Annotated in this window: 51 protein-coding genes and 1 riboswitch (2 of these 52 cut by a window edge); of the genes, 17 read left to right on the top strand and 34 right to left on the bottom strand. The window is 58.4% G+C overall.

Annotated features, from left to right (window positions below):
• From ACFQ14_RS15260 to ACFQ14_RS15235, 6 genes are all read left to right on the top strand, one after another.
• Window positions 1-442, top strand: the 3' portion of a protein-coding gene (locus tag ACFQ14_RS15260; protein ID WP_377213612.1) for a DUF922 domain-containing protein. It extends 167 nt beyond the left edge of the window; 442 of the gene's 609 nt are visible here — the last part of the coding sequence; its start codon lies off the left edge, out of view; it ends in the stop codon at window positions 440-442.
• Window positions 443-506: 64 nt separating this feature from the next.
• A complete protein-coding gene (locus ACFQ14_RS15255; RefSeq protein ID WP_377213611.1) occupies window positions 507-2,003 on the top strand; it encodes an ABC transporter substrate-binding protein in 1,497 nt (498 codons plus the stop codon).
• A 30-nt stretch (window positions 2,004-2,033) separates the two neighbouring features.
• Window positions 2,034-2,984, top strand: a complete 951-nt coding sequence (locus ACFQ14_RS15250) for an ABC transporter permease (RefSeq protein WP_377213610.1) — start codon at window positions 2,034-2,036, stop codon at window positions 2,982-2,984.
• Window positions 2,984-3,844, top strand: coding sequence for an ABC transporter permease (locus ACFQ14_RS15245; RefSeq protein WP_377213609.1), 861 nt, complete (start codon window positions 2,984-2,986; stop codon window positions 3,842-3,844). Before ACFQ14_RS15250 ends, ACFQ14_RS15245 begins: the two co-directional genes overlap by 1 nt.
• Before the next feature lies 1 nt (window position 3,845).
• Window positions 3,846-5,471: an ABC transporter ATP-binding protein gene (locus tag ACFQ14_RS15240; protein WP_377213608.1), complete on the top strand. Its 1,626-nt coding sequence runs from the start codon at window positions 3,846-3,848 to the stop codon at window positions 5,469-5,471.
• A gap of 24 nt (window positions 5,472-5,495) precedes the next feature.
• Window positions 5,496-6,557 carry an alpha/beta hydrolase gene (locus ACFQ14_RS15235; protein ID WP_377213607.1) on the top strand — a complete coding sequence of 354 codons (1,062 nt, stop codon included), beginning with the start codon at window positions 5,496-5,498 and terminating at the stop codon, window positions 6,555-6,557.
• Here ACFQ14_RS15235 and cbiB read toward each other — a convergent pair.
• The 4 genes from cbiB to cobA are packed head-to-tail and all read right to left on the bottom strand — an operon-like array spanning window position 6,480 to window position 10,625.
• A complete protein-coding gene (gene cbiB / locus ACFQ14_RS15230; RefSeq protein WP_377213606.1) occupies window positions 6,480-7,451 on the bottom strand; it encodes an adenosylcobinamide-phosphate synthase CbiB in 972 nt (323 codons plus the stop codon). The two genes, ACFQ14_RS15235 and cbiB, sit on opposite strands and share 78 nt — an antisense overlap.
• 15 nt (window positions 7,452-7,466) lie before the next feature.
• Window positions 7,467-8,471 (bottom strand): threonine-phosphate decarboxylase CobD, encoded by a 1,005-nt coding sequence (gene cobD / locus ACFQ14_RS15225; protein ID WP_377213605.1) that lies wholly within the window; start codon window positions 8,469-8,471, stop codon window positions 7,467-7,469.
• 4 nt (window positions 8,472-8,475) lie between these two features.
• A complete protein-coding gene (locus ACFQ14_RS15220) occupies window positions 8,476-9,759 on the bottom strand; it encodes a cobyrinate a,c-diamide synthase (RefSeq protein WP_377213696.1) in 1,284 nt (427 codons plus the stop codon).
• Between the two features lie 29 nt (window positions 9,760-9,788).
• Window positions 9,789-10,625 (bottom strand): uroporphyrinogen-III C-methyltransferase, encoded by an 837-nt coding sequence (gene cobA, locus ACFQ14_RS15215; protein ID WP_377213604.1) that lies wholly within the window; start codon window positions 10,623-10,625, stop codon window positions 9,789-9,791.
• A gap of 74 nt (window positions 10,626-10,699) precedes the next feature.
• On the opposite strand from cobA, the gene ACFQ14_RS15210 reads away from it, so the two are divergent.
• Genes ACFQ14_RS15210 through ACFQ14_RS15200 form a run of 3 tightly spaced genes read left to right on the top strand, consistent with a single transcriptional unit; the run spans window position 10,700 to window position 13,504 of the window.
• Window positions 10,700-11,815, top strand: a complete 1,116-nt coding sequence (locus tag ACFQ14_RS15210; protein ID WP_377213603.1) for a cobalt-precorrin-5B (C(1))-methyltransferase — start codon at window positions 10,700-10,702, stop codon at window positions 11,813-11,815.
• Entirely contained in the window at window positions 11,805-12,491 is a 687-nt protein-coding gene (locus ACFQ14_RS15205) for a cobalt-precorrin-6A reductase (RefSeq protein ID WP_377213602.1), read from the top strand. Before ACFQ14_RS15210 ends, ACFQ14_RS15205 begins: the two co-directional genes overlap by 11 nt.
• Window positions 12,488-13,504, top strand: a complete 1,017-nt coding sequence (locus ACFQ14_RS15200) for a cytochrome P450 (protein ID WP_377213601.1) — start codon at window positions 12,488-12,490, stop codon at window positions 13,502-13,504. The genes ACFQ14_RS15205 and ACFQ14_RS15200 overlap by 4 nt, the downstream gene beginning before the upstream one ends.
• Window positions 13,505-13,644: 140 nt before the next feature.
• Here ACFQ14_RS15200 and ACFQ14_RS15195 read toward each other — a convergent pair whose 3' ends face one another.
• From ACFQ14_RS15195 to ACFQ14_RS15090, 22 genes are all read right to left on the bottom strand, one after another.
• Complete coding sequence (locus tag ACFQ14_RS15195) at window positions 13,645-14,445, bottom strand: SDR family NAD(P)-dependent oxidoreductase (RefSeq protein ID WP_377213600.1); 801 nt, start codon at window positions 14,443-14,445, stop codon at window positions 13,645-13,647.
• 24 nt (window positions 14,446-14,469) lie between these two features.
• Window positions 14,470-15,246, bottom strand: coding sequence for a precorrin-4 C(11)-methyltransferase (gene cobM, locus ACFQ14_RS15190; RefSeq protein WP_377213599.1), 777 nt, complete (start codon window positions 15,244-15,246; stop codon window positions 14,470-14,472).
• On the bottom strand, window positions 15,243-17,054 hold the full coding sequence (gene cobJ, locus ACFQ14_RS15185) for a precorrin-3B C(17)-methyltransferase (protein WP_377213598.1): 1,812 nt from the start codon (window positions 17,052-17,054) through the stop codon (window positions 15,243-15,245). Before cobJ ends, cobM begins: the two co-directional genes overlap by 4 nt.
• A complete protein-coding gene (gene cobI, locus ACFQ14_RS15180; protein WP_377213597.1) occupies window positions 17,051-17,785 on the bottom strand; it encodes a precorrin-2 C(20)-methyltransferase in 735 nt (244 codons plus the stop codon). Before cobI ends, cobJ begins: the two co-directional genes overlap by 4 nt.
• Window positions 17,782-18,996: a precorrin-6y C5,15-methyltransferase (decarboxylating) subunit CbiE gene (gene cbiE, locus ACFQ14_RS15175; protein WP_377213596.1), complete on the bottom strand. Its 1,215-nt coding sequence runs from the start codon at window positions 18,994-18,996 to the stop codon at window positions 17,782-17,784. The genes cobI and cbiE overlap by 4 nt, the downstream gene beginning before the upstream one ends.
• Window positions 18,993-19,400 carry a hypothetical protein gene (locus ACFQ14_RS15170; RefSeq protein ID WP_377213595.1) on the bottom strand — a complete coding sequence of 136 codons (408 nt, stop codon included), beginning with the start codon at window positions 19,398-19,400 and terminating at the stop codon, window positions 18,993-18,995. Before ACFQ14_RS15170 ends, cbiE begins: the two co-directional genes overlap by 4 nt.
• Entirely contained in the window at window positions 19,397-20,023 is a 627-nt protein-coding gene (locus ACFQ14_RS15165; RefSeq protein WP_377213695.1) for a precorrin-8X methylmutase, read from the bottom strand. Before ACFQ14_RS15165 ends, ACFQ14_RS15170 begins: the two co-directional genes overlap by 4 nt.
• Window positions 20,023-20,922, bottom strand: a complete 900-nt coding sequence (locus tag ACFQ14_RS15160; protein ID WP_377213594.1) for a hypothetical protein — start codon at window positions 20,920-20,922, stop codon at window positions 20,023-20,025. The genes ACFQ14_RS15165 and ACFQ14_RS15160 overlap by 1 nt, the downstream gene beginning before the upstream one ends.
• Window positions 20,922-22,034, bottom strand: coding sequence for a sirohydrochlorin chelatase (locus ACFQ14_RS15155; RefSeq protein WP_377213593.1), 1,113 nt, complete (start codon window positions 22,032-22,034; stop codon window positions 20,922-20,924). The genes ACFQ14_RS15160 and ACFQ14_RS15155 overlap by 1 nt, the downstream gene beginning before the upstream one ends.
• Window positions 22,031-22,276, bottom strand: coding sequence for a DUF6732 family protein (locus tag ACFQ14_RS15150; RefSeq protein ID WP_377213592.1), 246 nt, complete (start codon window positions 22,274-22,276; stop codon window positions 22,031-22,033). The genes ACFQ14_RS15155 and ACFQ14_RS15150 overlap by 4 nt, the downstream gene beginning before the upstream one ends.
• A 233-nt stretch (window positions 22,277-22,509) precedes the next feature.
• On the bottom strand, window positions 22,510-22,920 hold the full coding sequence (locus ACFQ14_RS15145) for a tellurite resistance TerB family protein (protein WP_377213591.1): 411 nt from the start codon (window positions 22,918-22,920) through the stop codon (window positions 22,510-22,512).
• 63 nt (window positions 22,921-22,983) lie between these two features.
• Window positions 22,984-23,406 carry a TerB family tellurite resistance protein gene (locus ACFQ14_RS15140; protein ID WP_377213590.1) on the bottom strand — a complete coding sequence of 141 codons (423 nt, stop codon included), beginning with the start codon at window positions 23,404-23,406 and terminating at the stop codon, window positions 22,984-22,986.
• An 81-nt stretch (window positions 23,407-23,487) separates the two neighbouring features.
• Complete coding sequence (cobO, locus tag ACFQ14_RS15135) at window positions 23,488-24,126, bottom strand: cob(I)yrinic acid a,c-diamide adenosyltransferase (protein WP_377213589.1); 639 nt, start codon at window positions 24,124-24,126, stop codon at window positions 23,488-23,490.
• Window positions 24,127-24,135: 9 nt separating this feature from the next.
• Window positions 24,136-24,717: a dimethylsulfonioproprionate lyase family protein gene (locus tag ACFQ14_RS15130; RefSeq protein ID WP_377213588.1), complete on the bottom strand. Its 582-nt coding sequence runs from the start codon at window positions 24,715-24,717 to the stop codon at window positions 24,136-24,138.
• Window positions 24,714-28,451 carry a cobaltochelatase subunit CobN gene (gene cobN, locus ACFQ14_RS15125; protein ID WP_377213587.1) on the bottom strand — a complete coding sequence of 1,246 codons (3,738 nt, stop codon included), beginning with the start codon at window positions 28,449-28,451 and terminating at the stop codon, window positions 24,714-24,716. The genes ACFQ14_RS15130 and cobN overlap by 4 nt, the downstream gene beginning before the upstream one ends.
• 3 nt (window positions 28,452-28,454) lie before the next feature.
• Window positions 28,455-29,510: a cobalamin biosynthesis protein CobW gene (gene cobW / locus ACFQ14_RS15120; RefSeq protein WP_377213586.1), complete on the bottom strand. Its 1,056-nt coding sequence runs from the start codon at window positions 29,508-29,510 to the stop codon at window positions 28,455-28,457.
• Between the two features lie 12 nt (window positions 29,511-29,522).
• Window positions 29,523-30,050: a bifunctional adenosylcobinamide kinase/adenosylcobinamide-phosphate guanylyltransferase gene (cobU, locus tag ACFQ14_RS15115; protein ID WP_377213585.1), complete on the bottom strand. Its 528-nt coding sequence runs from the start codon at window positions 30,048-30,050 to the stop codon at window positions 29,523-29,525.
• Window positions 30,051-30,692 (bottom strand): HupE/UreJ family protein, encoded by a 642-nt coding sequence (locus tag ACFQ14_RS15110; RefSeq protein ID WP_377213584.1) that lies wholly within the window; start codon window positions 30,690-30,692, stop codon window positions 30,051-30,053.
• A gap of 130 nt (window positions 30,693-30,822) precedes the next feature.
• Window positions 30,823-31,040, bottom strand: a riboswitch (cobalamin riboswitch).
• A 79-nt stretch (window positions 31,041-31,119) separates the two neighbouring features.
• Window positions 31,120-32,601: a cobyric acid synthase gene (locus ACFQ14_RS15105; protein ID WP_377213583.1), complete on the bottom strand. Its 1,482-nt coding sequence runs from the start codon at window positions 32,599-32,601 to the stop codon at window positions 31,120-31,122.
• A gap of 328 nt (window positions 32,602-32,929) precedes the next feature.
• Complete coding sequence (gene mmsB / locus ACFQ14_RS15100) at window positions 32,930-33,808, bottom strand: 3-hydroxyisobutyrate dehydrogenase (protein ID WP_377213582.1); 879 nt, start codon at window positions 33,806-33,808, stop codon at window positions 32,930-32,932.
• A gap of 98 nt (window positions 33,809-33,906) precedes the next feature.
• On the bottom strand, window positions 33,907-35,067 hold the full coding sequence (locus ACFQ14_RS15095; RefSeq protein WP_377213581.1) for an isobutyryl-CoA dehydrogenase: 1,161 nt from the start codon (window positions 35,065-35,067) through the stop codon (window positions 33,907-33,909).
• 21 nt (window positions 35,068-35,088) lie between these two features.
• On the bottom strand, window positions 35,089-36,462 hold the full coding sequence (locus ACFQ14_RS15090) for an aspartate aminotransferase family protein (RefSeq protein WP_377213580.1): 1,374 nt from the start codon (window positions 36,460-36,462) through the stop codon (window positions 35,089-35,091).
• Between the two features lie 171 nt (window positions 36,463-36,633).
• On the opposite strand from ACFQ14_RS15090, the gene ACFQ14_RS15085 reads away from it, so the two are divergent.
• From ACFQ14_RS15085 to ACFQ14_RS15065, 5 genes are all read left to right on the top strand, one after another.
• Entirely contained in the window at window positions 36,634-37,980 is a 1,347-nt protein-coding gene (locus ACFQ14_RS15085) for a hypothetical protein (RefSeq protein ID WP_377213579.1), read from the top strand.
• A gap of 79 nt (window positions 37,981-38,059) precedes the next feature.
• A complete protein-coding gene (locus tag ACFQ14_RS15080) occupies window positions 38,060-38,773 on the top strand; it encodes a DUF3253 domain-containing protein (RefSeq protein WP_377213578.1) in 714 nt (237 codons plus the stop codon).
• A 16-nt stretch (window positions 38,774-38,789) separates the two neighbouring features.
• Entirely contained in the window at window positions 38,790-39,494 is a 705-nt protein-coding gene (locus ACFQ14_RS15075; RefSeq protein WP_377213577.1) for an ABC transporter permease, read from the top strand.
• Window positions 39,494-40,204 carry an ATP-binding cassette domain-containing protein gene (locus tag ACFQ14_RS15070; RefSeq protein ID WP_377213576.1) on the top strand — a complete coding sequence of 237 codons (711 nt, stop codon included), beginning with the start codon at window positions 39,494-39,496 and terminating at the stop codon, window positions 40,202-40,204. The genes ACFQ14_RS15075 and ACFQ14_RS15070 overlap by 1 nt, the downstream gene beginning before the upstream one ends.
• Window positions 40,201-40,995 (top strand): substrate-binding domain-containing protein, encoded by a 795-nt coding sequence (locus tag ACFQ14_RS15065; RefSeq protein ID WP_377213575.1) that lies wholly within the window; start codon window positions 40,201-40,203, stop codon window positions 40,993-40,995. Before ACFQ14_RS15070 ends, ACFQ14_RS15065 begins: the two co-directional genes overlap by 4 nt.
• Here ACFQ14_RS15065 and fdhF read toward each other — a convergent pair whose 3' ends face one another.
• The 5 genes from fdhF to ACFQ14_RS15040 form a co-directional block, all read right to left on the bottom strand.
• Complete coding sequence (gene fdhF / locus ACFQ14_RS15060; RefSeq protein WP_377213574.1) at window positions 40,996-43,770, bottom strand: formate dehydrogenase subunit alpha; 2,775 nt, start codon at window positions 43,768-43,770, stop codon at window positions 40,996-40,998. It abuts the gene before it with no gap.
• 6 nt (window positions 43,771-43,776) lie between these two features.
• Entirely contained in the window at window positions 43,777-44,343 is a 567-nt protein-coding gene (locus ACFQ14_RS15055; RefSeq protein WP_377213573.1) for a hypothetical protein, read from the bottom strand.
• Window positions 44,340-44,621 (bottom strand): cupin domain-containing protein, encoded by a 282-nt coding sequence (locus ACFQ14_RS15050; protein ID WP_377213572.1) that lies wholly within the window; start codon window positions 44,619-44,621, stop codon window positions 44,340-44,342. The genes ACFQ14_RS15055 and ACFQ14_RS15050 overlap by 4 nt, the downstream gene beginning before the upstream one ends.
• Window positions 44,621-46,309 (bottom strand): NAD(P)H-dependent oxidoreductase subunit E, encoded by a 1,689-nt coding sequence (locus tag ACFQ14_RS15045; protein WP_377213571.1) that lies wholly within the window; start codon window positions 46,307-46,309, stop codon window positions 44,621-44,623. Before ACFQ14_RS15045 ends, ACFQ14_RS15050 begins: the two co-directional genes overlap by 1 nt.
• Window positions 46,310-46,431: 122 nt before the next feature.
• A complete protein-coding gene (locus tag ACFQ14_RS15040) occupies window positions 46,432-47,583 on the bottom strand; it encodes an iron-containing alcohol dehydrogenase (protein ID WP_377213570.1) in 1,152 nt (383 codons plus the stop codon).
• 246 nt (window positions 47,584-47,829) lie between these two features.
• On the opposite strand from ACFQ14_RS15040, the gene ACFQ14_RS15035 reads away from it, so the two are divergent.
• The 3 genes from ACFQ14_RS15035 to ACFQ14_RS15025 all read left to right on the top strand — a co-directional run bounded on the left by ACFQ14_RS15035 (window position 47,830) and on the right by ACFQ14_RS15025 (window position 53,143).
• Entirely contained in the window at window positions 47,830-49,395 is a 1,566-nt protein-coding gene (locus tag ACFQ14_RS15035; RefSeq protein ID WP_377213569.1) for a trimethylamine methyltransferase family protein, read from the top strand.
• 40 nt (window positions 49,396-49,435) lie between these two features.
• Entirely contained in the window at window positions 49,436-51,910 is a 2,475-nt protein-coding gene (locus tag ACFQ14_RS15030; protein WP_377213568.1) for a GcvT family protein, read from the top strand.
• Window positions 51,911-52,075: 165 nt separating this feature from the next.
• Window positions 52,076-53,143, top strand: coding sequence for a fatty acid desaturase family protein (locus tag ACFQ14_RS15025; protein WP_377213567.1), 1,068 nt, complete (start codon window positions 52,076-52,078; stop codon window positions 53,141-53,143).
• Here ACFQ14_RS15025 and gcvP read toward each other — a convergent pair.
• The 3 genes in view from gcvP to gcvT are tightly spaced (at most 40 nt apart) and all read right to left on the bottom strand, a layout consistent with a single transcriptional unit that may run on beyond the window.
• Complete coding sequence (gene gcvP, locus ACFQ14_RS15020; RefSeq protein ID WP_377213566.1) at window positions 53,140-55,974, bottom strand: aminomethyl-transferring glycine dehydrogenase; 2,835 nt, start codon at window positions 55,972-55,974, stop codon at window positions 53,140-53,142. The two genes, ACFQ14_RS15025 and gcvP, sit on opposite strands and share 4 nt — an antisense overlap.
• A gap of 40 nt (window positions 55,975-56,014) precedes the next feature.
• Window positions 56,015-56,386 carry a glycine cleavage system protein GcvH gene (gcvH, locus tag ACFQ14_RS15015; RefSeq protein WP_377213565.1) on the bottom strand — a complete coding sequence of 124 codons (372 nt, stop codon included), beginning with the start codon at window positions 56,384-56,386 and terminating at the stop codon, window positions 56,015-56,017.
• Window positions 56,387-56,405: 19 nt separating this feature from the next.
• Window positions 56,406-57,092, bottom strand: partial view of a glycine cleavage system aminomethyltransferase GcvT gene (gcvT, locus tag ACFQ14_RS15010; RefSeq protein ID WP_377213564.1) — the 3' portion only. 399 nt of this gene lie beyond the right edge of the window; only the last 687 of its 1,086 coding nucleotides appear in the window; its start codon lies beyond the right edge, outside the window; it ends in the stop codon at window positions 56,406-56,408.

Here is a 57,092-nt window from a genome sequence, read left to right as displayed (position 1 = left end):
AAACGCCCGCCATGCTATCGCAACGACAACATCCAGCATCAAACTTCGCAATCTGAAACCAAAGATCACCAGCACGCGCTGCCGCGTTGGTTCGGTAGATGTTATCGCCAACATCACCTACCGCTATCCCCGTTGGAGCGGTGAACGCAACGCTTCGCCTGCTGTGCGCAAGGCATGGAAACGATTCATGAAAAAGGTTGTGCAGCACGAAGAAATTCACGGGCAGATCGCCAAGGATCAAGCCCGCTCGCTTGAACGCGCTATGAAACGCTCCAGCGGTCGCATTTCGCGCGGTTGCGCAGACTTTGGCCGTAGCGTTTCGCGCAAATTCAATAGCATTGTCCGTCAGGCTGACCGCGCGCATCGTCGTCTGGACCGCCGCGATGGCCGCGTGTGGAGCCGGAATGCCCGCCTACAACGCGCACTGTTTAAAGCAAGATAGCCGCAGCGCGGCCACTTTTGGAGCTGCATATTCTAATAAAGTCGCCTTTCTTCGGGAGAGAAACATGTCGAAACTAGTCAAACTCACACTCGCCGCCGCTTTGGCCACAGCACTTTCGCCTGCCGTCACGCTATCTTCAGCGTTCGCAGCAAAGACGAGCTTGATTATGGGCATGGTTCTCGAACCACCTCACCTGGACCCGACAGCTGGAGCGCCCGCAGCAATTGACGAAATCGTTTACGCCAACGTCTTTGAAGGTCTCACCCGCATCAACGACAAAGGCGAGGTAAAACCCGCGCTGGCGGAAAGCTGGACGATTTCTGAGGACGGTCTGGAATACACGTTCAAGCTGCGCAGCGGGGCGAAATTCCACGATGGAACAGCGCTTGACGCGGGAGACGTGAAATTCTCCCTCGACCGCGCCCGCGCAGATGGCTCCACCAACGCGCAAAAAGCGCTGTTTGCGGACATCAAGAGCGTCGATGTGGTGGACGACACGACAGTCAAGGTCACGTTGTCTTCTCCCGCCGGCAGCTTCCTGTTCAACATGGGTTGGGGCGACGCGGTCATCGTTGCGCCGGAATCGGCAGACGGAAACAAAGCCAATCCCGTTGGCACCGGCCCTTTCAAATTCTCCCGCTGGGCCAAAGGTTCCGCGCTCGATCTGGTGCGCAACGAAGATTACTGGGGCGACAAGGTTGCGCTTGAGAAAGCCACTTTCCGCTTCATCGCTGATCCCGCTGCAGCCCTCTCGGCAATGCTGGCAGGCGACGTAGACGCGTTTGCAAACTTCCCCGCGCCGGAATCAATTCCGCAGTTGGAGGCTGATCCGCGGTTTAAAGTAGTGATCGGATCTACCGAAGGCGAAACGATCCTTTCGACCAACAACGCCAAACCACCGTTTGACGATATCCGCGTGCGCCGCGCTATCGCCCACGCCATTGATCGCAAGGCTATAATCGATGGGGCCATGTTCGGCCTTGGCACGCCAATTGGCACGCACTTTGCGCCCCACCATCCTGCCTATGTCGATCTGGTCAACGCCTATCCCTACGATCCGGCCAAAGCCAAAGCCCTGCTGGCGGAAGCGGGCCATGGCGACGGCATCAAGGCAACGCTGAAACTGCCACCGCCATCCTATGCCCGCCGTGGCGGCGAAATCATCGCCTCACAGCTGCGAGAAGTGGGCATTGACCTTGAAATCATCCCCGTCGAATGGGGCGTGTGGGTGCCGGAAGTCTTCAAAGGCAAAGACTACGATCTCACAATCGTCTCCCACACAGAGCCGATGGATATCGGCATTTATGCCCGCGATGACTATTACTTCAATTACAAGTCCGAGGCCTTCAACGCCACAATGGCCAACCTAAACGCTGAGGTGAATCCAGAGAAACGCTATGCGTTGATGATGGAAGGCCAGAAGCAGTTGTCACAAGACGCCGTCAACGGCTTCCTTTTCCAGCTTGCCAAAGCGGGTGTGTGGAACGCCAAAATCAACGGCTTGTGGGAAAACTCTCCCGTTCAAGCCAACGATCTGACCGGCGTTAGCTGGAGCGACTAAGCCGCGCCAGCCTCGTCATAGGTCCGCCCGATGACCGTTTATCTGTTGCGCAAACTCACGTGGGCTTTCGCCACGCTCATCGTTGCGTCAATTGCTATTTTTTGTGCCTTGGAAATCGTGCCGGGCGACCCCGCACAGGTCATGCTGGGCATAAATGCAACCGACGAGGCGGTGGCCGCATTGCGCACCGAACTGGGCATCGACCGCCCGCCCCTGCAACGCTATCTCGAATGGGTCAGCGGCATGCTCATGGGCGATTTCGGCAAGAGTTATACATTCGCCGTCCCCGTCTCCGAACTGGTGGCCGAACGCGCCGTTGTCAGCCTGCCGCTGGCGCTGCTTGCCTTGGCACTTTCAACCGCTATCGCAATTCCTGTCGGCGTCTATGCCGCCTCCAAGCGCGGCAGCCTGGTCGATACGATCATCATGGGACTGACCCAGTTCGGCATCGCAATCCCGAATTTCTGGTTCGCGCTGCTGTTGGTTTACGTGCTCGCAATCTGGCTGCAATTGGTGCCCGCCGGTGGCTTTCCCGGCTGGGAAGCTGGCGTTTGGACAGCGCTCAAAGCGTTGTTTCTGCCGGCAATCGCGCTGGCCCTGCCCCAAGCTGCCATTCTCTCCCGCGTTACCCGCTCAGCTCTGCTCGATACGCTTGGCGAAGACTATATTCGCACCGCCCGCGCCAAGGGACTGTCACGCAATGCCGTGCTGTGGAACCACGCCATGCGCAACGCGATGATTCCAGTTCTCACCATCCTCGGCCTACAATTCGCCTATCTGCTGGCGGGCACGATCATCATCGAAAACGTCTTCTACCTGCCTGGCCTTGGCCGCCTCGTGTTCCAGGCCATAAGCCTGCGCGATCTGATCGTGGTGGAATCCACCGTCATGATGCTGGTCTTTACCGTTATCGTCATCAATCTCGCAGTTGACCTCGCCTATGCGTGGGTCGATCCGCGTCTGCGCCGACGGACGGCCTGATGGACGATATTCTCAGCCCCCCCGTTCAAGGCTTTTGGTCGCGGGCCTTTCGAAACCGCAATTTCGTGATCGGCTTTGCGATTTCCGCGCTTGTTATCGTTATGGCCGCGATCTCGTTTGTCTGGACGCCCTATGACGTCACCAAACTGGTCATAACCGAGCGCCTGAAAGCACCATCGGCAGCCTATTGGTTCGGCACAGACCATTTTGGCCGCGATATCTTTTCGATGGTCATGGTGGGTGCGCGAAACTCAATCGCGGTAGCCCTCGTCGCCGTGGTGATTGGCCTCGGCATCGGCGTACCACTGGGCTGCTGGGCTGCGGCCAAGCGCGGCTTTCTTGATGAGGCCTTGATGCGCGGCAACGACGTCATCTTCGCCTTCCCCGCGCTGGTTTCTGCCGTCATCATCACGGCCATTTTCGGCCCCGGCGCGATCAATGCCATCATCGCCATAGGTATCTTCAACATTCCCGTCTTCGCCCGTCTTGCCCGTGGTGCCGCGCTGGCACTTTGGCTGCGTGATTTCATCATGGCGGCACGCGCCTCCGGCAAAGGCGCTGCCCGCATCACCGCTGAACACATCGTGCCGAACATGGCGAACCTGCTGATCGTCCAAGGCACGATCGCCTTTGCACTGGGCATAATCCAAGAAGCAGGTCTCGCTTATGTCGGCCTCGGCACCCAGCCGCCCATGCCAAGCTGGGGCAAGATGTTGAACGAGGCGCAGACAATGATGAGCATCGCGCCCCACATGGCCATTGTGCCGGGGCTGGCCATCGTGATCACTGTTTTGGGTCTCAATCTGCTAGGCGACGGCCTGCGCGACCTGCTTGATCCGCGTCTGGCGCGGGAGCGCTGACATGCTGGAAATCGACCGGCTCAACCTCTCCATTGGCGACAAGCCGATCCTGAAGGATATATCGCTCTCGCTGCAACCGGGGCGAATTCTCGGTGTGGTGGGCGAAAGCGGCTCCGGCAAATCGCTCACGGCGCTGTCGATCATGCAATTGCTGCCCCGGGCATCGCAAACATCCGGCTCCGTGCGTTTCAAAGACCAAGAATTGTTGGGCGCGGAAGACGTGCTGATGCAAGACCTGCGCGGCGATGATATTTCGATGATCTTTCAAGAGCCGATGACCGCTCTCAATCCTGTCCACACAATCGGCGACCAAATCGCCGAAGGCATAGCGCTTCACGCCAAGGTCTCCCGCGCGGAAGCGCTCGACCGTGCAGCAAAGCTCATGGGCCGCGTCGGCCTGCCGCCCAAAACCTATCCGCTGGCTCGCTACCCCCATGAACTTTCCGGCGGCCAGCGCCAGCGCGTCATGATCGCTATGGCTTGCGCGCAAAAGCCGTCGCTGCTGATCGCGGATGAGCCAACCACTGCGCTCGACGTCACACTGCAAGCTCAAATTCTGAACCTGCTGCGCGATCTTGTAGAAGAGGACGGCATGGGCCTGATGCTCATCAGCCATGACCTGGCGGTGGTGGCCGAAATGACGGACGACATCGTGGTGATGCGCAACGGCGAAGTTATGGACGCTGGCCCCACCGGCTCGATACTGCGCAAGCTTGCCCACCCCTACACGGCGCAACTGGCCAAAGCCTCAACCCATATTCCCACCCGCACGCGCCCGCCCGTGCTCACAGACGATTGCCGTGCGGCCAGCCTCAATCCGCTGGTGGAAACCCGTGGCCTAGTGCGCGACTATCCCACGCCCCGCCGCAGCCTTTTCAAAGCCGGGCGCCCCTTCCGCGCAGTCGACCGCGTCGACCTTACGCTTTATCCCGGCCAAAGCATCGGGCTTGTCGGTGAAAGCGGCTGCGGGAAATCCACGTTGGCGCGCATGGTTCTGGCACTCGATAAACCCACGCAGGGCGAGCTGCTTTTTGAAGGCAAAGACCTCACCCACCTCGACGACGATGAATTGAAAACCACCCGCCGTCACATGCAGGTCGTCTTTCAAGACCCATTCGCCTCGTTCAACCCGCGTCACAAGGTCGAAAGGCTCGTTGCCGAACCGCTCTATCTTGAGCCGGAGCTTAGCCCCGTCCAAAGGCGCGACCGCGTTCTCGCTGCGCTGGATGAGGTGCGAATCGGCGCGGATGCACTCGACAAATATCCGCACGAATTTTCCGGCGGCCAGCGCCAGCGTTTGGCAATCGCCCGCGCCCTCATCACGCGCCCCAAGCTCATCGTGGCTGACGAGCCCGTCTCAGCATTGGATGTTTCCATCCGCGCGCAAGTGCTGGACCTGTTCGCTGAACTGCGCGAACGGCTTGACCTCACATATCTGTTCATCAGCCATGACCTGAGTGTGGTCCGCGCCATCTGCGATGAGGTGATGGTGATGGAGCATGGACGCATCGTGGAGCGTGGGCCGAGTGCAGAAATCTTCGACAACCCGCAAGCCCCTGCTGCAAAACGTTTGGTGGAAGCCACCCCAAACCTTGAGCGCGCTATCGCCAACCGCCATGATGACTAAGCGCTGAATCGGAAAACCAAAGCTATGAGTGACGCAATCGACTACGCCAAGGAATACGATAATTCCGGCCGCGTTCCCAACGCAGACGAACTTATCGAACTCTACCAAATGGATGCTTCGTTCTACCGCGAGCAACGCGCCGAGCACTGCGACCTGGACAAACGCTATGGCCAAGGCGAACGCAACAGACTGGATGTTTTTTGGCCCGACGAAGGAAAAGACGTTCCCTTGGTCATGTTCATTCACGGCGGCTATTGGCAGAGACTCGACCGCAAGAGCTTTAGCCACATGGCAAGCGGCTTAAACGATCACGGCATTGCGGTTGCCATACCTTCTTACACTTTATGTCCGCAAATCTCCGTTATGGGCATCATCAACGAAATGCGCCGTGCCTGCATTTTATTGCATCAGTCTTATGGTCGAGAAATTGTCACCATCGGCCATTCCGCAGGCGGTCACCTTTCCGCATGTATGATGGCAACCGATTGGGCAGCAATTCATCCTGATTTGCCGGACGATCTGGTCACCGCAGGCATGGGTATTTCGGGCCTATACGATCTGGCACCCATACTGCAAACACCGATCAACGGTGCATTGAAACTAGACGAACAATCGGCCCATGCAGCCAGTCCGCATTATTGGGTGCCGGAGGGGCTGCACAAATTCGAGGCTTGGGCAGGTGAAGAGGAATCGAGCGAATTCCATCGCCAATCAAGAGAACTGGCCGAACGCTGGACCATGCTGGGCACTCCTACAAACTATGTCAGCGTCGAAGGCAAAAACCACTTCACCGTTGTCGATCCGCTAACCCGTGGAAACAGCGCGATGGTGGAAAAAATCGTGGAACTGGTTGCAGCGCCCGCGATTGAAATCGAACTTGATCCAAAAAAGACAAAACCCAAAAAGCCGAAAGCACCTGAGAAAAAAGCGGAAACCTCAAAAACAAAACCGCGCAAGACAGCCGCCACAAAGCCTAAGACTCCTGCCAAGACCAAAGCGTCAACGGCTTCAACCAACAAGGGCAAGAAGACCGCAAAGACCGATGAGAGCAAAACAAAGGCGGCTGAAAAGACCAAGGGCGGCTGAAACATCAACAACACTGAGCAATCCGCGGCCTTCCACGTTCAATTGCGGTGCAGAGACAAAATCATCGCCATAGCGACGCGGTCCGCCCAAAGCCAAGCCCAGCGCAACGGCAAAAGCTGTCTCCGGCCAGCCTGCATTGGGCGATCGGTGCGAAGGGGCATCCCGCGCAGTAATCGACAACAACCGCCCCGCGCTCGCAATCCCATCACGCACCGCCACCACCCCCGCCACCAGCAGCGCAGTCAGGCGTGCGGCAGGCCAATTCATAACATCATCCAAACGCGCAGCGGCCTTGCCGAAATACTCATAGCGCTCGTTGCGATGTCCGATCATTGAATCAGCCGTGTTCACCGCTTTGTAAAAAATAATCCCCGGCAGGCCCGCCAGCGCATACCAGAGAACTGGCGCAACCACACCGTCCGATGCATTCTCAGCGAGACTCTCCACCGCCGCTTTTGACACACCGCTTTCGTCCAATTGCGAAACGTCGCGCCCCACGATCATGGAAACCGCTTTTCTTCCGCCCTCGACACCATCTCTTTTCAGCGCATCGGCCACATCTTGCACATGATCTTTCAGGCTCTTTTGAGCAACCAGAATGGTCACGATGGCAAGCTCCAGTAACCAGCCAAATGGCCAATATAGAAATTGTACAAACGATGAAATCAGAATGCTGATAGTGAGCAGTGCCGCCAACAGCACGATGCCCATCCAGAACGCAAGGCGATCAGGCGATAGCCGGAAACGATCAGCCAAAGTCTGATCATCACGCTTCTCATCAAACCAATCAATTACCTTACCAAAAAGCACAACTGGATGCGGCACACGCCGCCACAACACATCGGGTTCGCCGATGAACCAGTCGAGCGCAAGGGCAATCGTGAGCAGCAACATTATGTGCAAGCCAGACTAAAGAGCATTAAAAGCTGTTAGCGCTTTGGTTAGGCGGTTGAGGTCGCTTTTGCGGGCTGGAATACCAAACCTGATCCACTCAGGCTTGCGCGGAAAGGTGCGAACAGCAATGTGCTTGGCCGCCAAAGCCTCAGCAACAGCGTCGGCCTTTTCATGCCGCGCTAAAACGAAAAGATCGGTGCCACCCACAACCTCCAGTTTCGCATTCAGCAGAACTTCTTCCAAAGCCTCCCGACCCGCACTTAACGCTTTGCGGGTGCGGGCGCGCCATTTTTCATCAAGAAGCGCTTTGGTACCGATTTCCAAAGCCGGCCCGGAAACCGCCCACGGTCCCAGAGCGCTATCAAGTCTTTCACCCAACATGGGCGCACAAAACGCCATTCCGAGCCTCGCTCCTGCCAGGCCATAAAACTTGCCGAGCGAACGCATCACAACCATGCCATCACGACCCGCCTCCGGCACAACCGATGCGTTTGGCGTTACATCGCCAAATGCTTCATCAACGACCAACAAACCACCTTTTGCGCCCAGTCTTCTGGCAAGAGCGACGAGGCCAGAACGGCCAATGATGCGCCCATCGGGATTGTTTGGATTGACCACAATCACAATACGGGCGGTCGCCTCTGCACTCTCCAAACCGTCCGTTACGTAGACTTCGTGACCGGCTTGTTGCCAGCAGACACCGTGCTCCTGATAGGTGAAGCCAACCACAGCCACAGGCTGCGGTTTGAACAGGCGAGGCAGAACCTGAATGTGCATCTGGCTTCCTGGTGCCAGCGAAACATGCGCGACCTCGTGAACACCATAAGCTTTCCGGGCCGCTGCACGGCAGGTATCGGCCAGCCCCTCGTCCGGCAGTTCTCGCCAAATGCTGGCTTCAAGTTCAGGAACTGGCCAACCTTTGGCATTGATGCCAGTGGAAAGATCGAGCCACTTGGCGCGGGTTCCACCATGTTTGGCAATTGCCGCATCGATACGGCCCCCATGAACAATACGGCTCATCAATTTAACCCCTGCGGTCGATCAAATGCATGTAGGAACCCATAACACGGTCCCGGCGCAGGCCGCACGGGCCTAAATAATCTCCAAGCGCGTCCTCAACTGAAAACAAGCGATCAGCCGCACCTTCGTCTTCGATTGTCGAGTAATGAAACTCATGGGCGGAAAAAAGGCCTCCTTTTTGCCCAAACGGCAAGTCGTCAAGAGCAGACGCGATGCGATATCCAAGATGCAGCTTTCTGCTGGCAAAACTGGTGGTCAGCGGCAAGAGCCCCGCCATGGCGTGGAGCATCCCATCCTTGTCGGTCAGCCCGTCGCCCAGCACCATATAGCCACCGCACTCGCCGTAAATGAACGCACCCCGAGCCGCCACTTGCCTCAAGCCAGTGAGAAATTGGGAGTTTCCTGCCAGCCTGCCTGCGTGAAGCTCAGGATAGCCGCCGGGCAGGAAGACGCAATCGACGCTTTCATCGGGTCCTTCGTCGCCCAAGGGTGAAAATGGCAGGATTTCCGCGCCCGCCTCTTGCCAGCCGATCAACTGGTGCGGATAGCAGAAGGCGAAGGCTTCATCGCGCGCCACCGCAATACGCTGGCCAAGGGGCGGGATGGAGCCGCGAGCGCTCCCTTGCCCATCGTCACGGGTCAAATTCAGCAGCGAATCAATGTCGACAGCAGCTGCAACGGCCCGCGCCGCATGGTCGACAAACGCTCCCAGATCACCATGCTCGCCCGCCTGCACCAGCCCCAGATGCCGTTCCGGCAAGACAAGTTCAGCATCACGCATAATGGCACCGAACATCGGCACGTTGATGGCTTCCAGCGCCGACTTCAGCATCTTCAAGTGCCGTGGCGAACCGACCTTGTTCAATATCACGGCTGCCAAGTCCACATCATCGCGGTGATCTCGAAACCCGCGAACCAACGCCGCGATGGAATGGGATTGCTTGGCAGCATCCACAACCAATACGACGGGCAAACCCAACATAACGGCAAGTTCAGCCGCCGATCCGCTCCCGTCGGCAGCGCCATCGAACAGGCCCATCATGGCCTCGACCACCAACACGCGCTTTTGCGCATGGTGTGCAACCAGCGCCGAGATCAATTCGGGACGCATGGCCCAAGGATCGAGATTGATGCAGTCGGTTCCAGCTGCGAATGTATGAAATGCGGGATCAATGAAATCCGGTCCGGCTTTTGCGGGAGCAACAGCAGCGCCCCGCTTTTCCAGCGCCCGCAACAGACCGAGCGTCAATGTCGTCTTGCCGCTGCCGGAATGGGGCGCGGCGATCATGAACCCTTTAGGAGAAGCCAAGGCCTGCCTCAGGCGCTTTGCGAAACGGCGCGCAGGCCAAGCGGATCAGTCTCAAGCACACGTCCGTCAATCGCGCCCAGCCAATCAAGCGCCTTGCGCAAACGCACCACTTCGCCCAGCACAACAATCGCGGGGGGCTTCAAGCCAAGGCTTTCCAGATCACCCAGATTACCCAGCGTGGTCTCATGAACCCGCTGATGCTCGGTCGTCGCGCTGCAGACGAAGGCAATCGGCTCATCCGGCTTGCGTCCGGCAGCCAAGAGTTTTTCAGCAATTGCATGGGCGTGTTTCATCGCCATATACATCACGATCACAGGCGACCCCTTAGCGACACCTTCCCAGTCGATAGCATCCGGCACAACGCCGCCTGCGTCATGGCCAGTCAGGAAAGTTACGTTGTGGTTAGTATCACGATGCGTCACCGGAATACCTGCATAAGCCAAACCACCGATGCCGGCAGAAATGCCCGGAACGATTCTAAACGGCACAGAATTCTCAACCAATGTCAGCGCTTCTTCACCGCCGCGCCCAAACACGAACGGATCACCACCTTTCAAACGGCAAACACGTTTGCCTTCACGAGCCAGATCAACCAGCCGCAAGGATATGTCACGCTGCTTCGGCGAAGGCTTCCCGCCGCGCTTTCCCGCATATTCCATCTGCGCCGTCTCGGGTGCGAGCGCAAGGATCGCTTCGTTCACCAAAGCATCATAAACCACCACATCAGCCTGCTGCAGAGCGTTCACGGCGTGCATGGTCAACAGTCCCGGATCGCCCGGTCCGGCGCCTACGAGCCATACCCATCCAGCATCGAATGTCGGCATATTGTCGAACGGTAGTTTCATGCTCCGACTATTGCGCAAGAAAGCGGCAAAAACCATAGCTTTTACGTCTAACTTATGTCGCCTATAAGCCATTCATGACGCCTGAAAACGATAACGAGCCAGAGCGCAAACCAGCAGGCGAATTGCGCCGTGGCTGGACCACTGGCGCTTGCGCTGCGGCGGCCACAAAAGCGGCTTTGACAGCGCTTATTACAGGCGAATTTCCAGACCCCGTCGCCATATTGTTGCCCAAGGGCGACGCCCCGCATTTTCCCCTTTGCTATGAAGCGCTAAACGACACAGGTGCACTTGCTGGCATAGTCAAGGACGCTGGCGACGACCCGGATGTCACCCACGGCGCAACGATCATCTCCCACGTTGTACCACTCCCCCCCGGCAGTGGAATTGTCTTTCAGGCCGGCGATGGTGTCGGAATAGTCACCAAAGCAGGCCTGCCCATCCCGCCGGGCGAGCCCGCCATCAACCCTGTCCCCCGCGATTTGATGCGCGGTGTGGTGGAAGAACTGTGCACGGCACACGACCTGCCCGCCGATCTGCAAATCACGATTTCAGTGCCCGGCGGCGCGGAACTGGCCAAGCAAACATGGAATCCACGCCTTGGCATCGTCGGCGGGATTTCCATCCTCGGCACAACGGGCGTGGTGCATCCCTTTTCATGCTCGGCCTGGATTCACTCCATCCACCGCGGCATCGACGTATCACGTGCAGCAGGACACGAGCGCGTATTGGGCGCGACTGGCTCAACGTCCGAGACAGCGGTGCAGGCACTCTACGGTTTGCCCGAAACCGCATTGCTCGATATGGGCGATTTTGCTGGAGGAATGCTTAAATATCTGCGCAACAACCCGGTTCCCAATGTCACAATCGCAGGCGGTTTCGCCAAGATGGTCAAACTTGCTCAAGGAGCACTTGATCTTCATTCGGGTCGTTCACAGGTGGATTTTGATTGGTTGGCAGAGCGTGCGCAAGAACTTGAGCCCGCCTTGAATCAAGATCTGAAGAAGATGATAACCGGCGCGAACACCGCAGCCGAAGTGCTTGGCCTGACTCGCGAAAACGGCATCGACATGCCAGCCCTGATCGCGCGGATGGCGCTGCATACGGTGCGTAAGACGCTGCGCGATGCGCCGATTGAATCGGAGGTGATCATCGTCGACCGAGCGGGGGAAATCATCGCCCATGCCGAATAAACCGCGCAAAATCCTGCTGCTCGGCGGCACCAAAGAAGCCGCTGAGCGCGCAGCGGAGCTCGTCGCGCAAGGTGCCGACGTCACCACATCCTTGGCAGGCCGCACGCGCGAGCCGGAGCCTGTTGCAGGCAAAGTGCGTGTAGGCGGCTTTGGCGGTGTGGAAGGTCTGGCCGATTATCTGTTGCAAAACGCCATCAACGAATTGATTGACGCCACCCACCCTTTTGCAATCCAAATCAGCGCCAACGCAAAAGCTGCCGCAGAGCGCACGGGCGTAACGCTCACCGTCTTGACCCGCGCTCCGTGGCAGCGCGAGACGGGCGACAATTGGCACATATTGCCTTCTCCCGAAGCCGCCGTTGATTCACCTCCGCCAGGCGCGACTGTGCTTCTCGCACTCGGCAGCCAACACATTGCTCCGTTCGCCCGGCGAAAAGACGTTCATTTTATCATCCGCATGATCGACCGCCCCCAAGCGCCACTGCCTTTTGCAAAGCATACAATCGTCTTGGGCAAACCATCCAGTGAACCAGACAAAGAAGCCTCATTACTCAAGGCTTACGGGGTCACTCATATAGTCTGCCGAAACTCTGGCGGGCCAGGCGCATACGGCAAAATTGTTGCCGCACGCACCCTTGGCTTGCCCGTGATCATGATCGAAAGGCCCACCCCATGAAGGCACCGCCAGAATTCGGTATAATTCCGCAGGCTTTTTGGGACGATCCCTACCCCACACTCGCTGCCATGCGCCGCGACGCGCCCATATGTTTTGTTCCCCAACTCAATGCAATCCTACTGAATAAGCGCGATGACATCTTCACATGTGAAAAGAATGTTGCCGTATTCTCATCCCAGCAGGCGGGCGGACTGATGACCGTGTTGATGGGCGAAAACATGATGCGCAAGGACGGCGACGCGCATATGAAAGAGCGGCGCGAGATTTTTCCAGCCATCTCGCCCAAGACTGTGAAAAACACATGGCGGACGCATTTCGAGCGCGAAACACGCACCGTCATCGACGGTCTGAAAGACCGCAGCGGCTTCGACATAGTGCGGGATTTTGCCATGCCAGTCTCCGGCCATGCACTTCGACACATTACAGGACTAACGCAACTGCGGCCCGATGAAATAGACCAGACCTCTCAGGCCATGATTGACGGCGTCGGTAATTACGGTGGCGACCCCGCGCTAGAAGCAGCCTGCCACGCTGCTACTGCCAAGTTAGACGCGGCAATTGACGCCCGCATCGCTGCAAACGCGCCAGACGATGATACGAGCATCGTCGCGGTACTCCACCGGGCGGGCCAACCGATCGAAAGCATCCGCGCCAACGTGAAGCTCGCAATCAGTGGCGGTCAAAACGAACCGCGTGACGCGATTGCCGGAGCCGCTTGGGCGCTGCTTACCCACCCGGAGGAACGCGCCAAAGTAGCGAAAGACGAAGCAACATGGCTTCAGGTTTTCGAGGAATATGCCCGCTGGATTTCCCCCATTGGAATGTCGCCGCGCGAAATCAAACAGGACTTTGAATGGGGCGGCGTTACGCTGGTCAAAGGCACGCGCGCATTCCTGATGTTCTCATCTGCCAACCGCGACGAAGATCACTTCGACGAACCCGATGCGTTTCGAGTCAACCGCGACACATCAAAAGCGATCTCATTCGGCGCGGGTCCGCATTTCTGCGCCTGAGCCGCCGCTTCGCGCACACTTATCGCAGAAGTGGCGCTGCCCATGCTGTTCGAAGCCTTCCCAAACATGCGCTTAAAGGCAGACGTCACATTCGGCGGATGGGCCTTCAGAGGCCCATTAAAGGTGGAAGTTTCGACACACTAAAGCGTCACTCCAGCCTTCGCCAGCAGCTTGCGCAGGCTATCAAAAGCCTCTTCCTTTCCCCAAGACCGTTTAGCGGAATCGATGTTTTTTCCCGCCTGCACCACGATTCCGCTGTCCGGTGTTGTTGCAAGAATATGATCGAAGCAACGGTGGGCCGCTTTGTCCGGCGTTGAAGACGCGAATTTCGCCAAGAACCTCAAAGGCGCTGGCATGTGCGAATTTGTGTGGGTCATTTTCGTTTTCACAAAACCGGGCTCAGTGGACAATATCCGCATTCCCTCAAAAACCCGCGCCAACTCAATCGTCAGCGCGTTGGCCGCCGCTTTTGATAACGCATAGTCCCCAAAGAGCGAGGAGCCGTTCGGTTCGATAATCTTGGTATAATCGTTCGATCGCGCGAAATTCGCAGCCGTTGACGAAACAATCACCACAGTTGGATCATCTGAACTCATATGTCCGGCAAGCGCCTTTGTTAGACGTGCAGGCGCAACGACGTTGACCTCTGCTTGTATGCCAAGACCATTTGCACCCAGCGTCTTGTCTGTCGACAGAATACCCGCGTTATGGACCAGCAAATCGACGGGGCCAGCCTTGCCCACTTGCCCTGCCAGCGCATCAACTTCTTCAGCCTTCGTCAAATCGCCCCAAACGGCAACGCGTTCCGTGCCGTTGGTCACGGCACGCGCCTTTGCTTCGTCGCGAGCGTGCGCAATGATCGAATAGCCGCGTTGTTCGAAATAGCGGCACATGGCTTCGCCAATGCCGCCCGATGCGCCTGTGATAAGTACTTTTTTCATGTCCCGCTTCGCCCCCGAAACTCGTTACGCCGTTACTTTCTTTTTGCCGCGGTTGCGCAGCACGTGGCTGTATTCGGGATTGTAGAGGTCGCTGTCGCGAAACTCCACATCACCAAATACCGGCCCAACCAAAACAAGCGCAGTGCGCGTGATTTTCGCTTCGCGCACAGCGTCCTTCATTTCGGCCAGCGTTGTCCGTATGTACAGCTCATCAGGCCAAGTCGCACGATAAGCAATCACAACAGGACAATCGTCACCGTAGTAAGGGGCCAAGGCAGCGCGAATGTAAACAAGGTTTCGAATGCTAAGGTGAATCGCCAAGGTCGCGCCGGACTTGCCAAGCGTCTCCAATTCCTCACCTTTTGGCATTGAAGAGGCCTTCATGCCCGTGCGTGTGACGATCACCGTCTGCGCGATTTCCGGCAAGGTTAGTTCGGTTTTCAGCTTCGCCGCAGCCGCTGCAAAAGCGGGAACGCCGGGCACGATTTCATAGTCGATGCCCCGCGCATCGAGCCGCCGCATCTGCTCCGCCGTCGCACCATAGATCGACGGATCACCGGAATGGACCCGAGCCACGTCCTTGCCATCCCCGTGCGCTTTCTCGATTTCCGCGATTATGGCGTCCAGATCCATCGGCGCAGTGTCCATCACCAACGCATCGTCGGGCGCAGCCTGCACGATTTCCTCCGGCACGAGCGAACCGGCATAAAGACATACGGGGCAAGCCTCGATCAATTTCAGGCCACGAACCGTGATGAGATCGGGCGCACCCGGCCCCGCTCCGATGAAATAGACGGTCATGCCGTGCTCCCCAATTGTGTGCCATCTTTGGCGGAATAGCCGCGCGGCGTGTAAACCCATTCGCGTCCGTCGCCAGTTTTCACTGTGCGCGTTTCGGACGAGCCAACGATCACCACCGTCAACATATCCACATCATCCACCTGCAATTCGGCCAGCGGCACAACCCGCACCGCTTCGCCGTCACGCCCAAGATTGGTCGCCAGAATAACGGGCGTATCGGCGGGCCGATGCTTGAGCAAAACATCGCGGGCATAGGCCAATTGGGTGCGGCGGCGTTTGGACACCGGATTGTAGAACGCGATTACGAAATCACCTTCGGCTGCCGCCTTCACCCGCATCTGGATCGCCTCCCAAGGGGTCAGCAGATCCGACAGCGAGATCGTGCAAAAGTCGTGGCCGAGAGGCGCACCGGCGCGGGCGGCCGCCCCTTGCAGGGCGGAAATTCCGGGCGAGACATAAATCGAAATACGGCTCGCCGCATCGCTCAAGCCGCCACCGTTAAGCAGTTCAAAAACCAGCGTTGCCATCGCATAGATGCCCGCATCGCCAGAGCATACAAGCGCCACATCCTTGCCCTGCCCGGCCAGTTCCATCGCATGGCGCACGCGGTCTTCCTCGCGGCCCAGATCGAAGTCATGCCGTTCGCGCCCTTCGCAGAGCGGACCCAGCAGATCGAGATAGAGCGAATAGCCCACCAGATCGGACGCCGCCAAAACAAGCCGCGTCACCTCCGGCGAGCGCCATTCGTCGCCGCCGGGGCCGATGCCAACGACGGATAAATGCCCCCGCACCCGCGCCTCGCCATTTTCCAAAATAGGTTCCGGTGCTTGCGCCACGGCGGCAGTCGCCTTGTCCGTTTTCATCTTTTCCACGATCAACACTCCCTTGTCGCCGGCAAGTGCCAGAGCCGCCGCTTCGGCAACCCCGTGACACCCGACCTCGGCAAATACGATCTTCGACGGATTGGCAAGACGCGGCGTCTCCCGCTCCAGCCTTTCGGCGGTGAAAAACAGCGCAGGCAAACCAAAATGCCTCGCCACTGCGTGAACTGCAGCCTCGTCGGCCTTTAAGTCCAGTGACACCACGGCGGCCAACGATTGAGGGGCAAGGTTTTCGCTCGCCAAGGCCCGCTCGGCCAATTCGATCACATGGTCTTCCGCCGCACCACGCTCGCACCCGATGCCGAGAACCAGCAAACGGGGATGCATGAGCAGCGCGCCATCGCCCCGGCGCACGGTCGAGCGCACAACCCGTTTCGCGTTCGCACCAACAGGAAGATCGCTTTCTCGCAGCCAATAGAGCCGCCCATCCACCTCATCGAGCGAAATCGCCTCGCCAGACAACGCCGCTGCCATCATTTCCTTTGCGAGCGACAAATTGCCGACGCGCCAGCCTGGCGGCGGCTCATCCAGCGCGATGCCGAAACGGATATCGCCAGCGGTGGTAATGGCGGCGTGGCCACCCAGCTGTTCGGCCAAATGCCGTGCAATCTGGTTCGCTCCATGATGCCCACCAAGCAGAGGCACAACGCTGCCCCCATCTTCGGAAACACAGACCACGACCGGATCTTCGTGCTTCGATTTCAGCACGGGCGCAAGAATGCGAATAACTGCCCCAGCTGCCATCACCGCAATAATTGTTTCGCCAGCGTGAAAAAGACTGCGCATATGCACAGCAGTTTCCGTGAACTCAATATCGCCGGAAGCCCGTGAGGAAAGCGCATGCACAGTGCCACCACTTGCCTGTTTAAGCGCTGCAGCGGTCTTCTCCGCGCCCGCCGTCAGGATGATGATCGCTGGCCCGCTCACTGCGCTAACCCGTCAATCGGCAGAGCCGCAATCCAGTCTTCCGCGCCTTTGTAGACCAGAATGATCGAGAAATAAGGAGCAGCACCCTCGTCAACGGCGGAAAGCGGCATGATCTTTTGATTGTCCAGCGTCACCCGCTCCAGATAGGCTGCCTGCCCCGTCAATCCGGCGCGGTTGATGAGGCCCGCCACACGCTCTAAATGCCGCCCGACCTTGATGAAAGCCAAGGCATCCGCCTGCGTAAGCGCGGTTTCAATCGTCTCGTCGTCGCTGGGCGCAGGCACGATGGTCAGCACATCGTTGCGTGCAGCCAGCGGTCGGCCCAGCACGGCGCTGGACGCCATCAGCGAGGAAATGCCCGGCACGACCTCACACGGATAATCACCCGCCAGCCGTTCGAACAGATACATGAAAGAGCCGTAAAAGAACGGATCGCCCTCGCACAACACAACCACATCCGCGCCCGAATCCAGATGCGAAGCGATCTCCGAAGCGGCTTGATCGTAAACGCTTTTTGCCGGGAACCGTTCGACCCGCATGGGAACGATGATAGGGATTTCGATCTGATCGGCGTTGAGAAACTGCGCCACGATGGAGTGGGCAAAGCTCTCGCCGCTGTCGGGCGCGGGATAAGCCACGACCTTCGCTCCCGTCAAAATGCGGTGTGCCTTCATCGTCAGCAATTCGGGATCACCCGGCCCGACGCCTATGCCGTAAAGCGTGCCCTTCATTTCCCGCCTTCTTTCACCACCAGCCACTGCGTCACAGGCATGGCCGCACGCCACCCGCGATAGGGGCCGACGCGCTCCGCCTTTTGAACCGCGAGACGAACCAGTTCGCCGCCGTGTTGTTCGTGAAGCGCAATCAGCCGCGCCTCGCTCTCAAGCGTGACCGTGTTGGCCACCAGTCGCCCGCCTTCGCGCAAAGCCTGCCAGCAGGTCTCAAACACCCCCTCTTCCGTCAGCCCGCCACCGATAAAGACAGCATCCGGCTGCGGCAGGCCCTTGAGAGCCGCAGGAGCCTTGCCGTCGACAATCCGCATTTTTTCAGCACCGAGCAGGCTGCAATTCTCACCGATCATCTCCAGCCGCTTGGGCTTGTGTTCAACCGCAACCGCCAGCGCCCCACGGGCGGCCCGCATCCACTCAACGGACACCGATCCGCAACCGGCACCCACATCCCAAAGCACCGCATCTGGATAAGGCGCGAGTTTTGCCAGCGTCACCGCACGCACGTCCTGCTTTGTCATCTGCCCGTCAGAGACAAAAGCATCGTCCGGCAGACCGCCCGTGCGCGGATACCAGCGGGCGTTGACCTCCGCGACACACTCCACTGCCAGCGTGTGAAAATCCGGCACGTCATGCGCCCAGTCTTCGGCCAACCCATCGAAGCGGTCCTCCCGCTCCCCACCGAGCGCGGCGAGGACGGTCATTTTGCTTCGGCCAAACCCCCGCTCGGTCAGCAGCATTGCCACAGCGCCGGGGCTTTCGCTGTTTTGCGTTAGCACCAGCAGGCGCATATTCGGCGCGAGATGCGGCAAAATCTGGCTGTCCGCCCGGCCATGAATTGTGAGCGTATCGCAATCAGCAAGGCTCCACCCCATCCGTGCCGCCGCCCATTGAAAGGCTGAAAGCTGCGGGTGGAAGCGCACTTCTTGAGCCGGAATAGCCCGGATGATGCGGGCGCCGACCGAATACCAAAGCGGATCACCCGTTACCAGAATGACAAGCCGCTTGCTCTTGTACGATCGGATCACGTCGATCATTGCATCGAACGGCGATGGCCAGCTGATGCGCTCGCCTGTCACGTTTGGCGCAAGACTGTGGTGACGATCTCCGCCAATGATGACTTCCGCCGCCTCCAGCCGCGCACTAGCTTCGCGGGAAAGGCCATCAACACCGTCTTCGCCAATACCGATAATGTCGAGCCAGGGTTCGCTCATAAGGCTACCACCATTCGGATGAAAACCACCACAGCCATGCCCAAACAGGTTGCCGAGGAAAACAGCGGATACCAATGGCGCACAGCCACGCCCCATTTGCCGCCATCATGCATCTTCGACCACTGCGCCTGCACCACAAAGCCGACGATCAAGAGATAGACATGAAGCTGAAACACCAGAGCGATCACAACTAAACTCAACAGCCCAACCGACACTTCCTGCAACAGAACATTTCGCTCTACCGGCTGCACCAGCAAAGCGCCGAGCCAAAGAGACGTCATCACCGTGAGATTGATTGTGTTGCCAAGGACAAAAATATCCGGTTGCGGCAACAGCATAACGGCGCTGAGCGCGATGCCGAAGACAAGACCGCCGAGATAATGGAAAAGCGGATGTGCGATCATCCCAAGCCTCCGGCCAAGGCGTTGACCACGCTGCTGGCCATCGCGGAACCGCCCCGTCGGCCATGGACGGTGATGAAATTCAAGTCTTCGCTGAATTCCGCAAGCGCTTGTTTTGACTCAACCGCACCCACAAAGCCGACAGGAATGCCGATCACCAGAGCGGGCAAGCCCGCCCCCTCCAGGATGCGCTCCATCAGGCGGAAAAGGGCAGTCGGTGCATTGCCGATCACGCAGACCGAACCATCGAGAGGTTCCCAAAGATCGACCGCCGCTGCGGAGCGTGTGTTACCAATGGCTTTTGCATGGGCCGGAGTGCCAGGATCGTTCAACGTGCAGACCAGCAGATTATCCGCAGGCATGAGGCGCGAAATGATGCCGGAGCGCACCATCTCCACGTCGCAATATACGGTGGCGCCCAGTGCCAGCGCATTCCGCCCCACTTCGGCGGCGCCTGCGCTGAAGGCCAGATCGTCGATGACGTCGATCATGCCGCAGGAATGGATGAGCCGCGTTGCAACAGGCTGCATGGCTTCCGGCAGACGATCCAGCGCGGCTTCGCGCTCTACGGTCGCAAAAGACTGGCGGTAGATTTCTGCCGGGTCGCAGACGTAATCGAAGGCCATCATGCCGCCTCCGCAAGGGCGCTCAAATCGTGGCGCGCGCCAACGATCCAGCCCTCTTCGCGCAGCACTTGCTCGCGGTGTGCTTCGCTCAAATCCTTCGGTGCGGAGAGCAGCGTTCGAAGGTGGCCGCTGCGATCAATCCGGGCGAAGGCCTCAGCCAGCGTGCGCACCTGCGCTGCATCCTTGATTTCGGCAGCAAGCGGGCGAACGGGGATCATGGAAGGATAGACCTCGCAGAGCGTCACCGGCTTGCTGAAATCGGCGTCGAACGCCGTCTCGAACGGCCAGACAGCGATCGCCTCGGACATGCTCTGCCGCAGATTTTCCAGCCGTGCGATGCCCAGCAGGGACTGGCTCCCGACCGACCCCGTGTAAGCCAGTTTCCACATGGGTTGCGCGCTGGCGAAGCATTCCTCGACCAGCCGCTTTTCCGAGACTGCGTTGTAAAGCGGCCTTTTGGTTTCCAGATGGGCGTAACGCCCCGCATGCGCAGCTGGGTGGCCCCAGAAGGGACGCTCGCCATGAGCGGCCTCAAACACGGCGTTGAAATGCGAGCCCACGTCGAAACGGTTGGAGCGGTTGTCCTCTTGGTCTTCCACGCGTGCCGCGATCTCGCGCCAGACGTCCCGCCATGCCACGCCATCGCTCATCACAGCAGCCGCACCGGCAGGGTAACCGAAGCCGAAATCGAAACCGATGAGCAACCGCTTGCCATCTGACATCGCCTCGCCGATTCCATCAACGATCCAAGCCACAGCCTGCGCCCGTGTGGGCATATTCAAGCAATCCGGGGCTTGGCCGACGCGGCAGCGATAAATCCAGATCGAATCCGCCCCGCGCTTCGGCGAATTGTTGGCAGACCAATCGACGATCACATGATGGTCGAAGAGATGCCCCATCAGCCCTTTTTCATCGAGTTCGGCCCATGCGGATGGTCCGCATGGGGGTATGGATGATGGTGGTGCCCGTGGTCATGATCGTGGGAATGATCGTGGTCATGCTCGTGCCCGTGATCATGGCTGTGGTCGTGGGAATGAAGCGGGGTCCATTTCAGACCGTGCTTCTTGCAAAATTCCTCATCGCGGCACGATGCATCACAATCGCCTTTGCAGGGGCAATTTTCTAGGCCGCCGCCAATGCCTTCCACGTGGTGGTGATGGCTTTCCTGCGCGAGGCCAACCTGATCTTCGAACCCCAGAACCTGCTCGCGGTATTTGCACATCTGGCAGTTCATGACGTTCTGCCCGGCCTCGATTTCGTTCACGCGGTCCACGAACGTCGACAGCACCAAGTCGTGGTCGTTCAGATATCCAGCCTTCAAGAATTCAATATCGGGATAACGCTCAGCCACCTGATCCGTGAACGAATAAATCCGCTTGATCAGCACGCCGGTGAACAGGAAATACGGGAAAACAACAATGCGCTTGTAGCCCAGCTTGGCGGCGTGTTCGAGGCCCGGCTCCACCAGCGGGAACGTAACCCCCGAATAGCAGACCTCGCCCCAACCAAAGCCGAAGCCTTCCCACAGCATACGCATAATCTTGTTGATGTTGGAGTTTGCATCCGGGTCCGACGACCCGCGCCCCACCACCATGAGAAGTGTTTCATGCTTGTCGGCATCGCCTTCAGCCGCGTCCAGCGCCTCCTGGATGCGGGAGGCAGCGGCGCGGATCATCTTAAGATCCACACCCAATTCGCGGCCATAAAGAATTTCCATGCCCGGATTTTGCGCCTGATAGGTGTTCAGCACCGAAGGAATGTCGTTCTTCGCGTGACCGGCGGCAAACAACATGCCCGGCACGGCCAGCACCTTCGTGCAGCCCTGCTCGCGCAGGCTGTCGAGACCGTGGCTGATCACCGGATTGGCAAATTCCAGATAGCCGTATTCAACTGGCGCATCGCCAAATCGGCCTTTGAGCCCTTCAGAAACTTTGGCAAATTCCTTCATGGCATTTTGATTTCGGCTTCCGTGACCGCAAATCATGATGCCGATTTTTTCCGTTACACTCATGCCGCTTCTCCCTCAGCTTCCAGCTCTTCGGCGTCTTCTTCGTTCTTGCGAGCTTTTCGCTCCTGCGCCTTTGCCCGCGCCAAAGCCGCCGCCAGCGCAGCTGCAGCAGCCGCCACACCGATGGCAATCGCGTGGCCATGGCCCGCCAACTCGCCCACATGTCCCCAGTGGGCATGGGCCTGCGAGGCTGGCGCGAAGGCCAGCAAAGCAAACACCAGAGATTGGAGAAGAGGTTTCGTCATGGCGCCTATCCAAACAGTTCAAAGATGAGGCCGCCACATGCCTGCCCTTTTCGAGCAGGCTTAACGCGTTCGACGGTTTCGGGTTTGGCTCCCGGTCTGGGTCAGCCGCACCGAAATCGCTTTCAGCCCTTACAGGGGCACCATCGGTTATTCTCCAGAAGGTCTACGCAAAGCGCACCGTACAGGCAATTGGATTCGCGCCGTTGTGGTGATCTTTTGCGACGGTTGACCAACTAGGCCGCTTCGTATTCGCTCAATTTGAACAATTTAGCCAAGTGTTCGAGCAGTTCAGTCTCCAGCGGGTGACGTATTCCATCGGAATCTGCCAGCGAAACCAGATGATCCATAACTGCCATCCGCTTATCGATGTCGAAAGCGGAATTGATGATTGAGGCAAACGGGAACAGGCTCGGTGATGATGCATCAGTCTCTGCACCGCGATGCATCAGATCGTGGATTTGATCGTCATCTAGATCAAACTGCTCGCCCAGGATATTCGTAAACGTCTCAATTTCGCGCAGGGTTACTGCCCCATCAACGGCCATCATATGATAGTAGATCGCTGCAACCGCGGTGCGCACATCGCGGCTCGGGAAGTCCCCTCCCTCGCCCTTCTCCAGCCATTCGATAATACGATCGAACATGATTCCCGCCTGTGTTGCGTAAGTTTACGCCCCACAGGCATCAAATGCCAAGGTAGGATGGGTCTACAGCCAGCCGCGCACTTCGTCAGGATCGTAGCCTAAGACCTTGGCAACGCGCGCGATCATGTCCACTTCAGCCTCATGCATACGGCTATCAGCCCGCGCCATCGAGATCAGATTGACCAACAAATCGCGTTTGCGTCCACCGTCCATGTCTTCGAACATCGCTGCTAATTGCTCGCCTGATGTCTCGTAACCATAGTCTTTGAGGAATGCGATGACCTCAGGCACATCAGCTTCAGGGATTTTGAAGACGGTGCTGCACAGCATTTTGAACATCGCGATTTCTTCAGCCGACATTGCGCCATCGGCAAACATCATCCGCATAACCAGCAAAAGTTCTGACGCCTTTTGTGGATCATCAGCCACCATCTGTACCGAGGATTTCGTCCCCAGCATGTCTTTCACACTTTCAAGTATGCCCATTGCCTGAACCCTGTACTCAGTCTCATTTGTAGTAGTTTTCCGTCATGTTGGACGCCAGGACAAGCGGTGTTTTGACGCCCACTAAAACTCCACACCGACCTGCGCTTTCACACCATCGCGAAACGGATGCTTGATCATTGTCATTTCCGTCACAAGATCGGCGAAATCCATCAACTCGTCCTTGGCATTGCGGCCCGTGATGATGACGTGCTTCATCTCCGGCTTGTTGCGCAGTGTCTCGATGATTTCGTCCACCGGCAGATAGTCATAACGCAGAACGATGTTCAACTCGTCGCACAGAACCATGTCGTGCTCGTCGTCCATGATCATTTCCTTGGCCCGCTCCCAAGCGGCACGGGCAGCATCAATGTCGCGTTGACGGTCCTGGGTTTCCCAAGTGAAACCATCGCCCATCGCAGTCATGGTCACCTGATCGCCCAGCTTCTCAAGGATGACTCGCTCGCCCGTTTGCCATTTGCCTTTGACGAACTGCACGACGCCAACCTTCATGCCGTTGCCCAATGCACGAAACACCATGCCGAAGGCGGCAGTGGACTTGCCCTTGCCCTTGCCGGTGTGAACCATCACCAGCCCTTTCTCACGGGTCTTCGTGGCGATGATCTTGTCGCGCGCGGCTTTCTTCTTCTTCATCTTATCCGCGTGGCGGGCGTTCAGTTCTTCCTCGCTCATATTGGCGAGGGCTTCCGATTTCTTGGCCATGTTTGTTCCTCAAGTCTCCGGTTTCTGCGCGAGGTCGCCATCGCGCCAAAGATAAATCGCCACCAGCGGCGCGTCGGGTGTCTCGATGGCGTGGGGCTCGTTGCTGTCGTGAACAATCACCTCACCCACTTTGCGTTCCTCAAAGGCTCCACCATCACGCATCCAATAGGAACCGGCTGTCAGCGGAATGCAAAGCTCTTCGGCAACCTGTCGGTGACTGGGAAAATGCTGCATCGGGCCAAGCACCAAAAAGCCACCCGCCATGTCGCCGCTTTGATAAGCACCGCGAGTGCCCAGCATTTCGATGAAACCATAATTGTCGGCAAATGCCTGCCCAAAGTCGGTGGCGGCGAAATTCTGCCCCCAATGTAGGCTCTGCCGGTTCGTAGCCAGCGCTTCCACGATACGCTTCTCCCAACCCGATGAATGTTCCGCTGCGCCCTCCAGTTGGCCCGCGACCGGAAGTGTGTTGGGTGCGAGATTGCGCGGAATCAGATTCCAGTCGAAATCACCCACAAAATCGCGCACAGCATCGTCAGGCTTCATGGAAAGATAATCGCGTAAGTCGCCAAACAGCCCTTTGATGCTCATGCGCTTTCCCTGCCTGCTAATTGCTCCAGATCGAACTTTGCCGAGTTCGACCGTGCTGTCCACAAGCCCCGATCCTGCGCTTCCAGCAGCCGGTCGGCCATTTCCTTCAGCGCGTGGGGGTTTTTGTCAGCGAGAAACTCTCGCACTTCGTCATCAACAAGAAACGCCTGATAAACCGCGTCGAAATGATGGTCTCTCACCGCCCCCGTGGTCGCAGAAAACGCAAACATGTAATCGACGGTCGCCGCCATCTCGAACGCGCCCTTGTAGCCGTGGCGCATGACGCCCGCGATCCATTTCGGATTGACGACGCGCCCGCGCACCACACGGCCAATTTCCTCTTCCAGCGTGCGGATGACGGGCCGTTCCGGCCGTGAATGGTCGTTGTGATAGACCGCAGGTTTTGCGCCCTGCACATGCTCCACAGCCGCCGTCATGCCGCCCTCAAACTGGTAATAATCATCGCTGTCGAGCAAATCGTGCTCGCGGTTGTCTTGATTGTGAACCACGGCTTCCAGCGTTGAAAGCCGCGTCACAAACCGTTCTTCATCCGCAGCACCAGCCGCCTTCGCGCCATAGGCGTAGCTGCCCCACGCGAGATAAGCGCGGGCAAGATCAGCCGTCTCATTCCAGCCCTTCTCGTCGATCAGCGCCTGCAAACCTGCGCCATAGGCCCCCGGTTTAGAGCCGAAAATTCTGAAGCCTGCCCGCAAATCGGCTTCGGCCTCGGCCACGCCCTGCCCGATCAATTCGGCCCGCTCTTTAGCGACCCGCGCTGCAATCGGGTTCTGCTTGGCGTCTTCGTCCAGAGCCGCGACCGCGCGAACGGCCTTGTCGAACAATTCAATCTGCGCTGGAAACGCGTCACGGAAAAAGCCGGATATGCGCAACGTCACGTCCACGCGTGGACGCCCCAATTGCGCAGGCGTGATAACCTCATAGCCCGTCACGCGCCGAGAGCCGTGGTCCCACACCGGCTTCACGCCGATCAGCGCCATCGCCTGCGCGATGTCATCGCCGCCAGTGCGCATGTTGGACGTGCCCCAAGCGGACAGGCCAAAAGATGTGGGCCAAGCGCCATGATCCTGCCGATGCCGCTTGATCAGCAGTTCCGCCGATTTTTGCCCCAGATACCAAGCGGCAGGCGTCGGCACGGCGCGGCTGTCTACGGAGAAAAAGTTGCGCCCGGTTGGCAAAACATCCAGCCGCCCCCGCGTCGGCGCGCCAGACGAACCGGGTTCCACAAACCGCCCATCAAGCGCAGTCAGCAGACCGGAAATCTCTTTCTCGCCAGAAAGCGTCACCGCAGGTTTGATGCGCCCTTCAATGCCTTCAAGCACCGTCTGCGTGCGTTCCCAAGGGGCGTTGCACGCCAGTTCACCACTCACCAGTGCGGTCGCCAGAAGTTCCAGCCGCTCCACCGTGTCGCCGTTGGAGCGCCATAGACCATCATCGACCGACGCCAGAGCCTCAGGCCGCGCCCCCTCCCAGGCCTTGCCCATATCGCAATCGAGCGGGTCGAAACCGTCCAATCCCAGATCAGCCGCCAAAGCCCGTTGCAGGCTCGCATCCGCGCCCTCGCCCTGCCCGCGCGGCACACGGGCCAGCGCCACGGTCAAATCCGTCAGCAAACGCCCCTGCGGGGCTTCTCCGAAAATATGCAGGCCATCGCGGATCTGCATTTCCTTCAATTCGCACAAATAGGCGTCCAGTTTCTCCAGCGCCGCGCCCTCATCGTCGCTGTCTGCGATTCCTGCATCCTGCTGCAGCCCCGTATCGCGCATCAGGTCGACGATTTGCTTCTTCAGATAGGCCAGACGGCGCGGATCAACGCCCGACGCCTCGTAGTATTCATCGACCAGCGCCTCCAATTCCTTCAGCGGCCCATAAGTCTCCGCCCGCGTCAGCGGTGGGGTAAGATGATCGATGATGACGGCGGAAGCCCGCCGCTTGGCCTGCGTTCCCTCGCCCGGATCGTTGACGATGAACGGATAGACGTGGGGCAACGGCCCGAACACCGCTTCCGGATAGCAGGCGCGAGACAGAGAAAGCGCCTTGCCCGGCAGCCATTCCATATTCCCGTGCTTGCCCATATGCACGATGGCGTGCGCACCGAACTCCTCACGCAAAAAGAAATAGAACGCGAAATAGCCGTGCGGCGGCACAAGATCGGGAGAATGGTAGGTCTCGGTCGGGTCAATGTTGTAGCCCCGCGCCGGTTGAATGCCGACCATCACACCGCCAAACCGCGCCAGCGAAAGCGCCAGAGCATCACGGTCCGGCAGATAGAACGGATCGTTCTCTACGCCGCCCCAGCGGCTCGTCACCTCATCCTGAATCTCTTTGGGAAGCTGCTCGAACAACTCCTTGTAGCGACTCGCACTTATCACCTCGCGGATGACGCGCCCATCGCTTGCCGCATTGGTCGGGCCTGCCTGAAGGTGCTCGATCAAAGCGTCCCCATCGACGGGAATATCGGCAACGCGATAGCCCTCGCCCGCCATTGCCCGCAGCACGTTCATGGTTCCCGCTGGCGTGTCCAGCCCAACGCCGTTGCCCAAGCGGCCATCGCGGTTGGGATAATTCGCCAGCACGATTGCAACATTGCGCTCCGCAGGCTTGGCGGTGCGCAGGCGCACCCAGTTGGCGGCAAGATCAGCCACAAAAGCCACGCGGTCTTCCATCGCAGCGTGTCGCACGATGTTGGCCTGCACCGCCTCGTCAAAATCATCGGCATTTTTGAACGCAATAGCCCGCGCCAGAACGCGACCATCAACTTCCGGCAAGGCCACGTTCATGGCCAGATCGCGGGATGAGAGTCCTTGGTCTGAGGCTTCCCATGCCTCCCGCGCACCACCCGCCAGCACCGCTTGCAGCACGACCGCCCCGCCCTCTTCCAGCACCGTTGGCACACGGTTCCCATCGGGCGATGACACGGCAAAACCCGTCAGATTGATCACCACGGAGGGCTGGGCATCATCGAACAGAGCCCGCACCGTCGCCTGCGAGACATCATCCTTGAGTGAGGAGACAAACACCGGCAAAGCGTTCACGCCCCTTGCCGCCAATGCCTCCACCAACGCGGCAACAGGCTGCGTGTTACCGCCCTGCAAAAGCGCCCGATAGAAGGTGATGGCAACGACAGGCGCACCTTCGCGCCATGCTCTAAGCAGATCATCCATTGAGGGGGTGGCCACCTCCGGCCACCACAGCCCGGCCTTTAACAAAGGCTGAGCAGATAGAACGTGCGAAACATCTCCATCAATCAACCCACGGCAATAGGCGAGAAAATGCCCAGCATTCTCCGCCCCGCCCTGAACGAGATAGCCCCACAGAGCCAAACGATGCTCATCAGCGACCGAATTGAACCTGTCCAGCGAGGCATCGGGCTTGTCGTCTCCGGGCAGTGCGATGAACGTCACCCCAGCATTCAGGCAGGTCTCTTGCAGCTTCTCCAAGCCATAGGCGAAATAGCTCTCGCCACCCAGCACCCGCGCGACAACCAGCTTGGAACCGCACACAGTCTTCTCGCACCATGTATCGACCGACAACGGATGCGACAGGCTCATCATGTTCGCCAGCCGCAACTCCATCCCGTTGGGCCGCGCCGCCGCGAGGCAGGCAAGCTCCGTGTCCGCTGCCGACAGGAACACCACTTCGCCGGGCGTCTGGCCCAGATCCACGGCTTCGCTGTCATCAACCAGCGATCCCTTTTGAGCGAGCAGCAGGTGCATGGTTTATGTCAGCGCCGCAGCGACCTCGTCCTTGACGCCGTTCTCGTCAAAATCGTGTAGCCCGATGACAACCAGACGCGAAACGCGGGCTTCGCCCTCGTTCCAATCGCGGTCGAAATAGGTATCAATCCGATTGCCCACAGCCTGCACCACAAGGCGCATGTCGCGGTCTTTCACGGCGCAGAAACCTTTGAGACGCAGCACATCGTGCTTCTCAATAATGTCTACCAGCTTTTGCGGCAGCGCGGTCATGTCAGAGACCTCACCGCCCTCAACCACGAAACTTTCGAAATCGTCGTGATCGTGTTCGTGCCCATCGGCATGGTGCAATTCGTGGTGCGATTTGCGGTTTTCAATATCGGCTTCCGTGCCAACGCCCAGACCCAGCAGAATATCCGCACCGGGTGCATTGTCCTTGCCGGCGCGGATCATCTTCACACGCTTTTGCGTTGAATGGCGCACATCATGCTCCACTCCAGCCATCTGCGCCTCGTTTACGAGATCAGACTTGTTGAGAATGATCATATCCGCACAAGTGATTTGATCTTCGAATAGTTCCTCCAACGGGCTTTCGTGATCTAGATTTTCATCCGCCTGCCGTTGCGCATCAACAGCATGATGGTCATGGGCGAACTTGCCGTCGGCTACTGCCGCGCTGTCCACCACCGTCACCACGCCATCGACGGTCACTTGTTCGCGGATTTCCGGCCAGTTGAAAGCGTTGACCAGCGGCTGCGGCAGCGCGAGGCCGGAGGTTTCTATGACAATATGGTCCGGCCTGCGGTCGCTGTTGAGCAGCTTCGTCATGGTGGGCACGAAATCATCCGCAACCGTGCAGCAGATGCAGCCGTTGGTCAGTTCCACGATATCATCTTCCGTGCAGGTTTCGTCACCGCATCCGGCCAGCACATCGCCATCGACGCCAAGATCGCCAAATTCGTTGATGATGAGCGCGATGCGCTTGCCGTTGGCGGTTGCCAGCAGGTTGCGCACCAAGGTCGTTTTGCCCGCGCCAAGAAAGCCGGTGATCACGGTTGCGGGAATTTTCTCACTGTTCATCGGGGTCTTTTCCTATTTCAATTTCTGCGGCAGACCGGCGGTCACGAACCAGACGTGATCGCAGGCGCTCGCAATGTCTTGGTGCAGCCGTCCGGCGTGATCGCGAAAATCCCGAGCCATCTTTTCCATAGGCACGATGCCCTGCCCGACCTCGTTGGAGACGAACAGCACCGACGCCCCTTCCGGCAAATCAGCGAAGCCTTCGACGAGTGCGGCGCATGCAGCCGCCACATCGCGCTCCGCCATCATCAAATTGGTCAACCAGAGCGTTAGGCAATCAACCAGAATACAGGCGTCGTCAGCGGCGTGGTCGGCCACCGCCTGGCCAAGCGCCAAAGGCTCCTCCAGCAAGTGCCATTCCGGTCCGCGTCGCTGCTTGTGCAAGTCGATGCGCTTTTCCATCTCGCCATCAAAGGCTTGGCTTGTGGCGAGATAAATTTTGCGACGACCAGAGGCATCCGCAAGGCTTTCGGCAAATGCGCTCTTTCCGCTGCGGGCGCCGCCGAGGATCAGCGACACGCCCGCGTGAAAAGTGCTCATTTATGCAGCAAAGCCCAGCGCAGCCATGGCATGTTCGGAAAGCAAAAGGCCACCGGCACCAGCAACAACGCCGCCTGCAATACGAGCCGGCATGTTGGCCGACCATTCAGCAGCCTTGCCGAGCGTTGAGACAACCAGCGTGCCAGCGCCAACGGCAATCGCATATTGTGTCAGGCCAAAGCCCGCCAGATAAGAGAGCAGCGGCGTGGCTTCTGCGCCAAAAATCGCCTCGCCATAGGCAAAGCCGTGGAACAGACCAGCCGCAGCAAACAGCCCACCAAGAGCCACCAGCGAAACGCGGTAGCCGGACAAGACAACCACGCCAATCAGCGCGACGGAAGCGGCGATCACCAGCTCAACAGCTGGAAGGTTAAACGACATGATATGAACGACCGTGCCAAGAACGGTTGCTGCAATGAAAGCCAACGGAAGCAACAAGCGCGAACCGGCAAGAGCAGCAGCAACACCAACAGCGACTACGAATGCCAAATGATCAAGACCGATGATCGGGTGGCCGATGCCAGACAGCAGGCCGTCGCCCATCGTGGCAGGCGTCGTGCCGCCCATCGGATGGTGCGCAAAGGCAGCGGTGGAAAATGTGGTTAAAGCGGCGGTGATGCCACCAAGGGTGAATTTATTCATAGCGCAAACAACTCCCGTGTTTTGCCTGTGGCGGAGCGCTGCTTGCGGTTGATGATACCGGCACCCCAAGCGCCTGCATCTTCAATTTCGCAAACGGCTTTTCCCCGGCCGTTTCATCGTTCCGGAAAACTCCTCCGGCGGACACAAGGCAGGTCTCCTGGCTACGGATCGTCGGCTCATCTTCCACCTTCCCGGCGCGAACGCCAGTGGCATTTGGAAGAGGCCTCACCGCTACAGTCGCGGGGTCGGCTGCGGTTAAAGCCCCCGGATTGGGTCGGCCCTCCACATTCCCTATTGCTTTCGAATCCCTCTGGGGACGTCTCGAAAACCCTGTGCCTCTTCACCTAATCAGCAGGCGCAAATCCGGTCAATCGCAATTGCGACATCTTGTGCCGAAAGCTGCAATTACTTGTGCCGAAAGCTGCAATTACAACTCAAAAATGCCGGGATCGACCAGTTTTTCGAGCCTCTGGGCCACCAAATCGAGCGTTTCGTCCACAGTATCAAGATAAGCACGCCCACCGCTCTTCACACCAAGAGATGCAAGATAGTCTCGCCGCCAGCGGTCGCTCGTGAACAGGCCATGCAGATAGCACCCTTTCACCCGCCCGTCAGCGGAAATTGCGCCGTCCGGCTCACCGTTAAAACGCACCATGGGGCGAACGCAATCCTCGCCTGAAGTTTCGCCCAGATGGATTTCATAGCCCGACAAAGCCTCGCCAGACGCAGCATCAACGGCCTGTCGGTTGCGCACGGTTTTGGCCTTGCTCAATTCGGTATCCACATTCAGAAGGCCAATCCCTGCGGCTTCCCGTTCGCTCCCCTCAATCCCGAGAGGATCACGCACTGTGCGGCCCAGCATCTGGTAGCCACCGCAAATGCCCAGCACATGCCCACCCCGTTCAACGTGATTCAGAAGTTCACGATCCCAGCCCAAAGCCTTGAATTGATTCAAATCCGCAATCGTGGATTTCGACCCCGGCAGGACCACCAGCCTTGCCTCGCGGGGCCAATCATCGCCAGCGCGCACGAAGCGAACGTCGACATTCGGTTCAATCTTCAGCGGATCGAGATCATCAAAATTCGATATCCGCGAGAGGGTCGGCACAGCGACAACCATTGCCCCCTCCCGGCCCTGCCCGGACACTGCATGTTCCAGCGCGACAGAATCCTCTGCGGGCAAGAGCCGCGCTTCATCCAACCACGGAATGACACCGAAACTGGGCCAACCTGTAAATTGCTCAATCTGTGTCAGCCCGTCATCGAACAGGCTCACATCGCCACGGAACTTGTTGATGAGATAGCCGCGGATCATTCGCCGGTCTTCATCGGGCAAAATCGTGTGTGTGCCGACAATGCTGGCAATCACCCCTCCGCGATCAATATCGCCTACCAGCACAACAGGCACGTCGGCGGCAGTTGCAAAGCCCATATTGGCAATATCCCCTGCCCGCAGATTGATTTCAGCCGGAGACCCCGCACCCTCAACGATCACAAGATCAGCGTCAGCCCGCAGCCGCTCGAAACTCTCCAGAACAGCGCCCAGCAATTGTGGCTTGAGTTTCTGGTAATCCCGGCCTTTGGCTGCGCCCCAAACCTTGCCGTGAACGACGATCTGGCTGCCCACCTCGCTCTGAGGTTTGAGCAGAACCGGGTTCATATCGACGCTCGACGGCACGCCGCAGGCCATTGCCTGCAGATATTGCGCCCGTCCGATCTCGCCACCGGAACCGTCAGCCAGCGGCATATCGGCGACGGCCGCGTTGTTGGACATATTCTGAGGTTTGAAAGGCCGCACGGACAGCCCCTTTTGCCGCGCGAGGCGGCACAGGCCCGCGACAAGCACCGTTTTGCCCACATCCGAGCCGGTGCCTTGCAACATAATCGCGCGAGAAGTGCCTTTTGCCATGGTGCGAGCGTTAGCGAAAAACACAGCCGCACGATAGCCACTGCAAGCATCAGTTTTAACAAGGGCTACAAAAAATTCGCGGCGGCCGGTCTTTCAAGACCCGCCACCGCGAAAATGTACTCTACTGGGTACTCCACACCGACGAAACGCAGCCGGTTGAAACCTGCCCGGTACGCAGAACCTGATCCGGGAAGCGGGGCGAGAAGATCAATCCGTCGCCCTGAGATCAGTTCTAGCGCCTGTTTCCTAACACACGGCTAATGAGTGGTTAATCAAATGGAAATCCGGGCGGAAATTATTGCCGCTCCGCGCTTTTCTCGTCCGTTTTCTATTTTTCCTGAAGCGTCTTGATGATGCCGGAAAAATCCATGCCGCCGTGGCCTGCCTGTGAGAAGGCTTCGTAGAGCGCTGTCGCCTGCGCACCGAGCGGCGTGCTGGCTTCCACCTGTCCGGCTGCTTCTTGCGACAATTTCAGGTCTTTGAGCATCAAATCGACCGCAAAACCGGGCTTGTAGTCGTTATTTGCCGGCGAAGTCGGCACAGGACCGGGAACGGGACAGTAAGTGGTTGTGGACCAACTTTGGCCCGAAGCGTTCGAAACGACGTCAAACAAAGCTTGATCGGTCAGCCCCAGTCGGCGCCCGAGCTCAAACGCTTCGCAGGTGCCAATCATTGTGACGGCCAGTATCATATTGTTACAGACTTTCGCCGCCTGCCCCGCGCCAGCGCCGCCGCAACGGACGATTTTTCCAGCCATCGGCTCCAAAATCGGCGTCGCTGCATCCAGTGCTTCATCGCTGCCGCCCGCCATGAAGGCCAAAGTGCCGTTGATCGCGCCCATAATGCCGCCCGAAACCGGCGCATCCACACTCATCGCGCCCATGGCCAACGCCTTTTCGTGGGCCACGCGGGCAGATTCGACGTCGATTGTGGAAGAATCGATCATCAATGAGCCGCTTTTCACAGCGCCTGCAATTTCCTCGTAGACAGAAAGCACGTGCTTGCCTGCTGGAAGCATGGTGATGATGACGTCTTTGTCTGCAACGGCTTCCACCACGTCGCCTGCTATTGCGCAGCCGGCCGCCCGGCCAGCTTCCTTGCCAGCATCGGTGAGATCAAAGCCTGTTACAGTATGACCTGCCTTCACCAGATTGGCCGCCATCGGCGCGCCCATGTTTCCAAGCCCGATAAATGCAATATTACTCATGATAATCCCCAAACTTTGGCTCCCACGGAACGAAAAACGACCGCCGCCACTGCAGCGCGCCCGCGCAGCGAAGGGCGAAGCGCGTCAGCGTGAGCGAACTAAGCCGCCATGCTCCGCGCAATGATAACCCGCATGATCTCGTTGGTGCCTTCCAAAATCTGGTGCACCCGCAAATCGCGCACGATTTTCTCGACGCCATATTCCGCCAGATAGCCGTAGCCACCGTGAATTTGCAGCGCTTCGTTGGCGACGTTAAAACCAACATCGGTGGCAAAACGTTTGGCCATCGCGCAAGCCTGCGTCGTGTCCGGCGCTTTTGCATCGAGCTTTGAAGCTGCTGAATAGAGCATCAGCCGTGCGGCTTCGAGTTCGGTAGCCATATCTGCCATTTTGAACTGGATCGCCTGAAACTGCCCAATTGCCTGCCCGAAAGCCTTGCGTTCCGCTGCGTAGTTTTGCGCCATTTCGAGCGCCGCCTCTGCGCCGCCGATTGAACAGGCCGAGATGTTAAGCCGCCCGCCATCAAGACCACTCATAGCGATGCGGAAGCCTGTGCCTTCTTCGCCGATGCGGTTTTCGACCGGCACGCGGCAATCGTCAAAGATAACCTGAGCGGTTGGCTGGATATGCCAACCCATTTTCCGCTCCTGCGCGCCAAACGACAGGCCGAGTGCGTCTTTCTCGACGATAAAGCAAGACACGCCCTTCGCGCCCTCGCCACCCGTGCGGGCCATAACGAGATAAACATCGTTCGACCCTGCGCCCGAGATGAACTGTTTGGTTCCGTTCAAAACGTAATGATCGCCATCCAACCGCGCGGTCGTCTTCATCGCCGCCGCATCGGAACCAGAACCGGGTTCGGTCAAACAGTAGGATGCGATCTTCTCCATGGAGGTCAGCGAAGGAAGAAAGCGCTGGCGCTGCTCTTCCGTGCCGTATGTGTCGATCATCCAAGCGGCCATGTTGTGGATCGTGATGAACGACGACAGCGCAGGACAACCCGTCGCCAGAGCCTGAAAAATCACCGCCGCATCCAGCCGCGAAAGCGCGGAACCGCCAACATCTTCACGCACATAAACACCGCCCATGCCCAATTCCGCTGTCTCACGGATCACATCAAGCGGCAGATAGCGCTTCTCGTCCCAATCAAGCGCGTAGGGCGCGACTTTCTCACGGGCAAAATCCAAAACCATATCGCGCATCGAACGCTGGTCCTGATTTAAGTCGAAAGCCCGTTGTTCGGTTGCAAGTGCGTCCATGGTCATTCCTCCTTCAAGCCTCTAACGAAGCAGATCGGCAGCAGCCTTGTCCAATGCGACCTTGCAGATCGCAGCAGCCTCATCAATCGTCTCGCGTGTCCAGATCAGCGGCGGTGACAAAATCATGGTATCGCCCACGGCGCGCATCATCATGCCTGCTTCGATCGAATGGTCGCGCACACAGACAGCCGCGCTGCCCTCGTTAGGGAAACGCTCGCCTGTTTCGCGATCTTTCACGATCTCGATAGCCGCGAGCAAGCCCATGCCACGCACTTCGCCTACAAGCGGATGATCGCCGATCACCTCCTGCAGCCGTTCGAGCAGATACGGCCCGGTATCGTCACGAACCCGCTCGATCAGACCTTCACGCTCGATGATGTCAATATTTTCCAGCGCCACTGCACATGTCACCGGATGCCCCGAATAGGTGTAGCCGTGGTAATATTCGCCTCCCTTGGAAATCACATCGGCAACACGGTCCGATACCAAGACTGCCGACAGCGGCTGATAGCCAGAGGTGATGGCTTTCGCGACCGTGATCATATCCGCCTCAATGCTCATGCTTTCAGCCGCGAACCATGCGCCGGTCCGTCCAAATGCGGTGATGACCTCATCCAGCATCAACAAAATATCGTACTTTTTGCAGATACGCTGGATTTCGGGCCAATAGGTTGGCGGCGGAATTTTGACGCCACCCGCGCCCTGGATCGGCTCGCCCACAAAGGCGGCGACGTTCTCAGCGCCCTCCTGCAAGATCGCCACTTCCACAGCCCGCGCGGCGCGAATGCCGAAATCCTCCAAGCTTTCACCCTTGTGCTTCAGTTCGAAATCGTAAGGGCACATCACATGGCGAAAGCCAGGCAGCATCGGGCCAAGCTGCCCGTGCATTGCGCCCATGCCACCCATTGACGTCGCAGCAATGGTGGAGCCGTGATAGGCGTTGTCGCGCGAAATGATGATGTGTTTTTCGGGTTTGCCCTGAAGCTGCCAGTAATAACGAACGGTGCGAATTGAAGTGTCGTTGCTCTCTGAACCCGAAGCACCGAAGAACACCTGATTGAAATTCGTCGGTGCGAGGTCGGCGATTCGCTTGGCCAGCATGGCCGCTGGAGCGGTCGTCGATTTGAAGAAAGTGTTGTAGTAGGCAAGCTCTTTCATCTGCTCGTAGGCAGCTTTGGCCAGTTCTTCGCGGCCATAACCCACATTCACACACCACAGCCCAGCCATGCCGTCGAGGATACGCTTACCCTCGCTGTCGAAAATGTAAGCCCCTTCGGCGCCGGTGACGACACGAACACCCTCGCCGCGCAGGCCCGCATGGTCGGTGAAGGGGTGCAGGTGATGCGCATTGTCCATTTCCTGCAACTGAGTGGTCGAAAAATTGCGATAGGCCACGAAGAGGCTCCAAAGACTTCGAGAACGATGTTCCCCACCCTTACAGCACCAGCGCGAAATCTCACAACACGCTTTCGCTCCCAACCGCCTTTTGCCACATCCGCACTTTGACATTTCTGAAGGGAACCGTTTCACTTCCAAACGAGACATATGCGTTGGGAGGGAACCGAAATGCGCACCAGACTTACAGCGATCGCTCTAATGGGCCTAACGGCTTTTGGCGGCCTTGCAGCCGTCCAGCCAAGCCATGCGCAAAGCGTGACCATTGGCAACAGCGATCAACAGATCGCTCGCGCGCTTTCCGGGCAAGGTTACAGCGACATTGTGATTACAAAGCGCGGTTTCACCATAACCACACTGGAAGCATGCCGCCGAGGCGACAAATTCCAGATCAAAATGAACATTCTGGGCCAAATCAAATCGAACCGAAAAATCGGCAGTTGCGGAAATCGTTTTGCCGCTCGTGACGCGGAAGCCGCCATGAAGAAAGCCGGCTACACCGACATAACTGCCAGCGTGCGCGGCGAGCAGGTGGTTGCCATGGGCTGCCGCGAGAACCGCCAATTCGAATTGACCTTCAACCTGCGTGGCGATCTGATCAACCGGGATCGTCAGGGCCGTTGCGGCCTCGACGCACTGCGCCCACGGGAAGTCCGCGCCAGCCTGCGCGAGCGCGGTTACAACCGCATTAAGTTCATCGACAACGAATTGCCCCGTTATGTTGCGGAAGCCTGCCAGGACACTGCTCGGGTTGAACTCGTTATCAACCGTCGGGGCAAGATAAACCGCGAACGCCGCATCGGCAATTGCCGTGGCCCGGTAGATCCCAACAACATCGCGCCAGTTCTGCGTCAGCAAGGTTATGACCGCGTTGAAGCCGTTCAAACCCGTCGTGCACCTTATATGGTGCGAGCGTGTAAAGAGGGCGAGCGTCAGGAAATTATTGTCAGTCGTTTTGGGGAGGCGCTGTCAAACACAAAAATCGGTGAATGCGGACAGCCAATCGATCCGAATAATCTGGCCGCTGCCGTAGAAAAACTCGGCTACCAACGCGTCAACGTGCTGCGTGGCAACCGCACGCCTTATCTGGTGGAGGCGTGCAAAGGCCGCGATTTGCTGGAACTTACCATAGGGCGCTTTGGCGATGTGAAAGAAGAGCGCGTCGGCTCGTGCGCGAGGCCACTGAACGAGGCCGATGCTCGTGCAAAACTTGCAGAGGCAGGCTATTTCCTGCCAACGCTCGAACGCCGCAACAACGGCTCTTGGAATGTGGAAGCCTGCAAAGCAACCACCAAGGTTTCGCTTCGCATCAACCGCTTCGGCGAATTCGCCCGAGAAAACAAAATCGGCAGCTGCCAATCGGCAACGGCCTATGACGTGCTTTCAACACTGGAGGCACGGGGCGCTAGTGGCGTGACGATGTATGTTGAAGGCTGCTTCCGCAACCGCACATATCGCTGGTCGTTTGACCGCCTTGGCAACCGCACCGGCCGTGAGCGTTTGGGCGGCTCCTGCTAGGCAAACGCCTCAACATCTGCAAAGGAAGGCGGGGCATGCAAACCCCGCCTTTTTTATAGCGTCCCGCAGAGGCCACCGAATGACCGATACCGAACCCCGCATTGAGAAAATCTGCCCCGTCGTGCTGCGCCGCAACGGCGAAGGCTTCGACATTTTGGCCTTTCGCCACCCCGAGGCGGGCAATCAAATCATTCAAGTCATGTTAGAGGACGACGAAGCACCAAGGACCGCAGCTTTGCGTGAATTGACCGAAGAAAGTGGGCTGAAGGCAGATGGAGAGCCGTTGGACTTAGGCAAATCCAAGGGCATCGAAAAAAGCGAAGCATGGCATTTTTTCGCCTGCCCGGTAAGCACTGCACCCGACGAATGGGTCCACACCGCACCAGATGATTCCGAACAGGAATTCAGCTTTTTCTGGCAGCCCTTCGCAGATTTCGTGGACGAAGAGGAATGGCACCCTGCTTTCATCCGCGTCATCCGCTTTGCCCAAAGCAAGCTAGAGCGCATGGACGAAGCCACACGCAACCGCATCGCACCCAAGCGTGACTCGGGCCTTGCCGATACAATCATGACAATGGCCCACGAGCGCGGCGCGGAAAAATCGCTTTGCCCCTCTGAAGTCGCTCGCGCCATAGCAGGCAAGGACGAGAAACAATGGCGCGCTTTGATGAAGCCCATACGCGCAGAGGCTGTGCGAATGGCAAGGGCCGGAAATGTGGCAATCACCCGCAAAGGCAAGCCAGTAGACCCGGACGATTTCAAAGGCATCTACCGCATAGCTTTGCCAAAGTAAGACTGAGAAAACCTCAATGAACGAATTGCTGGAAGGATTGTCGACCGCGCTGCGGCTGGTCTTTTCGGCCGATCGCGAATTGCTGGAAATCACCGCGCGTTCGCTGCAAGTCACGCTCTCTGCAGTCCTCATCGCATCACTGATCGGCCTGCCGCTGGGCGCTTGGCTGGCCGTGAACCGCTTCCGTTTCCGCCGTGCAACGATCATCATGTTGAACGCTCTGATGGGCCTGCCGCCTGTAGTCGTCGGCCTTATAGTCTACATCCTGCTGTCCCGCTCCGGCCCCTTCGGCGTGTTTGGACTGCTGTTCACACCAACAGCCATGATCATAGCGCAAGTCATCATCATCACGCCGATAATCGCCTCGATTGCACACCAAGCCATCCGCGAACTTTGGGCGGACTATCACGACCTGCTGATCTCGCTGAACACCAGCAAATGGCAGCGCATCAAGACGCTTATTTTCGATGCGCGGCGCTCATTGCTCACAGCGTCGCTCGCAGGCTTTGGCCGCGCCATCGGTGAAGTCGGTGCGATCATGATCGTTGGCGGGAATATCGACCATGTGACCAGGGTTCTCACCACAGCCATTGCGCTGGAAACCAGCAAGGGCGACTTCGCGCTGGCGCTCGCGCTTGGCCTCATTCTCATTGCACTGGCAGTGGCCGTGAACCTTGCCATCCACTTGGTTTCCGGCACAGAACGCGGAGGGCGTTGGTGATGAACATCCTGCCGCTCACTGTCACCGACGCCGTTCTGAGCCGCCGTGGCAAAACGATCCTTGACGGCGCATCGGCCACGTTCGATGGCGCGGGCCTAACCGCCGTGATGGGGCCAAACGGTGCCGGCAAAACCTCGCTGCTGCGCGTCCTCCACGGACTCGACCGCCTGCAGGAAGGCAAAGTCGAATGGGCCACCGATCCTGCCACGGCGCAGGCCCATCAGGCCTTCGTGTTCCAGACGCCCGTCCTTATGCGCCGCACGGTCGTGGAGAACATCGCCTACCCGCTGCACTTGCGCGGCATCGACAAAACCGAGGCCATATCGCAAGCCAAAGACTGGACAGATCGTGCCGGCCTTACCCATGCCGCCAAGCGCGACGCGGCCACGCTTTCCGGCGGTGAGCAACAGAAACTCGCCCTTGCCCGCGCCCTCATCGCCGACCCCCGCGTCTTGTTTCTCGATGAACCCACCACCAATCTCGACGGCCAATCCACCAGGGAAATCGAAAACCTGCTGCACGATACCCTCGCCCAAGGCGCTCGCATTATCATGGTCACGCACAACGCAGCACAAGCCAAGCGGCTGGCCGACGAAGTGCTGTTCCTGCACCGCGGCAAAGTGCTGGAGCAATCGCCTGTCAGCTCGTTTTTCCGCAAGCCGAAAACAGCACAGGCACAAGCATTTCTGAAAGGAGATATTGTCGAATGATCCGCTTCGTTTGCCTCATCGTCTTTTCGCTTCTCGCAACGTTCGCGCAAGCCGAAACCCTGCGCATGGCCGTTACCACGTCCTTCCACAATTCCGGCCTGTCGGACGTTTTGCTCCCGCAAATCAAGCGCGATACAGGCGTGGACGTTCGCCTTGTTGTCGTCGGCACCGGGCAGGCTTTGAAACTTGCACGTGCAGGCGATGTGGATGCGATTCTGGTTCATTCCAAAACGGCCGAAGAAGCCTTCATCGCAGAAGGCTTCGCGCCCTATCGTCGGAAAATCATGTACAACGATTTCGTGCTGGTTGGCCCCGCTGATGATCCCGCCGACACCCAATACGCTTCGTCGGTTGAGCAGGCGTTGCAACAGATTGCAAAAGCCGAGGCCATTTTTCTCAGCCGCGGCGATGACAGCGGAACGCACCGCAAAGAACTTTCCCTCTGGGAGGCCGCAGGCGTGTCGGCGCGCGACCCGTCTTGGTATCGTGAAGGCGGTTCCGGCATGGGCGCAACGCTTAACACGGGCGCGGCCATGGATGCTTATTTGCTGAGCGACCGGGCAAGCTGGCTGAAATTCGCCAACAAACGCAATCTCCGCCTGCTCTATGCGGGTGATCCGGCACTGTTCAACCAATACGCATTTTTGCCGATCAGCCCCGCGAAACATTCGCACGCAAACGCGGTCGCCGCACGAGGCGTTGAGGCATGGCTGACAGGCCCCAAGGGCCAGCAAGCCATCGCCGACTATCGCTTGAACGGCGAGGCTCTGTTTACACCCAACGCACGATGACTATTCCGCCGCTTCGCTGACCTTCGCGCGCCCAACACGCGCCGCGCAGAATTTGAACTCGGGGATCTTGCCATAAGGGTCCAGCATTGGGTTGGTCAGGCGGTTTGCGGGGCTTTCGTTGAAGCAAAACGGCATGAACACCATGCCGTCAGCCACCTCGCGATCAGACCGCAACAAGGCCGTGATCGTGCCACGACGAGTTTCCACCTCAATCATGTCGCCGGCTGCCAACCCCTGCTTTTCAATTTCGCGCGGGTTCATCGCGGCGAAGCCTTCCGGCTCAAGATCATCCAGAACATTGGCGCGGCGGGTCATCGCCCCGGTGTGCCAGTGTTCCAAAACACGGCCTGTGGTGAGAACCATAGGGAATTCGTCATCCGGCACTTCATCCGGCGCCCGCAGATCAGCAGGCACAATGCGGCCCCGTCCGTCTTCGGTGGGGAAGCCATCAGTGAAGACAACCGCGCTGCCTTCCGCTCCTTCTTCCGATACGGGATACGTCACCGACCCATCCGCTTCTAGCCGCTCCCACGGCATATAATCGAGCGACTTCATCACCTGCCGCATCTCTTCATAGACTTCCGGCACGTCGTCATAGCTCCAATCCAACCCACAGCGATTGGCAAGATCAACGATGATCTCCCAATCGAGCCGCGCCTCGCCTGGAAGCGGTTTGACTGGACGGCCAATCTGAACCTGACGGTTGGTGTTGGAATAGGTGCCAAGCTTCTCCGCATGCGCCGACGCGGGCAGAACCACATCGGCGTGCCACGCGGTCTCCGTGAGGAAAATATCCTGTACGACCAGATGATCCAACTTCGCCAGCGCAGCGCGTGCGTGAAGCTGGTCCGGGTCCGACATGGCCGGGTTCTCACCCATGATATACATGCCGTTGATCTTGTCTTCGTGGATCGCGTCGATGATTTCCACCACCGTCAGCCCCTTCACAGGGTCGAGCGTGCGGCCCCAGAAATCCTCCATCTGTCCTCGAATGTCGCTGTTCTCGACCGAGCGATAATCGGGAAAGAACATCGGGATCAGACCCGCATCAGACGCGCCCTGCACGTTGTTCTGCCCGCGAAGCGGATGCAGGCCGGTGCCTGCCCGCCCCACATGGCCCGTAATCAGCGCCAGCGCGATAAGGCAGCGGGAATTGTCCGTGCCGTGGGTGTGTTGCGAGATGCCCATGCCCCAGAAGATCATCGACCGCTCGGCCTTGGCATAGGTCCGCGCTACGTCTTTCAGCGTCTCGGCATCAATGCCGCAAACTTCGCTCATGGCCTCGGGCGAGAAGTCTTTCACCTTTTCCCGCAGCGCCTCAAAGCCCGACGCGTTCGCCTCGATATATTGAACGTCGTAGAGTTCTTCATCGATGATTGTGTGGATCATCGCATTCAGCATTGCCACATCCGTGCCGGGCTTAAACCGCAAGCTTGCGTAAGCATGGCGCATCAAATCTTGCCCGCGCGGGTCCATCACGATCAACTTGGTGCCGTTTTTGGTGGCTTGCTTGAAATAGGTCGCAGCAACCGGATGGTTGGTCGTTGGTCGCGCACCAATAACGATCACACAGTCCGCTTTCAGAGCATCGGTGAAAGGCGCAGAAACGGCGCCCGACCCAACACCTTCCAGCAGAGCCGAGACCGAAGAAGCGTGGCAAAGCCGCGTGCAGTGGTCGACGTTGTTCGTGCCAAAGCCTTGGCGGATGAATTTCTGGAACAGATAGGCCTCTTCGTTTGAGCCTTTAGCGGAGCCGAATCCGGCCAGAGCGTTGCCACCCTTTTCGTCTCGGATTTTCGTCAGGCCGGAAGCTGCCCGTTCCAGCGCCTCTTCCCACGTTGCTTCACGGAAAATATCCGAGATTTCCATAAACCTCATATCGATGTCGCCGCGCTTGGGCGCATCATCGCGGCGGATGAGCGGCTTGGTCAGACGTTCTTTCGACTGCGCGTAATCGAAGCCAAAGCGACCCTTAACGCAAAGCCGGTTGTTGTTTGCAGGGCCATCCTTGCCGTCCACCAGAACGATCTTGTCGTCCTTGGTGTAAACCTGCGTCTGGCAGCCAACGCCACAAAAAGGGCAGACAGAGTCCGTCACCTTGTCGAAATCCTCGACAACCCGCGTCTTGCCCTCGCTGTCCATCAACGTCTTTTCGTAAAGCGCGCCTGTCGGACACGCCTGCACGCATTCACCGCACGTCACGCAGGTGGAAAAGCCCATCGGGTCGTGAATATCAAACACCGGCACCGAATGATGCCCCCGCTCGCCCATGCCCAATACATCGTTCACCTGCACTTCGCGGCACGCCCGCACGCACAGATTGCAGGCAATGCAGGCGTCGAGATTGACGGCAATCGCGGGGTTGGAAATGTCGTGAACTTCCGCCGCCTCGCCCTCGAATTTCGACGGCAAGCGCCCCGCTTCGATGGAAAAATCGCCCAGCCATTCATGGAATGAAGACTGCCCGTCCACTTCGCGCATGTCGGCGGCGAGCAGTTCAAACACCATGCGCCGCGATTTGTCCGCCCGTTCGGTATCAGTCTTCACGACCATGCCGTCGGCAACCTTGCGCTGGCAGGAAGCCGCCAGCACCCGCTCGCCTTCAACTTCCACCATACAAGCACGGCAATTGCCGTCCGAGCGGTAGCCGGGCTTGTCGAGATAGCAAAGATGCGGGATCCGCGTGCCTTCGCGCTTGGCAACTTGCCAGATGGTTTCGTCGGGCGCAGCGGTGACTCCGCGGCCATCGAGGGTGAATTTGATTTCGCTCATCATGCGTTCCTAATGACCAGAATGACCCGAATGCCCGGAACCGTAGCCCCGCAATTCGGCATAGAGTTTCTTCTGCATTTCGCTCAGCAAGGGCGTAACTTCCAGATGCGCAGCAAGATGTACCAAGCGCAGTTCAGCCCTCGCCGCCTCCGCACTCTCAAGCGCCGCCCGCAGGACGTCACCCGTCATTTCGCCGCCTTTGAACCCTTCGTCCAGCGCCATTTCTGCGGCGATCAGCTTCTCACCCAAATCTTTGGCCCGTGCTTGCATCGCATCAAAACTCGCCTGCACTGCTTGGCGTTGCCCCGGTTCAAGATCAATCTTATCAGCCAATTCAAGAACGTGGGCGGGCCCAGGAAAACCGTTGAACTCAGCAGGCTTTGCAAGCCCCCAACCCGCACCCTTACGCAACTGAACAACATCGTCGGCACTCAAAGAACTGATGGTGCGGCCTTGTTGATCGGCATACGGCTGGTTCAGCATTCCCGCTCCGTTCCAGAGCGTCGGCGCATACGAAGCACCAACACCGATAATGATGCCGACACAGAGAGCCAGAACTGGTTTCTTGCCCATCATTTGAACTCTATCTCCACAAAGGAATAGTCGAAGTCATTGGCATTGATGACGTTGTGATGAACTCCAGCGGGGCGGAAGTAGCTTACCCTCGCCTTCATCTCGCCCAGCGTCTCGGTGCCGTCAGGCGCGACGATCTTCAACACACCGTCCAATAGTGGCACCACGCAATAATCGTGACCATGAATGTGAACTCCCGTCTCTTCGCCCGGTTTAAAATCCCAACGGGTGACGATGCAGGTTTTGTTGTCGACTTGAACGGTGGGGGTAGCAGTTGCCATCACAAATCCTCCCGGAAATGCGCCAGCAGATGATTCACAGGGTTGGGTGCGGCTTGGCCCAAACCGCAGATACTCGCATCGCGCATAACCTGCTCAAGATCGCGGATTGTGTCCTCGTCCAGCGGGCCATCGGAGCGCAGCAGTTTGCCCATTTTCTCGGTGCCGCCACGGCAGGGCGTGCACTGGCCGCAAGATTCATGCGTAAAGAAATCCATCAGGTTCAGCGCTACGTCTTTGATGTTGTCCTGATCGGAAAAGATCACCACGGCGTGGGAACCGACGAACGACCCAAGCTCCGCCAGTTCGCCGCCGAAATCGAGCGGCACGTCGCCTTTATCGGCAGGCAGGATGCCGCCGGACGCGCCACCGGGCAGATAGGCTTTGAATGCGTGGCCGTCCGCCATGCCGCCAGCAAGGTCTATCAGTTCGCGCACCGTCACACCTGCTGGCGCGACGATGACGCCGGGGTTCCGTACACGGCCCGACACGCTCCAAGATCGCATGCCCGGATGGCCTTCCTTGCCCTGCGAGGCGAACCAATCCGCGCCCCTTTCCAAGATCGTCGGCACCCAGTAGAGCGTCTCGACATTGTTGTTGAGCGTCGGGCGGCTGAACAGGCCGACTTCCGCGATATAAGGCGGGCGGTGGCGCGGCAGGCCGCGCTTGCCTTCGATGCTCTCCAGCATCGCGCTTTCCTCGCCGCAGATGTAAGCCCCCGCCCCGCGCCGAAGCTCAAAAAAGCCCTTCGGCGCGATGCCAGCAGCCTCAAGCGCTGCAATCTCATCGCGCAAGATGTTCAGCACGGCAGGATATTCGTCGCGCATATAGACGTAGCACTTCTCGGCTTCGACCACGTGCGCGCCGATCAGGGCACCCTCAAACATGGCGTGCGGATTGCGCTCTAGATAATATCGGTCCTTGAATGTGCCCGGCTCGCCTTCGTCGCCGTTGATCGTCATCAGCCGCGGGCCTTCATAGCCGCGCACGAAAGACCACTTTTTGCCCGTCGGAAAACCAGCACCACCAAGACCGCGAAGTCCGGCATCGGAGAGTTTGTCGATCACATCATCAGCGGAAAGAGCACCCGATTTGACCTGCTCCCAGACGGAATAGCCGCCTCTAGCACGATAGGCTTCCAGCCCTTTGTATGCAGGCGTATTTGCCTCCGTCTCGCCCGTTCGGGACCACGTCAGCAAGTCCTCAACTGTCGCATTGCCCACTTCACGGTCGCCAATCCGTGCAGCCGGAGCCACATCGCAACCGCCCATGCAGGGCGCACGAAGCACGCGGACTTTCTCACGGTCGATCCCGGCTTCCAAACCCGCAATCAAAGCCTCCGCACCTGCCATCATGCAGGAGACAGAATCGCACACTCGGATGGTCAGGTCTGGCGGCAGCGGTTCGCCCTCTTTGACCACATCGAAATGGTCGTAGAACGAAGCAACTTCGTACACCTCGACTTGCGACAGACGCATGATCTCGGCCAAAGCGCGAATGTGTTTGGCCTGCAGACAGCGATACTCGTCTTGAATGAGATGCAAATACTCGATCAGATGGTCGCGCTGGATTTCCCGGTCGCCCAAAAGCGCTTGCACGTCTGCCAGCGCAGCCTCATCAAGCTGGCGACCTTTGGGCTTGGACCCATCGCGCTTACGGCCTGAACGACCGCTCTTGTTCATGTCCAGCATATCGGCTCCCAAACCCGCCTGCCGGAAGGCAAGCGCGTGTCGATTATAGTCAAAACCCTAGTCGCCACAATGTCGCGTCAAGTGTGATTTCACGCCGGATTGACGCTGAATTGCGACGGGCGTCAAGCCGCAGAAACGACGGCCTGCGCCAAGCGCTGCACATCATCAGGAGAGGCGTCCCGCGCTGTCGCCTCCAGCATGGAGATATTAGCGTCTTCCACCATCGCTGCCGCCAAGGCTTCAGCGGTGAATTTCGCCTTCTCGTCAGCGTCCAAAACCAGCCTCTGACCGCAGGCTTGCGCGATTTCCTGCAATCGCTCGCCAATCCCCTCCGGCGACTTCACACCGATCAGTTCACACACCCGCTCGAACGCAGTCCGGTTCCCCTCAATTGCCCAGTCCAGCGTGTGAACCAGCGATACCGAAACGGCCCGACCGTGCGGCACCCCAGCGAGCGAGCCCAGCGCGTGACCGATATTGTGCGCTACGGCGCAGCCGGTATTACCAATGGCCAGCCCAGCATAGGCCGCCGCCGCCATCATCCCAGCGCGCGCCTCAATGTTGTCAGGCTGATTGACAGCATTTTCCAGATGCGTGATCGCCTCGACGATGCCACGCTCGGCCAACGGATCGTTGGCCGCGTTGCGGTAACGGTTGGTTCGCGATTCCATTGCGTGAACAAGCGCGTCCAGGCCCGTATAGAATGTCCAATAGGCAGGCAGGCCGACCGTCAATTCTGGGTCCATCAGCGCCATGTCCGGCTTCAGCGGCGGCCCCCAAAACCAGTTCTTTGTGCCGTCCGGCGCGGAAATGATCGAAGTGCCTGTGGTTTCCGAGCCCGTGCCGGCGGTTGTCGGCATGGCAATCATAGCGGTCTTGCGAAACGGCAATTGGCTGGCCGCCAGCGCATAGGGCCCGCAGCCCTCGCCCGTGTGCGCCAGCGCAGCGACCACTTTCGATGTATCCAGCGCCGAACCGCCGCCAAGGCCGACGATGCATGTTGCGCCCATCTCAAACGCCTCTTTCGTGGCCGCATCGACCGAGGCTTCCTTCGGATCGCTCTGCAAATCGCTGAACAGTTTCACCGCGTGGCCTGCACCGGCAACAGAACTTTGCACAGTGCCTGCGTGGCCCATCTGGATCATCACAGGGTCAACCACCATCAGCACCCGCGCCTTCGGCCCGGCAACGGCGGTAACATGGTCTCCGGCTGCCTTTGCGGCCCCCGGTGCAAGCACCATTTCAGGATGTTTGGTCAACGAAAAGGCGGTCATCTTGGCCCCAGGCACTTGAGTCTTCGGACGCATGCGCCCCGTTGCCGACAATCTGCACAGTTTCGGTTCCTACACACAATCAAAACTGCGCATTGGTGTCGCATTTTTGGTCAAATGTCGGATTTCTGAAAAGAGATGTCGCGCCCCTTGCCATCGCCCTCCCGTCATGGCTCACAATACCAACCAACGGCACGGTTGAAGGTGGGCAAGACGCTCGCCAAACCGCTGTTTCAGGGAGAAGATGCGGTGAGTGATTCTGCAGTCGAAACGCCAAGCCGTGGCCGCCGCGGACGTTCTGGTGGCCGCGAGGGCAATGCGCGCCGCGGTGGCCCCGCCATCCGCCAGATGGGCTGGCGCGACAACATCATCAGCGACCCACCGACAGAGCCAATTGACGCCGAGGGCGTGGAGAAAATCCACCACACCGCCATGCGCGTTCTCGAAGAACTCGGCATTGAAATGCTCAATACCGAGGCCATCGAGGTGTTGCGCCAGCACGGCGCGACGGTCAAAGGGTCCACAGTCTTCATGGACCGTGACATGGTGATGGAGAAGCTGTCGACTGTCCCAAGCGAGTTCACCCTCACCCCGCGCAATCCCGAGAAGAAACTGACCATCGGCGGCAAGAACATCGTCTTCGGCAATGTCTCCAGCCCGCCCAATTGCTCCGATCTCGACACGGGCCGCCGCACCGGCACCCACAAGGACTATCAAAACTTCATCAAGCTGACGCAGTATTTCAACTGCATCCATTTCGCAGGCGGCTATCCGGTGGAACCGATGGACATTCACCCCTCCATCCGCCACCTCGATTGCCTCTACGACAAGCTAACGCTGACCGACAAAGTCGTTCACGCCTATTCGTTGGGCGCAGAGCGCGTGGAAGATGTGATGGAGATGACCCGCATCGCGGGTGGTCTGACGCACGAAGAATTCGACGCCACGCCGCGCATGTATACCAACATCAACTCCACCTCACCGCTCAAACACGACCAGCCGATGCTGGACGGCCTCATGCGGCTGGCGCGGCGCGGCCAGCCAACCGTGGTCACGCCCTTTACGCTCGCCGGTGCAATGGCGCCCGTCACAATGGTCGGAGCCGTCACGCAATCGCTTGCCGAAGGGCTCATCGCCGTCGTGCTGTCGCAATGCATCAATCCGGGCGTTCCCGCCGCCATTGGCACCTTCACATCGAATGTGGACATGAAAACCGGCGCACCCGCTTTCGGCACGCCGGACTACGTTCGCGCCACGCAGATCACCGGCCAGATGGCCCGTTTCTACGGCCTGCCCATGCGCTCGTCCGGTGTGTGCGCCGCCAACGTGCCGGACGCACAGGCAACGATGGAAACCATGTTCTCCATGATGGCCGCCGTCACCTCCGGCACAAACATCGTCTACCACGCAGCAGGCTGGCTCGAAGGCGGACTGTGTGCCTCCTATGAGAAATTCATCATCGATTGCGAGATGCTGCAAAACTACCAAGCCTATTTCGATAAAATGGTGGTCGACGACGACACACTCGCCTTCGATGCGATGAAAGAGGTCGGCCATAACGGCCACTTTTTCGGCATCCAGCACACACAAGACCGCTACGAAGAAGCCTTCTACTCGCCCTTCTTGAGCGACTGGCAGAACTATGAAAACTTCCGTGACAACGGCGCGGTATGGACCCACGACCGCGCCAACAAAATCTGGAAGCAAATTCTAGAGGAATTCGAAGCCCCGCCGATGGATGAAGCCATCAAAGAAGAACTCCAAGCCTTCGTTGCCAAACGCAAAGAAGAAGGCGGCGCACCGACGGATTTTTGATCAAAGCCCCGAAAGCTACCAGACAACAGGAAAAGCAAACATGAAATCTCACGCACAAGCGGTCGTCATTGGTGGCGGCGTCGTTGGTTGTTCGGTTCTTTACCACCTCACGAAAGCCGGGTGGAAAGATGTTGTGCTGCTGGAACGCGATCAGTTGACCTGCGGCTCCACATGGCACGCAGCGGGCGGGTTTCATGCGCTGAATGGTGATCCAAACGTTGCTAAGCTCCAAGATTATACGGTCAAACTCTACGACGAGTTGGAGAAAATTTCCGGCGAAACTTGCGGCCTACACCTGACGGGCGGCATAGCGCTGGCAGACACGCCAGAGCGGCTGGAATGGCTGAAAATGAGCCATGCGCGGGGCAAATATCTGGGCATGGAGACGGAAATGATCTCCATGAAAGAGGCCAAGGAATTGCTGCCTCTGATGGACGAGAAACACTTCGTCGGCGCGATGTGGGATCCGATTGAAGGCCACCTCGACCCCTACGGCACCACCAACGCCTACGCCAAGGCCGCCAAGATCGGCGGCGCGGAAATCGAGCTGAAATGCAAGGTTGAAGAACTGAACTGGGACGATACCAAGGGCGTTTGGAACATCGTCACCAGCAAGGGCACGATGACCGCCGAACACGTCGTCAATGCAGGTGGCCTGTGGGCGCGTGAAGTGGGCCGCATGGTCGGCGTGGAACTGCCGGTTTTGGCGATGGAACACCACTATTTGCTGACCGAAGCCATGCCGGAAGTCGCGGCAATCAACGAATCCACCGGCAAGGAAATCATCCACTTCATCGACTTCGCAGCCGAGGTCTATTCCCGCCAGGAACGCGACGGCATGTTGCTCGGCACCTATGAACGCGCCGCAACGCCGTGGTCGCCAAAGGACACGCCGTGGGACTTCGCGCAGGAATTGCTGGAGCCGAACCTCGACCGTATCGCGCCGTCGCTGGAAATGGCGTTTGAGCACTTCCCCGCTTTCGAAAACGCAGGCATCCGCCGCACGGTCAACGGCCCGTTCACCTTCGCGCCCGACGGCAACCCGCTGGTTGGCCCAGTGCGCGGCATCCCGAATTATTGGTCGGCCTGTGCCGTGATGGCTGGCTTTAGCCAAGGCGGCGGCGTTGGGCTTGTTCTGTCGGAATGGATGGTCAACGGCGATCCCGGCCACGATGTCTGGGGCATGGACGTGTCGCGCTTCGGCCCATGGGCGACCCGCGACTACACCAACGCGAAAGTGCGTGAGAACTATTCCCGCCGCTTCCGCATCCGCTTCCCCAACGAAGAGTTGGAAGCCGCCCGCCCAGGCCAGACCACGTCACTCTACGACACACACCTGACCAACGGCGCAGTGATGGGCGATTCCTGGGGGCTGGAAACGCCACTTTGGTATGCGCCAAAAGACGTCGAGGCGAAGGACGTCTTCTCGTTCCACCGCTCAACAGATTTTGAGCACGTGAAGGCCGAAGTGATGAATTGCCGCGAGAATGTCGGCTATTCTGAAATCTCCAACTTCGCGAAATATGAAATCACCGGCCCCGGCGCGCGCGAATGGCTGTCGGAAATCATGACGAACTTCATCCCCAAGCAAGGCCGCTTGGCGCTGACGTCCATGACCAACGAAAACGGCAAGATCATCGGTGATTTCACGATTGCCTGTGCGGGCGCGGAGCATTTTGGCCCGAAGGCGGGCGAAGAACGCTTCCAGATGTGGGGGTCTTCGGCGGCGCAGATCTATCACATGCGCTGGTTTGAGGCGCACCTGCCGAAAGACGGCAGCGTGACCATCCGAAACCTCAATTTGGAGCTCACAGGCATCACCATCGCCGGACCAAACGCGCAGAAAGTTTTGGCGAAGCTGACCGATGAAGACGTCTCAAACGAAGGCTTCAAGTTTATGGATTATCGCGAACACCCCATCGCGGGCGTTCCTGCCAAAACAAACCGCATCTCCTATACCGGCGATCTGGGCTATGAAATCTGGGTGAAGCCCGAATATTTAAGCAAACTGCACGCGGCCATTGTGGAGGCAGGCGAAGAATTCGGCATCAAGCCATTCGGCATGCGCGCCCTGCTCGCCATGCGGTTGGAGAAGCATTTCGGCACATGGTTCAAGGAATTCCGCCCGATCTACACCCCATTCGAGGCTGGGCTGGATCGCTTCGTGTCCAAGAAGAAAAACACATTCATTGGCCGCGACGCGGTCTTTGCCCACAAGGACAACCCGCCCCTCACCCGCATTTGCCTTGGCGTGAGCGGTGCGACGGACGCCGATTGCATTGGTGACGAACCGATCTATCTCGGCGACGAAGTGATCGGCTGGACCACATCAGGCGGCTACGGGCACTATGTCGGCGAATCTCTCGCAACCGGCTACATCCCGACCGATCGTCTGGAAGAGGCGCGCGAACAGGGCGTCGTAGTGGAAATCATCGGCGAAATGTGCGCTGCGCACATCCAGCACGAGCCCCCCTTCGACCCCGAAGGCAAGCGCATGCGGGGCGATTTCTCATAAAGCGGATCAGACCAACCCTGCCCGGTTTTCAGCCGTTGCACCCCAATATGACGCGGGTGCAAGGAAACTAATCATTCACAAAGGCAAATTATCCCTGCTAAGGTGAACGCTAAAGGGCGGCACGAATCCGTGCCAATGGGAGCCATCTATGAAAGATCGTATCGCGTGAGCGCGGATACCATGTTCGCGCGCGATGAAACGGTGCCTGCGCCGTTCGAACGCCATGCGGCGCCGGAGAAGAAATGGGTTCGCGCATTCGCGGCCTACCGGGACACCAGCAACACTCGCGCCATCTACGAACTGGCACTGACAACTGTGCTGTTTGTATCGGCATGGCTGTTGTCGCTCTGGCTCATCAAAACCAGCGTGTGGCTCGGCCTCGCTTCGACGCCCGTGCCAGCCGCCCTTCTGGTGCGCATGTTCGCCATCCAGCACGATTGCGGCCACAACTCCCTCTATTCGTCGCGTGCGCTGAACGACTGGATTGGCCGCGCTTTGGGCGTGGTTACGTTCACACCATATGACTACTGGAAACACGCCCATGCCATCCACCATGCCGGTTCCGGCAATTTGGACAAGCGCGGCTTGGGCGATATCACCACGCTTACGGTAGACGAATACTTGGAACGCGGCCCAATGGCTCGCGCCCTGTATCGTCTATACCGCCACCCCATCACGCTATTTGTGGTTGGCCCTGCCTATATGTTCATCCTCCAACACCGTTTGCCCATCGGTGTGATGACGCGGGGCAAAATGCCGTGGCTCTCAACACAATTTACCAACATCGCCATCATCGTTTGCTCGCTCGCACTCATGTGGCTTGTCGGCTGGCAAGACTTTTTGCTGCTTCAAATCCCCGTGGTGGCGCTCGCGGCATCCTTTGGCGTGTGGCTGTTTTACGTGCAGCACCAATTTGAAGAAACGCACTGGGCCCGCAAAGAAACGTGGAACCGTGAAAATGCGGCGCTCTACGGTTCGTCCTACTACGACCTGCCCCGGCCATTTATGTGGTTGACCGCGAACATCGGCATCCATCATGTCCACCATGTTTCTGCCAGCGTGCCGTTTTTCCGCCTGCCGGAAATCGTGCGGGACTACCCTGAACTGAAGACCATTGGTCGTCTCAGCTTCAAAGACAGCCTGCGCTGCATTCCGCTTACTCTGTGGGATGATACCCACAAAGAGATGATCAGCTTTCGCGCGTTGAACCGCAGGAAGCTGATCGAAGCCTAGCCCACCGCCAGTTCTTCAATTGGTGGGCACGTGCAGACGAGATTTCGGTCGCCATGGACGTTGTCCACACGGCTAACGGGCGGCCAGAACTTGCTGGCGCGCTCAACTCCCACAGGAAACGCCGCTTCCGTGCGGCTGTAACCATGGTTCCACTCGTCCGCCATTAAGTCTTCAGCCGTGTGCGGTGCGTTGCGCATGGGGTTGTCTTCTTTCTCCCAAACACCTTTCTCGATTTTCCCAACCTCTTCAGCAATTGCAATCATCGCGCCGACAAAGCGGTCAATTTCCGCCAGCGGCTCGGATTCGGTTGGCTCAACCATCAGCGTTCCCGCAACTGGCCAAGACATCGTTGGCGCATGGAATCCATAGTCAATCAGGCGCTTGGCGACATCGTCCACGCTGACGTCCGCACGATCCTTGAAGATGCGTGTATCGATGATGCACTCATGCGCCACGCAATCGTTCTCGCCGGTAAACAGAATTGGATAGTGATCACGCAACCGCGCAGCGATGTAGTTGGCTGACAGGATCGCAATGCGGCTGGCCTGCGCGAGCCCCTCACCGCCCATCATCCGCATATACATCCATGTAATCGGCAAGATGGACGCTGAACCAACCGGAGCGGCTGAAACAGCACCTACGCCGCCCTCCTCCACGTGCCCAGGCAAATGCGCCACCAGATGCCGTGCGACGCCAATCGGGCCAACACCGGGGCCACCGCCTCCGTGGGGGATGCAGAACGTCTTGTGCAGATTTAGGTGGCAAACGTCCGCGCCCACATCACCGGGCCGCGCCAAGCCAACCATCGCGTTCAGGTTCGCACCGTCCAGATACACTTGGCCGCCATGAGCGTGCACCGCATCGCAGATCTCTTTGATCCGCGCTTCGAACACACCATGGGTGGACGGATAGGTGATCATCAAAGCCGCCAACCGCTCGCCGTAACTCTCCAGTTTCTCGTGCAGGTCTTTGAGCGAAACATCGCCCGCATCGTTGCACTTGACGACGACAACATCATAGCCAGCCATCTGTGCAGACGCCGGATTCGTGCCGTGGGCGGATGAAGGAATGAGACATATGTCACGGTAACTCTCGCCGTTGGCCTCGTGGAACGAGCGGATAGCCAACAGCCCCGCATATTCGCCCTGACTGCCTGCATTGGGCTGGAATGAGACACGAGAAAAACCCGTGACCGAAGAAAGCCAGCGGTCCAGATCATCAATCATCGCGGCATAACCAGCACGGTGGTCGTCCGGTGAAAACGGATGGATGTTGCTGGTCAATTCCCAACTAACGGGCATCATTTCAGCCGCAGCGTTGAGCTTCATGGTGCAAGAGCCGAGTGGAATCATCGCGCGATCAAGCGCCAAGTCCTTGTCCATCAGTTTACGCAATAGCCGCATCATTTCCGTTTCGCTGCGGCAGGCATGGAATATCTCTTGTGTGAGAAAGTGTTCGTGATTGCGTGCGCTGGGCAACGGGCTGCTTGTCTCGTCAGGCACGTTGATTTCAAACACTTGGCAAAGAGCTGCCAGTTCGAGCGGAGTGGTCGTTTCATCGAAGGCGACCGACACGCGATCCGCATCAATGGCACGGATGGCGATGCCCCATTCCATGGCATCGGACACCAATTGTGCTGCTCTGCCCTTTTCCGTCACGGTGACAGTGTCGAACAATACATCACTGGCCAGCGCATAGCCTTTGGCGGCCAAGCCAGCGGCGAACCGGGCAGCGTAACCGTGCACCCGTTCGGCGATCTCTTTTAGGCCATCCGGCCCATGCCAAATAGCGAAAGCCGCTGCCATATTCGCGAGCAAGGCTTGTGCCGTGCAGATATTCGACGTGGCCTTTTCGCGCCTGATGTGTTGCTCCCGCGTCTGCAAAGCCAACCGATAAGCAGGGCGCCCGTGGGCATCAATTGATTGCCCGATAATCCGTCCCGGTATGAGCCGCGTCAGCGCCTCGGTGGTCGCGAAATATGCAGCATGCGGACCGCCGTTGCCCAGCGGCACGCCAAAGCGCTGCATAGAACCAACGCACATATCCGCTCCCCAATGGGCAGGCTCTTCCATCATCACCAATGCCAAAGGGTCAGCGGCGACAATAACCAGCGCACCGGCTTCCTTGGCCTCCGCAATCAGCTTTTTGCGGTCGTCTATGGCTCCAAAAGTGTTCGGCACCTGCATGATCACAGCGCAGGTATCGCCATCAATTTGATCAGCAAAATCCAGCCCCATCGGCCCCAGACGCGTGTTCAGCACATCCAAAGTCTGTGGGTGCAGCGCGTTTGCGATAAACACTTTGGTCTTTTTGGAACGCGAATGGCGATAAGCAACGCCCACAGCTTCAGCAACTGCCGTGGCTTCATCCAGCAGCGAAGCGTTGGCCACAGGCAGGCCTGTCAATTCGCTGACGAGGGTCTGGAAATGAAACAGCATTTCCAGACGTCCCTGCGAGATTTCCGGCTGATAGGGCGTGTAAGCGGTATACCAACCGGGATTTTCAAGCAGGTTACGCTGGATAACCGGCGGAACAATCGTGCCGTGATAACCCTGACCGATCATTGCCTTGGCGACCGTGTTGCGGCCCATCATTTCAGCCAGTTCGCGCAGCGCAGCTTCTTCGCCAATGCCTTCCGGCATATCGAGAGGCTCGGTTTGGCGAATGGCTGCCGGAATCGTCTGTGCGATCAACGCTTCCAGCGAAGTCATGCCGATGGCGTTCAGCATGTGCCGCTGATCGGCTTCATTGGGCCCAATATGGCGGGCGACAAAGGGCGAGAAGCCGCCACTTGTCTTGGTGGCACCGGTCGTGCGTTTCAAAGTTGTCATATTTGTCTCCCTCGCAGCCAAAGGCCCGTTTCGTCTTGTTCTAGCCGCCAATAAGCGCCTTATAGCCATTTTCATCCATCAGCTTTTCCAATTCAGCAGGGTTGGAAAGTTTCATCTTGTAAAGCCAACCATCGCTTTCCGCAGACGCATTAACGATTGCTGCATCACTCGAAAGCGCTTCATTGATCTCCAAAACTTCACCAGAAGCGGGCGCATAGACGTCAGACGCCGCCTTGACCGATTCGACCACAGCCGCATCGTCTCCTTGCGCGATTTCTGTGCCGACATCGGGCAGATCAACAAAAACCAGATCGCCCAATTGTTCTTGCGCGTGGTTGGTGATGCCGACCGTTGCCACATCGCCATCAACCACGAGCCATTCGTGTTCCTCGGTGTAATAAGTCGTTCCCATAGCTAGTCTTTCCTTCTGCTTATTTCTTATAGATGTGCGCGACGAACGGTACCTTGGTTCGTGTCATGGCAATTCGTTTGCCGCGAATATCTGCAAAAATCGGAGCGTCGGCAGCGGCAATATCCACCATGGCCAGCGCCATTGGCCCTTCAAGCGTTGGCCCAAAGCCGCCGGATGTAACCTTGCCAACGGCAGCGCCCGCTTCATTCACCAAATCCGCGCCACCACGCACGGGCCGTCCTTCTGGCACCAGCCCGATGCGCATCCGTTTGCGCCCTTGCTCAATCGCTTTGCTCAGCGCTTCTGCCCCGATAAAGCCGCCATCGTGGCGCAGTTCTTTAGCAATTGCCCAAATCAGCCCCGCCTCGTGGGGCGTCGTGTCTTCATCCAGATCGTTGCCATAAAGCGAAAGCCCGGCTTCCAATCGCAGGGAATCTCGTGCACCCAAGCCAATCCACTCAACCCGCGCATCAGCCACCAAAGCCTTGGCAAATTCGACAACTTCATCTTCCGGCAGGCCAATCTCAAAACCATCTTCGCCGGTATAGCCCGTGCGCGAGACAAACCAGCCCTCTTGCGGCTCACCACCCGTCATAAAGGCCATTGAGGCAACATCGATCCCTTGGTTTGTCAGCACGGTCTCGGCAAGCGGGCCTTGCAAAGCAAGAAATGCCCGCGGAACCACCGATACCTCCACCGCAAAGTC

This window comes from Pseudahrensia aquimaris, assembly GCF_042676045.1.
GTDB classification, from domain to species: Bacteria; Pseudomonadota; Alphaproteobacteria; order Rhizobiales; family Rhizobiaceae; genus Pseudahrensia; species Pseudahrensia aquimaris.
Note: the sequence above shows the minus strand (reverse complement) of the source record. Positions and strands in the feature narration are given on the sequence as shown.

Excerpts from the sequence above, each read along its gene's own strand:
- ACFQ14_RS15255 (WP_377213611.1), top strand. The coding sequence starts at position 507 with ATGTCGAAACTAGTCAAACTCACACTCGCCGCCGCTTTGGCCACAGCA.
- ACFQ14_RS15250 (WP_377213610.1), top strand. The coding sequence starts at position 2,034 with ATGACCGTTTATCTGTTGCGCAAACTCACGTGGGCTTTCGCCACGCTC.
- ACFQ14_RS15245 (WP_377213609.1), top strand. The coding sequence starts at position 2,984 with ATGGACGATATTCTCAGCCCCCCCGTTCAAGGCTTTTGGTCGCGGGCC.
- ACFQ14_RS15240 (WP_377213608.1), top strand. The coding sequence starts at position 3,846 with ATGCTGGAAATCGACCGGCTCAACCTCTCCATTGGCGACAAGCCGATC.
- ACFQ14_RS15235 (WP_377213607.1), top strand. The coding sequence starts at position 5,496 with ATGAGTGACGCAATCGACTACGCCAAGGAATACGATAATTCCGGCCGC.
- cbiB (WP_377213606.1), bottom strand. The coding sequence starts at position 7,451 with ATGTTGCTGCTCACGATTGCCCTTGCGCTCGACTGGTTCATCGGCGAA.
- cobD (WP_377213605.1), bottom strand. The coding sequence starts at position 8,471 with ATGAGCCGTATTGTTCATGGGGGCCGTATCGATGCGGCAATTGCCAAA.
- ACFQ14_RS15220 (WP_377213696.1), bottom strand. The coding sequence starts at position 9,759 with ATGATCGCCGCGCCCCATTCCGGCAGCGGCAAGACGACATTGACGCTC.
- cobA (WP_377213604.1), bottom strand. The coding sequence starts at position 10,625 with ATGAAACTACCGTTCGACAATATGCCGACATTCGATGCTGGATGGGTA.
- ACFQ14_RS15210 (WP_377213603.1), top strand. The coding sequence starts at position 10,700 with ATGACGCCTGAAAACGATAACGAGCCAGAGCGCAAACCAGCAGGCGAA.
- ACFQ14_RS15205 (WP_377213602.1), top strand. The coding sequence starts at position 11,805 with ATGCCGAATAAACCGCGCAAAATCCTGCTGCTCGGCGGCACCAAAGAA.
- ACFQ14_RS15200 (WP_377213601.1), top strand. The coding sequence starts at position 12,488 with ATGAAGGCACCGCCAGAATTCGGTATAATTCCGCAGGCTTTTTGGGAC.
- ACFQ14_RS15195 (WP_377213600.1), bottom strand. The coding sequence starts at position 14,445 with ATGAAAAAAGTACTTATCACAGGCGCATCGGGCGGCATTGGCGAAGCC.
- cobM (WP_377213599.1), bottom strand. The coding sequence starts at position 15,246 with ATGACCGTCTATTTCATCGGAGCGGGGCCGGGTGCGCCCGATCTCATC.
- cobI (WP_377213597.1), bottom strand. The coding sequence starts at position 17,785 with ATGAAGGGCACGCTTTACGGCATAGGCGTCGGGCCGGGTGATCCCGAA.
- cbiE (WP_377213596.1), bottom strand. The coding sequence starts at position 18,996 with ATGAGCGAACCCTGGCTCGACATTATCGGTATTGGCGAAGACGGTGTT.
- ACFQ14_RS15170 (WP_377213595.1), bottom strand. The coding sequence starts at position 19,400 with ATGATCGCACATCCGCTTTTCCATTATCTCGGCGGTCTTGTCTTCGGC.
- ACFQ14_RS15165 (WP_377213695.1), bottom strand. The coding sequence starts at position 20,023 with ATGGCCTTCGATTACGTCTGCGACCCGGCAGAAATCTACCGCCAGTCT.
- ACFQ14_RS15160 (WP_377213594.1), bottom strand. The coding sequence starts at position 20,922 with ATGGGGCATCTCTTCGACCATCATGTGATCGTCGATTGGTCTGCCAAC.
- ACFQ14_RS15155 (WP_377213593.1), bottom strand. The coding sequence starts at position 22,034 with ATGAGTGTAACGGAAAAAATCGGCATCATGATTTGCGGTCACGGAAGC.
- ACFQ14_RS15150 (WP_377213592.1), bottom strand. The coding sequence starts at position 22,276 with ATGACGAAACCTCTTCTCCAATCTCTGGTGTTTGCTTTGCTGGCCTTC.
- ACFQ14_RS15145 (WP_377213591.1), bottom strand. The coding sequence starts at position 22,920 with ATGTTCGATCGTATTATCGAATGGCTGGAGAAGGGCGAGGGAGGGGAC.
- ACFQ14_RS15140 (WP_377213590.1), bottom strand. The coding sequence starts at position 23,406 with ATGGGCATACTTGAAAGTGTGAAAGACATGCTGGGGACGAAATCCTCG.
- cobO (WP_377213589.1), bottom strand. The coding sequence starts at position 24,126 with ATGGCCAAGAAATCGGAAGCCCTCGCCAATATGAGCGAGGAAGAACTG.
- ACFQ14_RS15130 (WP_377213588.1), bottom strand. The coding sequence starts at position 24,717 with ATGAGCATCAAAGGGCTGTTTGGCGACTTACGCGATTATCTTTCCATG.
- cobN (WP_377213587.1), bottom strand. The coding sequence starts at position 28,451 with ATGCACCTGCTGCTCGCTCAAAAGGGATCGCTGGTTGATGACAGCGAA.
- cobW (WP_377213586.1), bottom strand. The coding sequence starts at position 29,510 with ATGAACAGTGAGAAAATTCCCGCAACCGTGATCACCGGCTTTCTTGGC.
- cobU (WP_377213585.1), bottom strand. The coding sequence starts at position 30,050 with ATGAGCACTTTTCACGCGGGCGTGTCGCTGATCCTCGGCGGCGCCCGC.
- ACFQ14_RS15110 (WP_377213584.1), bottom strand. The coding sequence starts at position 30,692 with ATGAATAAATTCACCCTTGGTGGCATCACCGCCGCTTTAACCACATTT.
- ACFQ14_RS15105 (WP_377213583.1), bottom strand. The coding sequence starts at position 32,601 with ATGGCAAAAGGCACTTCTCGCGCGATTATGTTGCAAGGCACCGGCTCG.
- mmsB (WP_377213582.1), bottom strand. The coding sequence starts at position 33,808 with ATGAGTAATATTGCATTTATCGGGCTTGGAAACATGGGCGCGCCGATG.
- ACFQ14_RS15095 (WP_377213581.1), bottom strand. The coding sequence starts at position 35,067 with ATGGACGCACTTGCAACCGAACAACGGGCTTTCGACTTAAATCAGGAC.
- ACFQ14_RS15085 (WP_377213579.1), top strand. The coding sequence starts at position 36,634 with ATGCGCACCAGACTTACAGCGATCGCTCTAATGGGCCTAACGGCTTTT.
- ACFQ14_RS15080 (WP_377213578.1), top strand. The coding sequence starts at position 38,060 with ATGACCGATACCGAACCCCGCATTGAGAAAATCTGCCCCGTCGTGCTG.
- ACFQ14_RS15075 (WP_377213577.1), top strand. The coding sequence starts at position 38,790 with ATGAACGAATTGCTGGAAGGATTGTCGACCGCGCTGCGGCTGGTCTTT.
- ACFQ14_RS15070 (WP_377213576.1), top strand. The coding sequence starts at position 39,494 with ATGAACATCCTGCCGCTCACTGTCACCGACGCCGTTCTGAGCCGCCGT.
- ACFQ14_RS15065 (WP_377213575.1), top strand. The coding sequence starts at position 40,201 with ATGATCCGCTTCGTTTGCCTCATCGTCTTTTCGCTTCTCGCAACGTTC.
- fdhF (WP_377213574.1), bottom strand. The coding sequence starts at position 43,770 with ATGATGAGCGAAATCAAATTCACCCTCGATGGCCGCGGAGTCACCGCT.
- ACFQ14_RS15055 (WP_377213573.1), bottom strand. The coding sequence starts at position 44,343 with ATGATGGGCAAGAAACCAGTTCTGGCTCTCTGTGTCGGCATCATTATC.
- ACFQ14_RS15050 (WP_377213572.1), bottom strand. The coding sequence starts at position 44,621 with ATGGCAACTGCTACCCCCACCGTTCAAGTCGACAACAAAACCTGCATC.
- ACFQ14_RS15045 (WP_377213571.1), bottom strand. The coding sequence starts at position 46,309 with ATGCTGGACATGAACAAGAGCGGTCGTTCAGGCCGTAAGCGCGATGGG.
- ACFQ14_RS15040 (WP_377213570.1), bottom strand. The coding sequence starts at position 47,583 with ATGACCGCCTTTTCGTTGACCAAACATCCTGAAATGGTGCTTGCACCG.
- ACFQ14_RS15030 (WP_377213568.1), top strand. The coding sequence starts at position 49,436 with ATGAAATCTCACGCACAAGCGGTCGTCATTGGTGGCGGCGTCGTTGGT.
- gcvP (WP_377213566.1), bottom strand. The coding sequence starts at position 55,974 with ATGACAACTTTGAAACGCACGACCGGTGCCACCAAGACAAGTGGCGGC.
- gcvH (WP_377213565.1), bottom strand. The coding sequence starts at position 56,386 with ATGGGAACGACTTATTACACCGAGGAACACGAATGGCTCGTGGTTGAT.